This window comes from Acinetobacter sp. NBRC 100985 (assembly GCF_000241225.1).
In the GTDB taxonomy this organism is placed as follows: Bacteria; Pseudomonadota; Gammaproteobacteria; order Pseudomonadales; family Moraxellaceae; genus Acinetobacter; species Acinetobacter venetianus.
On the sequence record NZ_BAEB01000028.1, the window covers coordinates 57,672 to 115,342 of the forward strand.

General features: G+C 37.4%; 59 protein-coding genes and 1 pseudogene (2 of these 60 cut by a window edge). 35 read left to right on the forward strand and 25 right to left on the reverse strand.

What is annotated here, in order from left to right; genetic code table 11:
• Positions 1-304, reverse strand: the 5' end (the start) of a protein-coding gene (locus tag ACT4_RS11100; RefSeq protein ID WP_007482305.1) for an amino acid permease. It extends 1,085 nt beyond the left edge of the window; the window shows 304 of its 1,389 coding nt (coding positions 1-304); the start codon lies at positions 302-304; its stop codon lies beyond the left edge, outside the window.
• Positions 305-659: 355 nt separating this feature from the next.
• Here ACT4_RS11100 and fahA point away from each other — a divergent pair, with 355 nt between their 5' ends.
• From fahA to ACT4_RS11120, 4 genes are all read left to right on the forward strand, one after another.
• Positions 660-1,967, forward strand: a complete 1,308-nt coding sequence (fahA, locus tag ACT4_RS11105) for a fumarylacetoacetase (RefSeq protein WP_007482306.1) — start codon at positions 660-662, stop codon at positions 1,965-1,967.
• Complete coding sequence (gene maiA / locus ACT4_RS11110) at positions 1,954-2,586, forward strand: maleylacetoacetate isomerase (protein WP_007482308.1); 633 nt, start codon at positions 1,954-1,956, stop codon at positions 2,584-2,586. Before fahA ends, maiA begins: the two co-directional genes overlap by 14 nt.
• Before the next feature lie 18 nt (positions 2,587-2,604).
• Positions 2,605-3,153, forward strand: a complete 549-nt coding sequence (locus ACT4_RS11115; RefSeq protein WP_007482310.1) for a VOC family protein — start codon at positions 2,605-2,607, stop codon at positions 3,151-3,153.
• A gap of 388 nt (positions 3,154-3,541) precedes the next feature.
• Positions 3,542-4,321 (forward strand): IclR family transcriptional regulator, encoded by a 780-nt coding sequence (locus ACT4_RS11120; RefSeq protein ID WP_007482312.1) that lies wholly within the window; start codon positions 3,542-3,544, stop codon positions 4,319-4,321.
• Positions 4,322-4,385: 64 nt separating this feature from the next.
• Here ACT4_RS11120 and hppD read toward each other — a convergent pair whose 3' ends face one another.
• On the reverse strand, positions 4,386-5,441 hold the full coding sequence (hppD, locus tag ACT4_RS11125) for a 4-hydroxyphenylpyruvate dioxygenase (protein WP_004879259.1): 1,056 nt from the start codon (positions 5,439-5,441) through the stop codon (positions 4,386-4,388).
• 518 nt (positions 5,442-5,959) lie between these two features.
• Here hppD and ACT4_RS11130 point away from each other — a divergent pair.
• Positions 5,960-7,630: an FMN-binding glutamate synthase family protein gene (locus ACT4_RS11130; RefSeq protein WP_007482315.1), complete on the forward strand. Its 1,671-nt coding sequence runs from the start codon at positions 5,960-5,962 to the stop codon at positions 7,628-7,630.
• Positions 7,631-7,729: 99 nt separating this feature from the next.
• Here ACT4_RS11130 and ACT4_RS11135 read toward each other — a convergent pair whose 3' ends face one another.
• From ACT4_RS11135 to ACT4_RS11155, 5 genes are all read right to left on the reverse strand, one after another.
• Complete coding sequence (locus ACT4_RS11135; RefSeq protein ID WP_007482317.1) at positions 7,730-8,254, reverse strand: hypothetical protein; 525 nt, start codon at positions 8,252-8,254, stop codon at positions 7,730-7,732.
• Between the two features lie 80 nt (positions 8,255-8,334).
• Entirely contained in the window at positions 8,335-9,363 is a 1,029-nt protein-coding gene (locus tag ACT4_RS11140; protein ID WP_007482319.1) for an alpha/beta hydrolase, read from the reverse strand.
• Positions 9,363-10,493 (reverse strand): YdcF family protein, encoded by a 1,131-nt coding sequence (locus ACT4_RS11145; RefSeq protein WP_007482321.1) that lies wholly within the window; start codon positions 10,491-10,493, stop codon positions 9,363-9,365. Before ACT4_RS11145 ends, ACT4_RS11140 begins: the two co-directional genes overlap by 1 nt.
• Before the next feature lie 8 nt (positions 10,494-10,501).
• Positions 10,502-11,536, reverse strand: a complete 1,035-nt coding sequence (murB, locus tag ACT4_RS11150) for a UDP-N-acetylmuramate dehydrogenase (protein WP_007482323.1) — start codon at positions 11,534-11,536, stop codon at positions 10,502-10,504.
• Positions 11,537-11,548: 12 nt separating this feature from the next.
• Entirely contained in the window at positions 11,549-12,064 is a 516-nt protein-coding gene (locus ACT4_RS11155) for a low molecular weight protein-tyrosine-phosphatase (protein WP_007482325.1), read from the reverse strand.
• A 176-nt stretch (positions 12,065-12,240) separates the two neighbouring features.
• On the opposite strand from ACT4_RS11155, the gene ACT4_RS11160 reads away from it, so the two are divergent.
• Positions 12,241-13,401, forward strand: a complete 1,161-nt coding sequence (locus ACT4_RS11160) for an iron-containing alcohol dehydrogenase (RefSeq protein ID WP_007482327.1) — start codon at positions 12,241-12,243, stop codon at positions 13,399-13,401.
• The gene (locus tag ACT4_RS11165; RefSeq protein ID WP_007482329.1) at positions 13,398-13,838 is read left to right on the forward strand and encodes a thioesterase family protein; all 441 of its coding nucleotides are present in this window, start codon (positions 13,398-13,400) and stop codon (positions 13,836-13,838) included. Before ACT4_RS11160 ends, ACT4_RS11165 begins: the two co-directional genes overlap by 4 nt.
• Positions 13,839-13,884: 46 nt before the next feature.
• Here ACT4_RS11165 and dnaX read toward each other — a convergent pair whose 3' ends face one another.
• Positions 13,885-15,972 (reverse strand): DNA polymerase III subunit gamma/tau, encoded by a 2,088-nt coding sequence (dnaX, locus tag ACT4_RS11170; RefSeq protein WP_007482331.1) that lies wholly within the window; start codon positions 15,970-15,972, stop codon positions 13,885-13,887.
• 200 nt (positions 15,973-16,172) lie between these two features.
• Here dnaX and ACT4_RS11175 point away from each other — a divergent pair, with 200 nt between their 5' ends.
• From ACT4_RS11175 to ACT4_RS11220, 10 genes and pseudogenes are all read left to right on the forward strand, one after another.
• Positions 16,173-17,336, forward strand: a complete 1,164-nt coding sequence (locus ACT4_RS11175; RefSeq protein ID WP_007482333.1) for a cupin domain-containing protein — start codon at positions 16,173-16,175, stop codon at positions 17,334-17,336.
• A gap of 203 nt (positions 17,337-17,539) precedes the next feature.
• Positions 17,540-18,595 carry a linear amide C-N hydrolase gene (locus tag ACT4_RS11180; RefSeq protein WP_007482334.1) on the forward strand — a complete coding sequence of 352 codons (1,056 nt, stop codon included), beginning with the start codon at positions 17,540-17,542 and terminating at the stop codon, positions 18,593-18,595.
• A gap of 35 nt (positions 18,596-18,630) precedes the next feature.
• Positions 18,631-19,145, forward strand: a pseudogene (locus tag ACT4_RS11185) (hypothetical protein).
• Between the two features lie 364 nt (positions 19,146-19,509).
• On the forward strand, positions 19,510-20,076 hold the full coding sequence (locus tag ACT4_RS11190; RefSeq protein WP_007482338.1) for a TetR/AcrR family transcriptional regulator: 567 nt from the start codon (positions 19,510-19,512) through the stop codon (positions 20,074-20,076).
• Positions 20,077-20,617: 541 nt separating this feature from the next.
• A complete protein-coding gene (locus ACT4_RS11195) occupies positions 20,618-20,929 on the forward strand; it encodes a metalloregulator ArsR/SmtB family transcription factor (protein ID WP_004879228.1) in 312 nt (103 codons plus the stop codon).
• Positions 20,930-21,017: 88 nt separating this feature from the next.
• Complete coding sequence (locus ACT4_RS11200) at positions 21,018-22,715, forward strand: SulP family inorganic anion transporter (RefSeq protein WP_007482340.1); 1,698 nt, start codon at positions 21,018-21,020, stop codon at positions 22,713-22,715.
• A 200-nt stretch (positions 22,716-22,915) separates the two neighbouring features.
• Positions 22,916-24,118, forward strand: coding sequence for a serine/threonine transporter SstT (gene sstT, locus ACT4_RS11205; protein WP_007482341.1), 1,203 nt, complete (start codon positions 22,916-22,918; stop codon positions 24,116-24,118).
• 6 nt (positions 24,119-24,124) lie between these two features.
• A complete protein-coding gene (locus tag ACT4_RS11210) occupies positions 24,125-24,805 on the forward strand; it encodes a YoaK family protein (protein ID WP_007482343.1) in 681 nt (226 codons plus the stop codon).
• 3 nt (positions 24,806-24,808) lie between these two features.
• Complete coding sequence (locus ACT4_RS11215) at positions 24,809-25,348, forward strand: DUF2058 domain-containing protein (RefSeq protein WP_007482345.1); 540 nt, start codon at positions 24,809-24,811, stop codon at positions 25,346-25,348.
• Positions 25,349-25,467: 119 nt separating this feature from the next.
• The gene (locus ACT4_RS11220) at positions 25,468-26,718 is read left to right on the forward strand and encodes a mechanosensitive ion channel family protein (protein WP_007482346.1); all 1,251 of its coding nucleotides are present in this window, start codon (positions 25,468-25,470) and stop codon (positions 26,716-26,718) included.
• Between the two features lie 57 nt (positions 26,719-26,775).
• On the opposite strand, the gene ACT4_RS11225 is transcribed toward ACT4_RS11220, so the two are convergent.
• Together ACT4_RS11225 and ACT4_RS11230 are read right to left on the reverse strand one after the other, a co-directional pair.
• A complete protein-coding gene (locus ACT4_RS11225) occupies positions 26,776-27,105 on the reverse strand; it encodes a hypothetical protein (RefSeq protein WP_034605010.1) in 330 nt (109 codons plus the stop codon).
• Positions 27,106-27,203: 98 nt separating this feature from the next.
• Positions 27,204-29,045 (reverse strand): phage capsid protein, encoded by a 1,842-nt coding sequence (locus ACT4_RS11230; RefSeq protein ID WP_374750109.1) that lies wholly within the window; start codon positions 29,043-29,045, stop codon positions 27,204-27,206.
• Between the two features lie 276 nt (positions 29,046-29,321).
• On the opposite strand from ACT4_RS11230, the gene ACT4_RS11235 reads away from it, so the two are divergent.
• Positions 29,322-30,476: a catalase family protein gene (locus ACT4_RS11235; RefSeq protein WP_007482353.1), complete on the forward strand. Its 1,155-nt coding sequence runs from the start codon at positions 29,322-29,324 to the stop codon at positions 30,474-30,476.
• Positions 30,477-30,541: 65 nt separating this feature from the next.
• On the opposite strand, the gene ACT4_RS11240 is transcribed toward ACT4_RS11235, so the two are convergent.
• Both ACT4_RS11240 and ACT4_RS11245 read right to left on the reverse strand, forming a co-directional pair.
• Positions 30,542-30,736 carry a hypothetical protein gene (locus ACT4_RS11240; RefSeq protein ID WP_004879207.1) on the reverse strand — a complete coding sequence of 65 codons (195 nt, stop codon included), beginning with the start codon at positions 30,734-30,736 and terminating at the stop codon, positions 30,542-30,544.
• A 111-nt stretch (positions 30,737-30,847) separates the two neighbouring features.
• Complete coding sequence (locus tag ACT4_RS11245; protein ID WP_007482354.1) at positions 30,848-31,195, reverse strand: hypothetical protein; 348 nt, start codon at positions 31,193-31,195, stop codon at positions 30,848-30,850.
• Between the two features lie 71 nt (positions 31,196-31,266).
• On the opposite strand from ACT4_RS11245, the gene ACT4_RS17395 reads away from it, so the two are divergent.
• Positions 31,267-31,500 (forward strand): hypothetical protein, encoded by a 234-nt coding sequence (locus ACT4_RS17395; protein WP_004879202.1) that lies wholly within the window; start codon positions 31,267-31,269, stop codon positions 31,498-31,500.
• A gap of 117 nt (positions 31,501-31,617) precedes the next feature.
• Here ACT4_RS17395 and ACT4_RS11255 read toward each other — a convergent pair whose 3' ends face one another.
• Positions 31,618-31,899, reverse strand: coding sequence for a hypothetical protein (locus ACT4_RS11255; RefSeq protein WP_007482355.1), 282 nt, complete (start codon positions 31,897-31,899; stop codon positions 31,618-31,620).
• A 164-nt stretch (positions 31,900-32,063) separates the two neighbouring features.
• A complete protein-coding gene (locus tag ACT4_RS11260) occupies positions 32,064-32,276 on the reverse strand; it encodes a hypothetical protein (RefSeq protein ID WP_007482357.1) in 213 nt (70 codons plus the stop codon).
• A gap of 185 nt (positions 32,277-32,461) precedes the next feature.
• Between ACT4_RS11260 and ACT4_RS11265 the strand changes: the two genes are divergently transcribed.
• From ACT4_RS11265 to gcvH, 5 genes are all read left to right on the forward strand, one after another.
• Positions 32,462-32,905: a BLUF domain-containing protein gene (locus tag ACT4_RS11265; protein ID WP_034605043.1), complete on the forward strand. Its 444-nt coding sequence runs from the start codon at positions 32,462-32,464 to the stop codon at positions 32,903-32,905.
• A 318-nt stretch (positions 32,906-33,223) separates the two neighbouring features.
• On the forward strand, positions 33,224-35,071 hold the full coding sequence (locus ACT4_RS11270) for an ABC transporter ATP-binding protein (RefSeq protein ID WP_007482359.1): 1,848 nt from the start codon (positions 33,224-33,226) through the stop codon (positions 35,069-35,071).
• A complete protein-coding gene (locus ACT4_RS11275) occupies positions 35,071-35,511 on the forward strand; it encodes a MaoC family dehydratase (RefSeq protein ID WP_007482361.1) in 441 nt (146 codons plus the stop codon). Before ACT4_RS11270 ends, ACT4_RS11275 begins: the two co-directional genes overlap by 1 nt.
• Positions 35,512-35,639: 128 nt before the next feature.
• Positions 35,640-36,665 carry an AraC family transcriptional regulator gene (locus ACT4_RS11280; protein WP_007482363.1) on the forward strand — a complete coding sequence of 342 codons (1,026 nt, stop codon included), beginning with the start codon at positions 35,640-35,642 and terminating at the stop codon, positions 36,663-36,665.
• A gap of 141 nt (positions 36,666-36,806) precedes the next feature.
• Positions 36,807-37,181, forward strand: a complete 375-nt coding sequence (gcvH, locus tag ACT4_RS11285; RefSeq protein ID WP_004879188.1) for a glycine cleavage system protein GcvH — start codon at positions 36,807-36,809, stop codon at positions 37,179-37,181.
• 57 nt (positions 37,182-37,238) lie between these two features.
• Here the strand turns inward: gcvH and aspA are convergent, their stop codons facing one another.
• Complete coding sequence (gene aspA, locus ACT4_RS11290) at positions 37,239-38,681, reverse strand: aspartate ammonia-lyase (RefSeq protein WP_007482366.1); 1,443 nt, start codon at positions 38,679-38,681, stop codon at positions 37,239-37,241.
• A 481-nt stretch (positions 38,682-39,162) separates the two neighbouring features.
• Here aspA and putP point away from each other — a divergent pair, with 481 nt between their 5' ends.
• Positions 39,163-40,659: a sodium/proline symporter PutP gene (gene putP, locus ACT4_RS11295; RefSeq protein ID WP_007482368.1), complete on the forward strand. Its 1,497-nt coding sequence runs from the start codon at positions 39,163-39,165 to the stop codon at positions 40,657-40,659.
• A gap of 42 nt (positions 40,660-40,701) precedes the next feature.
• Here the strand turns inward: putP and ACT4_RS11300 are convergent, their stop codons facing one another.
• Positions 40,702-41,193 (reverse strand): Lrp/AsnC ligand binding domain-containing protein, encoded by a 492-nt coding sequence (locus ACT4_RS11300; RefSeq protein WP_004879183.1) that lies wholly within the window; start codon positions 41,191-41,193, stop codon positions 40,702-40,704.
• A 120-nt stretch (positions 41,194-41,313) separates the two neighbouring features.
• On the opposite strand from ACT4_RS11300, the gene putA reads away from it, so the two are divergent.
• Positions 41,314-45,078 (forward strand): trifunctional transcriptional regulator/proline dehydrogenase/L-glutamate gamma-semialdehyde dehydrogenase, encoded by a 3,765-nt coding sequence (gene putA, locus ACT4_RS11305; RefSeq protein ID WP_007482370.1) that lies wholly within the window; start codon positions 41,314-41,316, stop codon positions 45,076-45,078.
• 98 nt (positions 45,079-45,176) lie between these two features.
• Here the strand turns inward: putA and ACT4_RS11310 are convergent, their stop codons facing one another.
• On the reverse strand, positions 45,177-45,437 hold the full coding sequence (locus ACT4_RS11310; protein ID WP_004879181.1) for a DUF2164 domain-containing protein: 261 nt from the start codon (positions 45,435-45,437) through the stop codon (positions 45,177-45,179).
• A gap of 178 nt (positions 45,438-45,615) precedes the next feature.
• Here ACT4_RS11310 and ACT4_RS11315 point away from each other — a divergent pair, with 178 nt between their 5' ends.
• The 3 genes from ACT4_RS11315 (at position 45,616) to ACT4_RS11325 (ending at position 47,762) form a co-directional block, all read left to right on the forward strand.
• A complete protein-coding gene (locus ACT4_RS11315; RefSeq protein WP_007482372.1) occupies positions 45,616-46,095 on the forward strand; it encodes a GrpB family protein in 480 nt (159 codons plus the stop codon).
• Positions 46,096-46,188: 93 nt separating this feature from the next.
• Entirely contained in the window at positions 46,189-47,274 is a 1,086-nt protein-coding gene (gene trmA / locus ACT4_RS11320; protein ID WP_007482374.1) for a tRNA (uridine(54)-C5)-methyltransferase TrmA, read from the forward strand.
• A 260-nt stretch (positions 47,275-47,534) separates the two neighbouring features.
• Entirely contained in the window at positions 47,535-47,762 is a 228-nt protein-coding gene (locus ACT4_RS11325; protein WP_004879177.1) for a hypothetical protein, read from the forward strand.
• A 43-nt stretch (positions 47,763-47,805) separates the two neighbouring features.
• On the opposite strand, the gene ACT4_RS11330 is transcribed toward ACT4_RS11325, so the two are convergent.
• On the reverse strand, positions 47,806-48,546 hold the full coding sequence (locus ACT4_RS11330) for a phosphodiester glycosidase family protein (RefSeq protein ID WP_034605011.1): 741 nt from the start codon (positions 48,544-48,546) through the stop codon (positions 47,806-47,808).
• Positions 48,547-48,718: 172 nt separating this feature from the next.
• Between ACT4_RS11330 and ACT4_RS11335 the strand changes: the two genes are divergently transcribed.
• The gene (locus ACT4_RS11335) at positions 48,719-49,252 is read left to right on the forward strand and encodes a lecithin retinol acyltransferase family protein (protein ID WP_007482380.1); all 534 of its coding nucleotides are present in this window, start codon (positions 48,719-48,721) and stop codon (positions 49,250-49,252) included.
• A gap of 28 nt (positions 49,253-49,280) precedes the next feature.
• Here the strand turns inward: ACT4_RS11335 and ACT4_RS11340 are convergent, their stop codons facing one another.
• Positions 49,281-49,742 (reverse strand): nucleoside deaminase, encoded by a 462-nt coding sequence (locus ACT4_RS11340; RefSeq protein WP_007482382.1) that lies wholly within the window; start codon positions 49,740-49,742, stop codon positions 49,281-49,283.
• A gap of 332 nt (positions 49,743-50,074) precedes the next feature.
• Between ACT4_RS11340 and ACT4_RS11345 the strand changes: the two genes are divergently transcribed.
• Together ACT4_RS11345 and ACT4_RS11350 are read left to right on the forward strand one after the other, a co-directional pair.
• Complete coding sequence (locus tag ACT4_RS11345) at positions 50,075-50,332, forward strand: YjhX family toxin (RefSeq protein WP_004915387.1); 258 nt, start codon at positions 50,075-50,077, stop codon at positions 50,330-50,332.
• A gap of 78 nt (positions 50,333-50,410) precedes the next feature.
• Complete coding sequence (locus ACT4_RS11350) at positions 50,411-50,917, forward strand: GNAT family N-acetyltransferase (protein WP_007482388.1); 507 nt, start codon at positions 50,411-50,413, stop codon at positions 50,915-50,917.
• 81 nt (positions 50,918-50,998) lie between these two features.
• Here ACT4_RS11350 and ACT4_RS11355 read toward each other — a convergent pair whose 3' ends face one another.
• The gene (locus tag ACT4_RS11355) at positions 50,999-51,577 is read right to left on the reverse strand and encodes a YceI family protein (protein WP_007482390.1); all 579 of its coding nucleotides are present in this window, start codon (positions 51,575-51,577) and stop codon (positions 50,999-51,001) included.
• 222 nt (positions 51,578-51,799) lie between these two features.
• Between ACT4_RS11355 and ACT4_RS11360 the strand changes: the two genes are divergently transcribed.
• Positions 51,800-52,210 carry an OsmC family protein gene (locus tag ACT4_RS11360; RefSeq protein WP_007482391.1) on the forward strand — a complete coding sequence of 137 codons (411 nt, stop codon included), beginning with the start codon at positions 51,800-51,802 and terminating at the stop codon, positions 52,208-52,210.
• A gap of 15 nt (positions 52,211-52,225) precedes the next feature.
• On the opposite strand, the gene ACT4_RS11365 is transcribed toward ACT4_RS11360, so the two are convergent.
• From ACT4_RS11365 to tkt, 3 genes are all read right to left on the reverse strand, one after another.
• Positions 52,226-52,645 carry a hypothetical protein gene (locus ACT4_RS11365; protein WP_007482392.1) on the reverse strand — a complete coding sequence of 140 codons (420 nt, stop codon included), beginning with the start codon at positions 52,643-52,645 and terminating at the stop codon, positions 52,226-52,228.
• The gene (locus ACT4_RS11370; protein ID WP_007482395.1) at positions 52,618-52,857 is read right to left on the reverse strand and encodes a hypothetical protein; all 240 of its coding nucleotides are present in this window, start codon (positions 52,855-52,857) and stop codon (positions 52,618-52,620) included. Before ACT4_RS11370 ends, ACT4_RS11365 begins: the two co-directional genes overlap by 28 nt.
• A 256-nt stretch (positions 52,858-53,113) precedes the next feature.
• Positions 53,114-55,102, reverse strand: a complete 1,989-nt coding sequence (gene tkt / locus ACT4_RS11375) for a transketolase (RefSeq protein WP_007482397.1) — start codon at positions 55,100-55,102, stop codon at positions 53,114-53,116.
• A 382-nt stretch (positions 55,103-55,484) separates the two neighbouring features.
• Here tkt and metK point away from each other — a divergent pair, with 382 nt between their 5' ends.
• Positions 55,485-56,651 (forward strand): methionine adenosyltransferase, encoded by a 1,167-nt coding sequence (metK, locus tag ACT4_RS11380; protein ID WP_004879155.1) that lies wholly within the window; start codon positions 55,485-55,487, stop codon positions 56,649-56,651.
• Between the two features lie 58 nt (positions 56,652-56,709).
• On the opposite strand, the gene ACT4_RS11385 is transcribed toward metK, so the two are convergent.
• Positions 56,710-56,967 (reverse strand): hypothetical protein, encoded by a 258-nt coding sequence (locus tag ACT4_RS11385; RefSeq protein ID WP_004879152.1) that lies wholly within the window; start codon positions 56,965-56,967, stop codon positions 56,710-56,712.
• A gap of 242 nt (positions 56,968-57,209) precedes the next feature.
• Between ACT4_RS11385 and ACT4_RS11390 the strand changes: the two genes are divergently transcribed.
• Positions 57,210-57,392: a hypothetical protein gene (locus ACT4_RS11390; protein ID WP_007482400.1), complete on the forward strand. Its 183-nt coding sequence runs from the start codon at positions 57,210-57,212 to the stop codon at positions 57,390-57,392.
• 45 nt (positions 57,393-57,437) lie between these two features.
• On the opposite strand, the gene ACT4_RS11395 is transcribed toward ACT4_RS11390, so the two are convergent.
• Positions 57,438-57,671, reverse strand: partial view of an FxsA family protein gene (locus ACT4_RS11395; protein ID WP_007482402.1) — the end only. It continues 327 nt past the right edge of the window; only the last 234 of its 561 coding nucleotides appear in the window; the start codon falls outside the window, past its right edge — the gene reads right to left on this strand; its stop codon occupies positions 57,438-57,440.

The following is a 57,671-nucleotide window of genomic DNA, read 5'->3' on the forward strand; positions in this document are numbered from 1 at the left end:
CATTGAGTACCCAGTAGTTCCAGCCTGACATAAAGCCTGCAAATGAACCCCAGTATTTGTATGCGAAATGACTAAAAGAACCACTTACAGGTTCTTGTACAACCATTTCTCCTAACTGACGCATCATTAGAAATGCAATAAAGCCTGCGATTGCATAACCTAAAATAACTGAAGGTCCTGCAAGCTTGATTGATTGTGAAATACCAAGAAACAGTCCTGTACCAATTGCACCACCTAGCGCGATAAGCTGGATGTGTCGATTGCTCAAACCGTGTTTCAGATTTCCTTGCTCTGGTTTTGACATATGATTATTCTCATCCTTGTCACGTAATTTTTTTGTATTAAATTACGTATATCATAAATTAATCAAAAATGCCTATAGTTGATCGAAAAATAATTAATTTACTTTTCTCATAACCGCGCATATAAGCAGAAAATTTAACAAATAACAATAATTATGAAATATGTAATTAAATTATGTATTGCGTAATTAATAAATTTAAGTATGATAGAACTCATAACGGTTAATCCTTCTTCTTGATCACAGGAAATTATTGCTACTCAACTGAGAGTATCTACATATTTTTCAATAAGATGATGAGGAAAAAGTAAAATTTATGGCTTCGTCCAGATAGAATTAAAGACAAGGAAAGTAAATCATGGCACAGAATTTAAGCTCTTTTGTTGAGATTCAAGCTCTATCAGATTTCACAATGCATAATTTGCCATATGGTATTTTTAGTGAAACACCTGACGGTAACAAACGTGTTGGTGTTGCAATTGGTGATTTAGTCCTTGACCTTGCTGCTTTAGAAACGCATGGTTTACTACAACTCAATGAAAATATTCGCTATTTCAATCAGCCAACACTCAATAAATTTATAGATTCAGGTAAAGCAAACTGGCAAAAAGTACGTCAAACATTACAAAGTCTACTTTCAGCGGACAATCCAACGCTTCGTGATAATACGGAATTACGCCAACAAGCTTTTTTTAAACAAAATATGGTAACTTTACACTTACCTCTACAAGTGCCTGGCTATACCGATTTCTATTCGTCTAAAGAACATGCGACCAATGTAGGTACGATGTTTAGAGATCCAAAGAATGCGCTTTTACCAAACTGGAGCGAACTTCCTGTCGGATATAATGGTCGTGCAAGCTCAGTGATCGTCAGCGGTAAAGATATTATCCGCCCATCTGGACAAATCAAACAGCCAAATGAAGATCGTCCAATTTTCTCTGCAACACGCAAGCTGGATTTTGAATTAGAAACAGCTTTTGTAGTCGGTAAAGCAACTGAACTGGGGCAGCCAATTGCCATTGAAGATGCATGGGATCATATCTTCGGTATGGTTTTACTCAATGACTGGTCAGCACGTGATATTCAACAATGGGAATATGTGCCTCTTGGCCCTTTCAATGCAAAAACTTTTGCGAGCGCTATTTCGCCTTGGGTTGTTACGATGGAAGCTCTTGAACCATTTAAAGTAAAAGGCCCAACTCAAGAACCAAAACCACTGTGCTACTTAGAAGAAAACGTTGTGAATAGCTATGACATTCATCTCAGCGTAGAAGTACAAAGCCCTAAATCGCAACAAACTGATGTGATCTGCGAAACCAACTTCAAATATATGTATTGGTCGATGGCTCAACAACTCACTCACCACACCATTGCAGGTTGTAATGTTCAAGTTGGTGATCTTATGGGATCGGGTACGATTTCAGGTCCAACTGAAAACTCGTATGGCAGCTTGCTTGAATTAACGTGGAATACGACCAAACCATTAACCCTTTCAAATGGTGAAAAACGTGGCTTTTTGGAAGACGGCGACCGCGTCATCATGAAAGGTTATTGTGAAAAAAATGGTATTCGTGTTGGCTTCGGCGAAGTTTCAAATAAGGTCTTAGCTGCAAAAAGCTTTCGCTTTACTGAAAAAGAGGAAGCAAGCTATGAAACTGTATAGTTACTTTCGTAGCTCCGCAGCTTATCGAGTACGGATCGCTTTGAATCTCAAAGGTCTCGATTATGCGACTCAAGCAGTTCATTTGGTTAAAAATGAACAGCAGCAAGCCGAATATAGCGTATTGAATCCTAGCCAACTAGTTCCAACCCTGATTGATGAAGAGCAAAGTTTGCTGCAATCTCTAAGCATTTTGGAATATTTGGAAGAACGCTATCCAGCAACAGCCTTATTGCCTAAAAATTTGATTGAGCGTGCCAAAATTCGTGCCTTTGCTCAAGCAATCGCTTGCGATATTCATCCACTCAACAATTTAAGAGTGCTGAAATACTTACAAGATGAACTGAGCTTAACCAACGAACAAAAAAGCCAATGGTATCAACATTGGATTTTAGAAGGCTTTAAAAGTCTTGAAGTGCAATTGCAGCGTTCAAATGGTCAATTCTGTTTCGGAAATTCAGCCACAATTGCTGACTGTTGCTTGATTCCCCAAGTCTACAACGCAAAACGCTTCAAAGTAGATTTGAGCCCGTTTCCCAAGATTGAATCAATTTATCAACACTGTCTTACCATCCCAGCATTTTTACATGCCGCACCAGAACAACAACCAGATTGGGAATAAAGAAAAAGGAGTTTTATGATGAGCTTTGCAATTAAAAAAATTCACCACGTCGCGTACCGCTGTAAAGATGCCAAAGAAACGGTTGAGTGGTACAAAAAAATGCTCAATATGGATTTCATCTTGGCATTTGCAGAAGACCACGTTCCTTCGACCAAAGCCTTTGATCCTTATATGCATTTATTCTTAGATGCTGGACAAGGCAATGTACTGGCATTTTTTGAACTGCCAACGCAACCTGAAATGGGTCGTGATGAGAATACACCGCAATGGGTACAACATATTGCTTTTGAAGTTGAAGACCAAGACGCTTTGTTACGTGCAAAAAAACACTTAGAAGAAAATGGTGTGAAAGTATTAGGCGTAACCAATCACGGTATTTTCCACTCTATTTATTTCTTCGATCCAAACGGTCATCGCCTAGAACTCACTTATAATGATGTTCACGCAGATGCGAAAATTGCACGTATTACCGAAGAAATGAAACTCGAGATGTTAGATGAATGGAGCCGTACTAAACGTGCGCCTCACCATACTCATTTCCTTCATGAAGAAGAATTAGGAGTATAGTCAAAACATCGCAGCATGGTATTGGCAAAGATGAATACATCATTGCCGCTTGAGGTTTTTATGACATTCCAGCAGCAACGGATATTCAGATTCGAAACCGAATTGCTGCTTAATCATTTTTCAGCGCATCGGCATTGGAGCAGATTGTCTTCAATGCCGATTTTTTATCGCTCAAGAATGATCAATAAGCAAACTTTTGTTGTATTCTGCTGCTATATGAACAAAAGTAAAAACTCATTTTTGAGTCGTTATTTACTTATAGAATTCGCCTATTTGCATCATTCAAAAAGATGATTTCTATTTTGAAAAATGCTCAGGCATCATGTGTAACATTGAATATCTACTTGAAACAAATACAACTGGATAAATGCGGATTAAGGGTTAGTGAATGATTGAAGAAAAATTATCTGGTGGCGTTCAATCACTCGAGGTCGGTTTATCTGTACTTAATGCACTTTTAGAGCATAACAAACCGATTATTTTAAAAGACTTATCAAGCAAATTAGATATGCATCCAGCCAAAGTGCATCGCTATTTAGTGAGTCTTATCCGCATGAATTACGCAAAGCAACTCGATGCTGGCCAGTATGCGCTTGGAGATCAAGCTTGGCGTTTAGGCTTAAATTGTATTCAACACACTGATGTTTTACAGCTTGTACAACATCTGATTTATGATCTGCAAAGCAAGATTGGTTGTGGTATTCAAATTAGCAAGTGGTCTCCTAAAGGCCCTTTAGTCGTTCAATCTATTGAATCTAACCATCCTATTTCGATTGTGACCAAGGTTGGTTCAATCATGCCTTTAGTAAACTCTGCTGCTGGTCGTGTATTTGCTTCTTATTTACCTGAAGCAGTCATTCAACCTTTAATGTCTGCAGAGTGGGAAAAAGCAGTTCAAAATCATTATCAAATTAAGCCTTCGAGCTGGGGTGAGTTTTTACCTTTAAAAGAGAATATCCTGCAACAAGGCATGGCTGTTGCAAAAGGTGATTTATTGGTTGGGATCAATGCTGTTGGTCTACCAATCTTTAATGCACATCAAGCAATGGAATTTTGTATCGTTGCACTAGATAGTGAAATGTTCCTACCTGTTCATGATGGTAGTGAAAAGCTAGAACTGTTTAAACGCGAAGTAGCTGCAATTAATCAATATATTAAAACACGTTAATTATTTTTCTTATTCAATAAAAAAGCCAAGATATTGATCTTGGCTTTTTTGATTTGATATTTGCTTATTTAGCTTCTAGCACACCACGGCGGATTTGATCACGTTCAATTGATTCAAATAACGCTTTGAAGTTACCTTCACCAAAACCATCATCATCTTTACGTTGAATAAATTCAAAGAATACAGGCCCAAGCATATTTTCAGAGAATATCTGTAACAACAGCTTTTTCTCGCCCTCTTTGGTATTACCATCCAAGAGAATGCCGCGTTTCTTCAACTCATCCGTCGGCTCACCATGTTCAGGTAAACGCTCATTTAACATTTCATAATAGGTTTCTGGTGGTGGTGTCATAAATTTAAGACCTAAGCCTTTTAACTTATCCCACGTTGAAACTAAATCATCTGTAATGAATGCGATATGTTGGATGCCTTCACCATTAAAATCAGCAAGGAATTCAGCAATCTGACCATTGCCCTTATCAGAGTCCTCATTGAGAGGAATACGAATCATACCGTCTGGTGCAGTCAATGCTTTTGACGTTAAACCTGTATATTCACCTTTGATGTCAAAGTAACGAATTTCTTGGAAATTAAAGATTTTCTCGTAGAAATTCGCCCAGTAATCCATACGACCTTTATAAACATTATGTGTTAAATGGTCGATTTCATTTAAACCTGCGCCACGCGGATTTTTTTCAACATCGTCAAAGAAAATAAAATCATTTTCATAAATATCACGATCTACAAGGAAAATTGGCATACCACCAATCCCTTTAATCGCAGGGATATTTAACTCCATCGGCCCTGCTTGTGAATACATAGGCTCTGCGCCCAATTCGATTGCATTTTTGAATGCTTTCGCAGCATCACGAGTTCTAAAACCCATTGCGCATGCTGAAGGACCATGTTCCTTGTAGAAGAATGAAGCATAAGATTCTGGCTGATAGTTCAAGATAATATTGATATTACCTTGGCGCCATAAATAAACTTTTTTAGATTTATGCTTTGCAACTTTTGTAAAACCGATTGTTTCAAAGATCTGATCTAATCCATTTTCCGTCGAAACAAACTCAATAAAAGCAAAGCCACATAGTTCTAATGGGTTATCTAAAATGTCCATCTAGTTTCCCTTATCTTATATTAGATAAATTCATCCGTTTTAAGCTGAACACAATGTCAATCACTATAGTCATCATAAACCATCTAGCATGATTAACGCTTGTGCACGTTGTTAGGAAAGGTAACAGGTGTTTTTATAAATATGTAAAAGCATCCATGTACTGCCTTTTCCTTCCATGAGCTCACCAAAGCAAACGTGAAAAATACAGTTTTTTGCTTTGGCTCTCAACCATGACATTCATGCTACAAGAAAGATTTAATTTATGCAATACATAATTAAATTATGTTATATGTAATTTTATAATCTTTTAGAAGTCACTTACATATCTGCATATGCTTCAAGTAAAACCGATATTAGAAGAGAAATAAGGCTAAACCTAAACTCGACATTGGTCTGAATATAACAAATGATAAACTTTTAAATGGAGAATAATTCTCATATCTAACAATTCATTACTTGTAGTTATACATCGTTCTTGGCATCGTGAACCCATTACTTAATTTAGGAATCCCTTGCCAATGGCTAGTCCAGCACAAGCTATACGACATAAATTACTTAATACCTTTTTTTCAAGACATTCCGTTTGGTTCCTATGTATTTTTATTGCTTTAACAATTACTTGGTTTAAAACAATTTATACGCCACAGACCATTTATTATTTCATCTCAGACACGTTATTAAATGGGCTATGGGTAGTGACTAGCCTACTGAGTCTTGTTGGTCTTCATGATTTACTGCAAAAGAAACACTCCATCTTAAAAAACTATCCAATCTTGGGACATTTCCGTTTTTTCTTTGAAGATGTACGCCCTGAAATTCGCCAATATTTTATTGAGGCAGATCAAGATGCATTACCATTTTCACGTATGCAACGTAGTCTCGTTTATCAACGTGCAAAAAATGAAAATGCGGATAAACCTTTTGGATCAATCATAGATGTGTATGAGCCAAATTATCGGTTCATTGTTCACTCAATTGCCCCTTGCCCACCTGCTGATCCAGCAAGCTTCCGAGTTCAAATTGGCAATTTGCAATGTAGCCAGCCTTATAGTGCTTCTATTCTGAATATATCAGCGATGAGTTTTGGAAGCTTGAGCGCCAATGCAATTCGCGCTTTGAACAAAGGTGCAAAACTGGGACATTTCTACCACGATACAGGTGAAGGAAGTCTGAGTCCCTATCATTTAGAAAACGGTGGCGATATCGTTTGGCAAATTGCGAGTGGATACTTTGGCTGCCGTACACCAGAAGGACTATTTGATCCTGAAAAATTTGCGGCACAAGCGAAACAACCTCAAATCAAAATGATTGAGCTTAAGCTTTCTCAAGGTGCTAAACCTGGTCATGGTGGTATTTTACCTAAACATAAAATTACCGAAGAAATTGCTCAAATTCGTGGTGTTTCTCGTGACCATGACTGTATTTCTCCATCTAAGCATCCAAGCTTTAATACCCCAATCGAAATGATGCATTTTATTCAAAAGCTAAGAGAGCTTTCTGGTGGTAAACCAGTTGGTTTTAAACTATGCATCGGTCAACCTTGGCAGTTCATGAGTATCGTAAAAGCGATGCTAGAAACAAAAATCATTCCTGACTTTATTGTTGTGGATGGGTCTGAAGGTGGTACGGGTGCAGCACCTATTGAATTTAGTGACTATATTGGGACTCCATTAAGAGAAGGGCTACGTTTTGTGCACAACACTTTAGTTGGAGCAGGTCTACGCAATCAGGTCAAAATCGGTGCAAGTGGTAAAATCATTAGCGCCTTCGATATTGCTAGCACCTTTGCACTCGGCGCTGATTGGGTGAACTCTGCTCGTGGATTTATGTTCGCTGTTGGATGTATTCAAGCCCAAAGTTGTCACACCAACCAATGCCCTGTTGGCGTTGCTACTCAAGATAAAGACCGACAAAAAGCAATTGATGTCCCGAGTAAAGCTGAACGTGTGTTTAGCTTTCACAAAAATACCTTACATGCTTTGTCTGAAATGATTGCAGCAGCAGGTTTAAATCACCCTTCTGATATTAAAGCCCACCATCTTGCTCAACGTATGAATGATCGTGAAATCAAAAATTATGCACAAATTCATTTCTTCCTTAAAGAAAATGAATTACTGCAAGGTAATTTAGATGATGATGAGAATTTTTATTATCGTATGTGGAAATTGGCTGACGCGAATCAATTTTAATTAAAGAAAAAAGCCGTTCATTTAGAATGGCTTTTTTCAGATTATTTGTTCAATTTCTAATGAGAATTGAGTTGATTAAAAAATAAATCCTATAGACATTTATCTCTTACGTTTCAAAGAACATGTCGGGTTAGTTTGAGTAAGCAATGTATTTGTTGCTGCATTACAGCTCAAATAAACACTCCCATCATCAGTGCAAATTCTTGCAGCATATAATCGACTATTATTTTCAAGGGTTTGCGTCGGATGACTCGAATAACGAGCCAGACGCTCCATATACATAATACGTTGTTTACACTCTGGGAACTGTACCATAGCTCTTTGAAATTCAGATCGCTTTGCCGAAACTTTAGTTTTGTTACTCGCTAAATCTTGCGTATACGCGTTTTTCTCATTTGAAATTGCCTGCATACGTCGCTGTTCGAGCGATTCACACTCCCCATTGAATCCATCAGCAGCAGAACCAGTACATGCAATTTTTTGACTTGCTTTAGATGAACAAGGACCACTTTGATACGAAGTCCCTTGATTGGTAACGCACTTATATAGTTCTTGCGCATGGGCAGAATAACAGAAACCCATTAAGCAAAAAGCATAAATGATCTGTATTATCGATTTTGACATGACAACCCCAACATATAATTTATTGATAATTTTTATAATGTTAGGGATTCTATCATTTTGATATTCAGTTAAAAAGTAGTCTAATAATAATAGTTATTTGGTTTAGCATGTAAAAATGCAGGAATTAAACCAGTTAATGCCGCACGAATATCTGCACGCTCATTAATCAATTGATGCGAACCTTCTTCTAACATCAACAATGTTTGTAATCTAAATTTTCGGCGAATATATTCGATGTTATAACGCCAATCTACAGTTTGATCTAACGCTCCTTGCGCTAACCAAACAGGAATTCTACACGCTGGCCGATGCTCCATTTCAAGCATCCATTTTGACATTGCTAGAATCCAATCCATCCCCATCATCCGTGGCTGTAATGGGTCTTTTAAGCGAACAAAACGTAGAAATTCAGGATTATGGTTATTACGACGGAAATGGCGAGGAACTTGGCTTTTTATTCGACGAATAATCCCCAAACCAACAGAATTATGCCACCATGCTGTTTTTGCAGGGCGTATCAATGGAGAAAGTAACAAAACACGATCAACTATCGGGTCTTCTCTGCGTTCAGCAAACTCTAACAAATGGTGCATCCAAATCGCACCACCTGTACTTTGCCCGATGCCTAACCACGGCTTAGGTAACTGTTTTGCACCTCTAACTGCATCATAAATAGCATGTAAAACTTGTTGATAATGATCAAAATTCTGAATACTCGCAGGTGAACCATTACTCAAACCATGCCCAGGAAGGTCATAAGTAACAACACTAAAACCTTGATCTAATATTTCTTTAATAATTGGTTGATAAATTCCACTATGTTCTAAATAGCCATGCAATAGGCAAACGGTACCTTGTATTTTTTGTTGCTTTGGCTGAAATACTTGTACATGGAGACGAAACAAAGGCATTTCTACATAACCTTGCCAATGTTCACAATCCAATAAATGCAAACCATAAAGTTTGCGATAAGCTTGTAGCGCTAATGAAACCTCACTTTTTTTTGATAAATCTAAAGGTTCGAGCACTTGAGGTGTCGTTTCACGATTAGGAACAGGTAAATCAAGCTGTTTTAAAATTGTCGGATTTAAAAAAGGAATATTCGACATTATGGTACCTCCCGACAATCACTTGATCCAAACAACATATCACGAATCGTAGCAAGCATTTCATAGTTCGCACGGCGGCTATGATCATAGTTTTGCTCACTTGGACGCCATTGAGTTAAAGTCGTTGGCATTGGTGCGATTACAGGCACCGTTTCTATTCCATTCAATGCAAATAGTCGACGTGTGCGAGGCATGTGGTATTCATCAGTAATCAAGATTACTGTTGGTGCACCACCTTTTTTCTGAAGTAATAAAGAACTAAATCTTGAGTTCTCGCAGGTATTCATACTTCGATTTTCAAGTAATTTTGCCTCTATTCCACGCTCTTTTAACCACGCCTGCATATATGGTGCTTCGACACCACTCAGCACAATCGGTAAATCGTATTTCTCTTCAACTTCAAGCGTTTTTTCTAAGCGTAACCGAGTGTAATTATTTACTACGATGTCTTTACCATTTGCACCAAGCGTTAAACCACCACCCAACACAACAATTGCATAAGGCTTAGATGAGCTATTGCTCTCGATTACACCATCTTTATTTTTTTTGATTTCGACTAAATCTTTATTGGTTTCATCTTTTTCAGCATCTTCAACAGGTAACTCGATTGGATATGTTTCCAAAAAAGAAACATATTTTTCCATCAAAGCCTGATTATCTGGTGTATTCCACTTTAAGAAATCAAGCGGTGTACTTGCTGCTACCGCTGAGCTTTCTTGGTCTTGTTCAGCTGGTTGATTGATCATCGGAATGTTAAGTTTTTCAGCTTCTTCATTCTCTTTTTCTTGCTCTTCATTAATAAGCTGCTGTAGCAACTTATAACGAGCTTGTATCAATCTTAAATCTTCTGGTTTCTCCGACTGAAAAGTTTTTTCCATTAATTTGAGATAAGCCTGACGCGCAATCCAAAGATCTGAACCAGGTTCTAAGGTCTCATGTTCACTCAGTGCTGCTGATTTTTGGCTTTCGGCAGCAACTTCATTTACATCTACAGGAACAAAATAATTCAACCCTTTCACAACAAACTGTGAGTAAAATGGCGAGTATAAAAAAAGCACAAAACTGCCTAAAAGTACGAATAAAATTGTAATTACTCGTACTAAACTGACCATCCAATGTACTTTAGCCATATATCTCCTCATTCATCATGAGCTTGAATTAAACCCTGCTCACTATATAACACAGGTTCAGGCTCTAAACGAATACTAAACTTTTGTTTTACATCACTTTGTACAGCTTGATAGGTATTCCGAACATCATTCAGTGTAGCATCAGCATAATTGACCAAAACCAATGCTTGCTTATGAAACATACCTACTGAACCCAACTGTTTACCCTTCCATCCAGTTTGGTCAATCAGCCAACCCGCAGCCACTTTAACATTGCTATTTGGTTGCGGATAATGAGGAATGTTTGGAAATTGTTGTGCAATTTTGTCAAAGTCACTTTGCGTAACAATTGGATTTTTAAAGAAACTCCCGACATTTGGAAATTCTTTAGGATCTGGAAGTTTGCTCTGACGGATATGAATGACTTGATTCTGCAAATTTTCAGCAGTCAGGAGATCACCTACTGCTTGCTTTAAATCACCATAATTCAACTTCAAATCAGGATGCTTTAATAATTTAAAAGTCACAGCAACAATGATATAGCGATTCGGATGATCTTTGAAAATACTGTGCCGATAAGAGAAATGGCAATCTTGAGCAAGGATCGAGCTAAATTGTTTTAGCTCACGATCATATACTTGTACTGAATCAATAAATTCTCCAGCTTCGACACCATAGGCACCAATATTTTGCACAGGCGATGCACCAACTAAGCCAGGAATCAACGCAAGATTTTGTAAACCAAACCAATTCTGCTGCGTACTATATAAGACAAAATCATGCCATACCTGACCTGCTCCAACTTGAACAGTTACGCTACGCTCATCTTCGGCAATAACGTCAACACCCTGAATATTGAGATGCAGGACTAAAGCATCAATTTGTTGGGGCAATAACACATTGCTACCGCCAGACAACACTAAAACATTCAAAGATTGTTGTTCTGCGAAGGCTAAAGCATCAACAACATCATTTGGATGGTGAATCTCGATATAATGTGAAGCGATGGCATTAAGATTTAAAGTATTTAACGCTTTAAGCTGAACCTGCTGTTGTACATGCATGTAAATAGAATCCTATTGCCCTACATTCAAATGTTGTTTAAAAACCTCAACCCATGCTTGACTACTTGACTCGCACTGATCTAGTACCCGATCAAATCCATCAGCGCCACCATAATATGGATCAGGAATGGCTTGTTGCTTAAAATTTGGATCATGTTCACTCATCAAAGCGATTTTCGCTCGGATTTGATGTGTACCATATTGATGAATTGCTTTTCGTAATAAAGTCTGAATATCATCAAAGTTTTCATGATCCATCGCAAGGATCAGATCAAACTGAGTAAAATCCGTGATGGTGATTTGTCTTGCACGTAGTGTGGAAAGATCATAACCACGTTGCGCAGCATGCTTTTGGCTACGGATATCAGGTGCTTTGTTCGGGTGATAGTTACTTGTACCTGCCGAGTCTACGATTACATCTAAACCATGCGCATCACAATAATGTTTAAGAATGGCCTCAGCCGTGGGAGAACGACAGATATTTCCCAAACAAACACACAACACCTTATATGGCGTTTTGGATGGCATATTCACCTCAAATCTACACTTTTTTACAGCGTCTTATGTTAAGTTATTTGAACAATGAAACCTATAGTCACTTCATATAAAAATGTTGTATTTATTAGGGTTTGTTAACATTTTATCTCATGATGTAATTGATTAATTATAAAGTGTGAACAAATTCAAAACATAAGGATGTATGTATGAACCCATTTCAATTTCAAACTGTTCCCAATATCATCTCGGGGCTTGGTTCCATACAAGAACTTAAAAATATTTTAACTCAACAAAACTATCATAAAGCCCTGATAGTGACTGATGCTGGCATGATTCAACATCAACTTCACTGGCCAATTGTTGATATTTTAAATCTAATTGCTCTTGAACATATTATTTACTCAGATATTCAAGCCGATCCGCCAGAACATATTGTTTTAGAAGCAGTCGATTTTGCAAAACAAGAAAAAATTGATGTCATTATCGGTTTCGGTGGCGGTAGCTCAATGGACGTTGCGAAAATCATCGCCCTCCTCGCGCACCCGCAACAACAGCAAGCTTTAACTGATATTTACGGCGTAAACCAAGCTAAAGCACCACGTTTGCCTCTTGTACTGATTCCAACAACAGCAGGAACAGGTTCAGAAGTCACACCGATCTCAATTGTCACAACTGGCGCAACAACCAAAATGGGCGTTGTTTCACCTGTTTTATACGCGGATGTCGCTATATTAGATGCAACTTTTACCCAAGGCTTACCGGCGCATATCACCGCAGCAACAGGGATTGATGCGATGGTACATGCAATTGAAGCTTATACCTCAAATATTAAAAAGAACTGTTATGCTGATATGCTGGCGAAGAATGCTTTAAAACTGCTCAACAACAACTTAGCAAAAGTCTTAAAAGATGGAGGTGATCTTGATGCGCGTCAAAATATGTTGATGGGATCAATGCTGGCAGGACAAGCTTTTGCAAATGCACCTGTTGGTGCAGTACATGCCCTCGCGTATCCGTTAGGTGGGCATTTTCATCTTTCGCACGGTCATACCAATGCATTAGTACTGGTTGAAGTTTTAAAATTTAATGCACCAAAGGCAAAGCAATACTATGCTGAATTGATGCAACTCATGGATCCAAGAAGTACTGGTTGCACTGATGGTCTCTGCGATCTATTCATTGATCATATGCAAAACCATCTCGATCAAAGTGGTCTAACTTTGAAATTAAAAGCGCTCGATATACCTGAAGCTAAACTTCCACAACTCGCAAAAGACGCAATGTTACAGACTCGACTACTGCAGAACAATCCAAGAGAAATGACAGAACAGGACGCTTTCAACATTTATCAGGCGATTTACGCATGAGTAAACCTATTTTAAAAACCCGCGAACAATTTAAGTTCTTTTTTCCAATTCAGACTCGCTGGGCTGACAATGATATTTATGGTCATGTCAATAATGTCACTTACTACAGCTATTTTGATACCGCCGCTAATTCATTGCTGATTCAAAAAACAGGTTTCGATATTCATCACAGTGAAATTATCGGACTTGTCGTCGATTCTGCTTGTAGTTTTCTACAAGAGCTATCTTTTCCAGAAATCATTGAAGTGGGAGTAGCGATAGGCAAAGTAGGGAATTCATCACTTCGATATGAACTCGCTATTTTCAAGCAAGGACAAACCCAAGCTGCTGCGCAAGGTCATTTTGTGCATGTCTTTGTAGATCGTGAGAATCGAAAGAGCACCACGATTCCTCAAGAAATGCGCGATGTTCTTACAGACTACTTATTAGCGCAATAAGCATATATAAAGCAAAGGAAAATACGATTTTACCTTTGCTTTTACCTTAGGGCTTTAACTGAATATTATGTAATTCCGCATCAAAGGTTTCAATCAAACCTTTCAACGTTGGTTCTTGTTGTAACAAGTTCACTGCTCGATGAAATGCTTTTTCCTTACGTACAGCCTGCATCGCAAATGGTGTGGTGGAATCAACTTGCCCATACTTCACCGAAAATTGAGTATTGATCCAATTTTCTTTCAAAGCACTTTCTAAAGCATGTTGTAACTGAGTCAACATTCCCTCATATTCTTGCGGAATATGAAATACAGATGCACCATCAATCTGTCCCGTCATCACACCATGTTGGGCTAACTCTTGAACAGCTGGCGAAAGTTCACTATTTCTAAACCAATATTCCCACTTTTCTAAATTCCATTCACCTTCGAGCACCTGCACTGGAAGCTTCAAAATATCTTGTGGCATTAAGTTATTTATCTCAACATCTTGCTGTTGAGATGATGCAACCTGTGCCACAGCCTTTTCTAAAAGAGGCTCAATGATTTCAGATTCAGAAACCATAGATGCTTCTGACTGATCAACTAATTGATTGGTTGCATCGTCCCGCACAATTTGCTGAGAATTTTGCTCAATAGGAAAAACGAGTACATCATCTGACTGAGTAATATCAAAACTTACTGTTTGAGATTCAGCCTGCTCTAAACCAATCAGCTGACCATCTTCCGCATCGAAAACCATGAGATGGCTATCTTGATTTTGCATAGCAGGTTCAGGTTCAGGTTCAGGTTCAGGTTCAGGTTCAGGTTCAGGTTCAGGTTCAGGTTCAGGTTCAGGTTCAGGTTCAGGTTCAGGTTCAGGTTCAGGTTCAGGTTCAGGTTCAGGTTCAGGTTCAGGTTCAGGTTCAGGTTCAGGTTCAGGTTCAGGTTCAACACTAGCCACTTCTACTGGTGCTGCAAACTGTTTTTCTTGACCGACACCTGAAGTAAACTGCTGATTTTGCGGGTCGAGTTGCACTACAGGTGCTGCCTGAACAGTCACCTCATTTAGACTCATCGGTCTAAACGCAAGCATCCGTAAAACACACATCTCGAAACCCTGCTCTTGCGTGACCGCTAATTGCAAATCAGCACGCCCTTTGCAAGCGATTTGATAATACAATTGCAAGTCTTGTGCAGACACAAGCTTCGAAAGCTGTAGGATTTTTTGATTGATTTCTTCACTATATTTAAGCGCTAAATCAGGTAGGTACTGCAACAATGCCAACTCATGAAGCGTCGAAACCAATTGGTCTAGAACTAAAGACACATCTAAAGCTTGCTGCCTAAATTGCAAAAGCAACTGACTCACACGCGCTTGCTGATTTTGATGAATCGCTAGAATCAAATCATAGATAATCGTTCGATCAATCAGACCTAACATATCTTTAACATCTTGATGATGTACTGCACCCTGACCATAGGCAATCGCTTGATCTGTGAGTGATAATGCATCCCGTAAAGAGCCTTGTGCTGATTCTGCAATTTGCCAAATGGCATCTTGATCTGCATCAATTTGTTCTTTATTTAAGATCGCCGTTAAATGTTCAGTAATTTCATCAACCGCCAAAGGGCGCAGTGTGAATTGCAAACAGCGTGAAATCACCGTAATCGGCAATTTCTGAGGATCAGTTGTCGCAAATAAGAATTTTACATGTTCAGGTGGTTCTTCTAATGTTTTCAATAATGCATTAAACGAATGCGTTGAAAGCATGTGCACTTCATCGATCAAATAAACTTTGAAGCGACCTTGAGTTGGAGCATATGGGACATTATCAAGTAACTCACGCGTATCTTCTACTTTGGTACGTGAGGCTGCATCAATCTCGATCAGATCAATAAAACGACCTTCATTTACTGCTTTACAGGTGGCACAAACTTCACAGGGTGTCGAGGTTACACCTGTCTCACAGTTCAAACACTTGGCTAAGATACGAGCAATCGTCGTTTTACCGACACCACGCGTTCCAGTAAACAAGTAAGCATGATGCAAGCGACCACGTTCTAATGCACTCGTTAAAGCACGAGAAACATGGTTTTGCCCCACTAACTCATTGAAATTACGTGGTCTGTATTTTCTTGCAAGTACTTGATACATGTATGCTCCTTATTGCAGCTTAAGCATACTGTTTTTTAGAAAGAGCTGTAAATGAATACATGTTTAATTGATCAAGATTAAATACATTCGATTACTTTAAGGGACAATTGCTCAGCAAGCTTACATCAAGCAAGACTTGCACCTGTTCGCAACTCAATGGAAAATAGCCCCTAATTTTTTATGTTGTTGGTTTATTTCCCATGTCTCAATCTTTAGCGGTTTTAGGCGGCATTACCGCAGAACAATTTTTAAATGAATATTGGCAAAAAAAACCATTACTCGTTCGCAATGCGATGCCTGAAATTATTGGCTTATTAGAACCTGAAGATGTTCAGGAACTTGCACTTGAAGAAGATGTCACTGCACGGCTGATTCGTCAAAAAAACAAGAACCCAAATGAGTGGCATGTCAAATCATCACCTTTGACCAAGGGTGATTTTCAAAAACTACCAAATCTTTGGACTTTACTGGTACAAGCAGTCGATCATTACTCGTTTGACATTTCAGAACTTTGGAAAAAATTTCCATTTATTCCTCAATGGCGTCGTGATGACATTATGGTGTCTTATGCACCTAAAGGCGGATCAGTGGGTAAGCATTTTGACTTTTATGACGTATTCTTAGTTCAGGGTCATGGCCATCGCCGCTGGCAACTTGGACAGATGTGTGATGAATCGACTCAATTTATCCCAGATCAACCTTTAAAACTATTGCCAGAAATGGATATTCAGTTTGATGAGGTTCTTGCACCGGGTGATTTGCTCTATGTGCCACCCGGACTGTCTCACTATGGTGTTGCTGAAGATGATTGTTTAACTTTCTCATTTGGCTTTCGTATGCCAAACCTATCTGAAATGATTGATCAAGTGAGTGATAAATTTGCAGAGAACACTTTGCTTAAAAATCCACTTGCAGATATTGCACGTCAACAAACTGCACACCTTGGCGAAATCAATGAAGTTGAATTTTCATATTTAAAAACACAGCTATTAGATTATCTAACCAAAGCACCTGAGTTCGATGCTGCCATCATGGCATATATGAGTGAATCAAGTTATCCAAACAACATTCCTGAACCAGAAGAAGTTGAAGCAAGTGATCTAAGTGAAATCATCGGTACAGGTTATGAATTAATACTTGAACCTGCATCAAGATTACTTTATCGCATGCAAAATGGTTCTTTAGATTTTTGGGCAAATGGTGAAAACGTTTGTATTTCAGAAACGTTTGCAGCTCAATTAAAACGTATCGCTGATGGCGAAAATATCGCTTTAGATGAATCATTCAATGACGATGCAGTATTAGAAGACATTGCCATGCTACTCAACAATGCTGTTGTGATGTTGCTACCACCTCAAGAGTAAACGATTTACCAATACTTCTAATATCAATGGTTCAGGTTAATTTACTTAACTGCGATAACGAGACCTACTGATATTAGAAGTAAATTTTTCCAACGATTACATTTTAATTATTGAATAAGATATCGAATTTTATAGACTCATCTACAAGAACTTAAAACATAAATTACATCACATCATTCTATTTACAATAACGGAGAACGCTTGTGTTTAAAAAAGCATTATTTTGTTCATTCATTGCTTCCTCTCTTTTTCTTCAAACAGCACAAGCTTGTACACGCGCTGTTTATCTAGGCAATGATAATCATATTATTACAGCACGATCGATGGACTGGAAAGTTGATGTCGGTACAAACTTGTGGATTATGCCAAGTGGCGTTAATCGCGATAGTAATGCTGGTCCTAAATCACTTAAATGGAAATCAAAATATGGCAGCGTGATTGCCTCTGGATATGATATTTCTACAACAGACGGGATGAACGAGGTTGGATTAGTAGCCAATGTTTTGTGGTTAGTTGAATCTGAATATCCTGATGCCAAAAAATCAAATAAACCTCAACTCAGTATTTCTGCGTGGGCCCAATACGTTCTTGATAATTACGCAACCGTTGCTGAAGCTGTAGCAGCTTTAGAAAAAGAACCTTTTACACTCATCACTGATAGTGTTCCAGGTGAACAACGCTTAACAACTTTACATTTATCACTTTCGGATAAAACAGGTGACAGCGCAATTATTGAATACATTAATGGGAAACAAGTGATTCACCATGATAAAAAATATCAGGTAATGACGAATTCACCTATATTTGACCAACAACTTGCGCTAAATACATATTGGAAACAAATCGGCGGCACAGTCATGCTACCCGGCACAAATAGAGCTTCAGACCGTTTCGCACGAGCATCATTCTATATCAATGCCATTCCTAAAAACGATAACCCTAAAGAGGCACTCGCATCCGTATTCAGTGTAATTCGAAATGCATCAGTTCCTTTTGGATTAAATACTGAAGAAGAACCCAATATCTCTTCTACACGCTGGAGAACAGTTGCTGATCATAAACAGCAATTATATTTCTTTGAATCTGCTGTATCTCCAAATGTTTTTTGGGTAGATTTAAAGAAAATCAACTTTAAAGATGGCGTAACGCGTAAGCTTGATTTAGGAAAAGATCAGCAAAATACATTTGCTGGTGATGCGACTGATCAATTTAAAGCATCAAAACCATTTGAATTTCTTGGGCCACAGTTACATCATTAAAGCGTTAAATTGAAAATAAACTTGAGAAGTGAAATATGAAGAATGTAATTTGTTTGCTAAGTCTTTGCGTCATGATGGCGAGTTGCGCAAATATGCAAAATACAACAACACCATCGACGACGATTGATCACCTTGCTACTGCGGGTTCATTGAACTGTAAATCAAATGAGTTATGCCCAAATGTCGTTGTTGAATGGGACAAACAGCAAAAAGATAAATTACATCTCGACGTTGCATTAACCAGTACTTATCAATATTACGACATCAATGGTTTAACTTTTTTGTTGATGGTAAATCCTTTTCTTATACTCCAGCTGGAAAAACTGAGCAAAAGTATATTAACCGTTTAATTCCAAAACGCTCTTCTAATTCATTTAGCCTTCCAAGTGCGTTTTTACTAGAACTTAGAAATGCTAAAAATGTAGAACTTGCGATTGCAACGGATAAAGGCTCAATAAAACGTTCTGTTTATACGCCAACGGAACAATCTATGCTCTATCAAAACTTTGCTCGTTTAATTTCTGAACTTTCTAATAAATCTGCGAAGTAAAATAATTTTAGTCTTCAACGCTCGTTATTTATTTCAATGTAGATAACGAGCACACTATAATTCAGCACGCAAAAATCACAATAAATACCATAAATATAGCAGTTACCTGCCTAAGCCATCTAAAATATGTAAATAAAATGGTTTTTATTAGAACAATCAGTTTTTACATTATTTTAATTACTTCCAATTATTCATATTGTTAATTTTATCAAAGAACTACGACTGGAAATTTCAAAGTCAATTAAATAAATATTGTTAGTTTTCCCTAGGATATTTTATAAATACCATGTAAAATCGCTGCCAAAATCGCATGACAGGATGCAAAACCATGCTCTGCTGACGATGAGCAAACTCGAGGCTAAGTATGTCAAAAAAAGAAGATATTATTAACACAGCATTAAAACTTTTTAATTCACATAGCTATAATTCGATTGGGGTTGATCGAATTATCAGTGAGTCAGGCGTTGCCAAAATGACTTTCTATAAATATTTTCCATCTAAGGAAAAATTAATCGAAGAATGTCTACTACAACGCAATATTAATTTACAAACCTCTTTGAATGCCGCTTTAGCTGAATGTGATCCTGAAGATCCATTAGGACAATTAAAAGCCATTTTTGAATGGTATAACGCATGGTTTCTTAGCGAAGACTTCAATGGTTGTATGTTTCAAAAAGCATTAGAAGAAGTTATTAAAATCTATCCTTCTACGCTTGAACCTGCGACTCAATATAAAATTTGGCTTACAGCACTTGTTCAAAGACTATTAACACAACTTGGTATTCAGAATCCGACCCACTTAGCAACATTGATTGTAAGTATTTTGGATGGCATGACGATACAAGCTCATGTGAATAGACATTCAGTTGAAATGGATCAGTACTGGACACGAGTTGAACATTTAATCAATTATGAGAAGGCGTTAGCTTAAATAGCAACGCTTTTTTCTTGTTGAAAAATCAATTTATCTATATGCTGATTACAAGAAAAAACAAAGCGTGATTTATAGTTATTATTGTGGCTCACGCTTGCGTCTGAGTTGGAAAGAATAATAAAAATTATTACCCTCTGGCGGTCGTACAAATTGCACATCCCGATCCTTTTTATGCAGACAGATCGTTCTGTCTTGTTTTTAATTATATACCCTTTTTATCAAATCACAACTACTTTTTTAATTTTTTATATTTGTTAATTAAATTAACTACATAATTTTATTGATAAGTAAAATTTAACAATATAGTTACATTGCAGCACTCCTCAAAAACACATCACGGATTAAAACAGTTAGTCAAAAAACTGAAGCAAATCACACTTCACAGAGAAAAAGTAAAATATTAAACACTATTGAGACTAATTATCATTTTTACTTATATATCTTTTCATTAAAAACCATTGCAATTATTCAGTTTTACTACATTTTTTCTTTTCAAGCATTTTATACTACACTTTGGTCGTAATTTTGGGAGGTGAACATGCAAAAGGGTCTTGAGATTGAAGCAATGAGGGAGTCAGCAGGCTCAATTGTTAATGTACTTAAATCTCTAGCAAATACAGATCGTTTGATCATCTTGTGTCATTTAGCCAAACAGGAATTAAATGTTTCTCAAATAGAGGAACTTACGCAAATTTTCCAACCGACTCTATCACAACAACTGATGATGCTTCGCAAAAGTAATGTGGTTGCAACACGTCGTGAAGGTAAACAGATTTTCTACTCTATTAGCGATCCAAAACTACGCGTTGTTTTGACTACACTGTATGAAAATTATTGCCCTAATATTTAATTGTTTAGGAAATTGCATACTAATTTTAAAATTGGATCACTTTTTTCTGCATAATGTATTTAGGATTTTATAATTTAGATCATCGTGCATGAAAAAATTAAATATAAAAATATCGAATATATTTCCTGCCATACAATGGTTAAAGCACTATCAATACAATAGTTTTAAAGCCGATCTAATTGCAGCACTGATCGTACTTGCAATGCTCGTCCCTCAAGGAATGGCTTATGCCATGCTGGCAGGTTTACCTCCAGTCATGGGGATATATGCAAGTATTCTTCCCATGATTATTTATGCTTTTACGGGAAGTAGCACCACACTCTCAATCGGACCTGTCGCAATTATATCAATGATGGTATTTGCGACACTGAATCAGCTCTTTCCCGTGGCATCAGAGGCTTATATAGAAGCCGCTTGTTTACTCGCGATATTAGTGGGAATTATTTCCTTTATTCTCGGTATTTTCCGTTTTGGCTTTCTCATTCAACTGATTAGCCACCCTGTTATTCAAAGCTTTATCATTGCTTCTGCATTACTGATTGCGCTTGGACAGTTAAAGTTTTTATTAGATATCCCTATAAAAGCCAACAATATTCCAGAGTTTATCTTCTCTCTAGTACAGAATATTCATCAACTCAGTTTTTTAAGTATTAGCTTCAGCCTTGCGGCTATTTCAATGCTGATTCTCTTACCTAAAGTCATTCCAAGCAGTTTTATCGCAAAAACGACACCGCTTCTATTGGTAATAAGCTCTATTGTTATGGTTTATCTGACCAGTCTTGATCAGCATGGTTTAAAAACAGTTGGCGTGATTCCAACGGGATTACCTAACTTTCATTTTCCAACGTGGGATTTTGCGTTAGTACAGAAATTACTTCCAAGTGCATTCATGATCGCTATGATTAGTTTCGTAGAGTCTTTGGCAATCGCACAAGCCACAGCCTTGCAAAAACGTGATGACTTAAATAGTAATCAAGAACTTATCGCTTTGGGGCTGGCAAATATTGCAGCAGGTATTAACTCAGGTTTTGCCGTTTCTGGAAGCTTATCCCGTACAGTTGTAAATGCAGATGCGGGAGCCAAAACACCCATGGCGGGTGTTTTATCTTCTTTATTTATGATTGCAGTTAGTCTTTATTTCACAGGGCTATTTCAAAATTTACCATTAACTGTTTTAGCTGCAACGATCTTTGTCTCGATTTGGAAATTGGTTATCTTTAATCCTTTTTATGAAACTTGGAAATATTCCAAAGCTGATGGACTTGCCATGATTGCAACCTTTTTAGGTGTAACATGTATTGATATTTCTACTGGGTTAATTATTGGGATCGTCTTAACTTTTATTTTATTGTTGTGGCGGATCAGTCGCCCACATATCGCAGTCATTGGTCTCATCGAAGGAACGCAACATTTTAGAAATGTCTCTCGTTATGACGTTGTCACCATTCCAACCATTGCATCTTTTCGTATAGATGAAAATCTAAGCTTTTTAAATGCGCATGTACTCAAAGGCTATATTATTACTGAATTAAGTCATAATAAGGCTGTTAAACATGTTGTGATTAACTGCTCAAGCATTAGTAATATCGATCTTAGCGCACTTGAAATGTTAGAAGAACTTAATAGAGAACTCTTAATTTTGGATATCAAATTGCATCTATCCGAAGTCAAAAGTCCTGTTATGGATCGCTTAGTAGACTCAAAACTGATTAAGGAACTCACAGGACAAATTTTCTTGTCACATTATCAAGCAATTCAATACCTTTCATCAGAAAGTACTGTTTAAACTTTTATTTTGAACGTATTTTTTTTACACAAAAGGATATGATTGATTTTTATAAAATACTTTTAAAAACATTGTGTTATTTTTTACAGTATTTTTAAAATAAATAGTCATCAAAAAAAATTTCAATATTCATAGCGCTTGGGTATAGAATACGGCGCTTGTTTAACCTTAAACCGTGCATAGGTTTGTAAGGCCTTTATATGTTTAGTGTATTGTCTCGCTTAAGTTTAGTTAGCAAAATTATTATCGCTATTATTTTAGGGATTGGCGTGGCTTTGCTGTTTCCTAACGTTACACCTTATCTTAGTTTATTAGGTGAATTATTTATTAAAGCGTTGAAATCGGTTGCCCCTATTCTCGTTTTTGTTCTTGTGCTTTCTTCAATTGCCAATTTCCAAGTTGGACAGAATTCTAATTTAAAACCAGTGATGGTGTTATATGTAGCAGGTATGCTTCTTGCCGCTTTTAGTGCGGTGATTGCGAGTATTGTTTTTCCTAGCCAGCTGTTCTTACACTTAGCAGCTCAATCAGATTTACAAGCACCTGGCAGCTTAGCTGAAATTTTAAAAAATCTACTGCTTAGCTTTATTGCCAATCCTGTTCAAGCGATCAGTGAAGCAAACTTTATTGGAATTCTGGCTTGGGCGATTGGTTTAGGTCTTGCCTTGCGCCATAGTTCAGATACAACCAAGCAAGTATTGACGGATGTTGCTGATGCCGTGAATAAGATTATTCATACAGTCATTAGCTTCGCGCCTATCGGTATTTTTGGATTAGTTGCAGTAACTTTTGCAAGCGCAGGTTTCGCGACTTTAGCAAGTTATGCACATTTGCTCATGGTGTTAATCGGCACAATGCTGTTCGTTGCACTGGTGATCAATCCTATTTTAGTTGTAATCACTATGCGTGCAAATCCATATCCATTGGTATTTAAGTGCTTAAGAGAAAGTGGTATTACTGCATTCTTTACGCGTAGCTCAGCTGCGAATATTCCTGTGAACTTGGATCTTGCGCAACGCTTAGGTGTAAATGAAGCAACTGCTGGTGTATCTATCCCGCTTGGTGCAACCATTAATATGGCGGGAGCAGCAGTAACCATTACCGTATTAACTTTAGCTGCGGTAAATACCTTGGGTATTCACGTTGACCTAAGCACAATGTTGATTCTATCTATCGTAGCTGCGGTTTCGGCATGTGGTGCTTCAGGTGTTGCAGGTGGTTCATTATTGTTGATCCCTGTTGCATGTAGCTTGTTTGGTATATCATCAGAAGTAGCGATGCAGGTGGTTGCTATTGGTATGATTATTAGTGTGTTGCAAGACTCAACCGAAACTGCACTCAATTCATCAACCGATGTTTTATTCACCGCTGCAGTAGATTTTAGAAACCGAGAAAATCAGTAGATTGCTATGCCATTACAACGTTTACCGAACTGGATTCAATTAGGTGCTTTCTTATTAGCCCTGAATGCAGGAATGGTAAACGTTCTTGGCTTAATCACTGTCCTACATCAGTCTGTCTCACATATGACAGGCAATGTCAGTATGCTAGCGATGAGCTTAATTGACTGGCAACCAGAACACTTCATTTATCTCACACTCGTCATCTTCTGCTTCGTTGTAGGCTCATTTTATAGTGGTCTAATTTTAGGAAACAGTAATGTGGCTTTTGGTCGTCATTACGGATTTCCTCTAAGTTTTGTTGCTGTTTTTCTCTTGCTTACTTGGTTACTTGTCCCTTATTTTCCGCGTTATAGCTTATTGTGGGCTTGTGCAGCAATGGGTATGCAAAATGCCATGGTCAGCCACTATAAAGGTGCAATCATCCGTACTACGCATTTGTCAGGTGTACTGACTGATATAGGTCTAGCCCTAGGCTACAAAGCTCGCGGACTAAAAGTAGATAATCGACGCATTTTTTTACATTTACTCATTTTTATTGGTTTTTTACTTGGCGGCATTGTTGCCAGTTTGCTTTATCCTTATTTAAAATTACATGCTTTTCTCGTTCCAGCAGCGCTTAGCTTTGTTATGAGCATGGCCTATTGGATCGTTTATTTTCGCTTCTCAAAGAACTCAAATTTGGATTAAATTATGGTTAAAAATGCACTTCAGGCTCAGCTATTAAAAGCAGGTTTAGTCGATAACAAGAAAGCGAAAAAATTGACTAAACAAGCTCAACATGAGCAACGTACTGGTCAGAATGATGATGCTGAAATTAAAGCAAAAATTGATCAAGCGAAACAAGAAAAGCTTGCTAAAGATCAAGCATTAAACCAAGAAAAGCAAAACCTATTAGAAGAAAAGGCACTAAAAGCTTCAATCATTCAAATGATCAAGCAACATAAGATCAAAGAAACTGAAGGTGATGTGGCTTATCAATTTATTGATGAAAATAAAATTAAAAAGGTATATTTATCACAGCAAGTTTACAACGCACTGGTATCAGGATCTTTGGTCATTGCCAAAGACCAAGAAAACTATGCTTGCCTACCTAAAGCCTTGGCAGAACGCATCGATCAAAAAATGCAGGGTTTTATTCTTGTGAATAACAATACTGAAAATAATGACCAGACAACCGATGAAGAAGATCCATACGCAGCATATGTCATTCCAGATGATTTAATGTGGTAATCCCCGAACCAAAGAAATGTAAAAACACCTTACAAATCGTATATAAACTGTGATTAGATTATTATAGTTTCCTCTAACACCTTACAATTCTCCTTCAAAGAATTTTAAGGTGTTTTAGTTTGGATTATTTAAAGTTTGTTAGTGAAATTCGAGGTGAGTTAAGCCATTATCCATGGCTCGAAATGCTATTAGCATTAGCCATGCTGATTTTCTTTGCTGCTTTAGCAAATTTTATCGCTAAGCGGATTATCGTGCGTGGAATTCGTCATTTAGTTACTAAACTTAAATCTCCAAACCAATCTATTTTTGCTCAACATAGCATTATTCGAAGATTTGCGAATATTGTCCCAGCGATTGTCATCATGAATGGTATAACCACCATTCCTCATTTACCCGCTAAAGTGATTTCATTTATACAAATGGGCGCTCAGGCATTTATTTTCCTTACGATTGCCCTAACGGTAAGTGAAGCACTGAACATCTTTAACTTAATCTATCAACGTAATCCTAAATCAAGAAATAAGCCCATTAAGGGATATCTACAACTCGTCAAATTAATCTTATTTGTCGTGTGTGGCCTAATGATTTTAGGAACGTTCCTGAAAAAAGATGTTTTCACACTGCTCGCTGGTTTTGGTGCGATGGCTGCAGTGTTAATGTTGGTTTTCCAAAATACGATTCTTTCTCTCGTAGCCAGTGTGCAAATTGCATCTTACGACATGGTTCGTATTGGTGACTGGATTGAAATGCCTTCGCTTAATGCGGATGGCGATGTCATTGATATGTCATTACACACTGTGACAGTTCAGAACTTCGATAAGACCTATACGACTATTCCAACCAATAAACTTGTTACTGATACCTTTAAAAACTGGCGTGGTATGAGTAATGCAGGTTGTCGTCGTATGAAACGCTCTTTATTCATTGACCAAAGCAGCGTGCACTTTATGACAGATGAGGAACAGCAAAAGCTCAAAGACTTCTTGTTGTTAGACCAATATTTAGATGCTAAACAATCTGAAATTGATGAATTCAACAAACAACTGAGTAATCAATCACGTTATAACAAACGTCGTTTAACGAATCTTGGTACGTTTAGAGCCTATGTAGAATTTTATTTACGTCAACATAAAGGCATTGCTCAAAATCAAACGATTCTAGTTCGCCAAATGCAGCCAACCAGTGAAGGTTTACCTTTAGAAATCTATGCATTTACCAATACTATTGCATGGGCTTCTTATGAAGCGATTCAGTCAGATATTTTTGACCATCTAATCGCAATCGTCCCAGAATTTGGATTGCGAGTTTATCAAGCCCCTTCTGGTTATGACTTTCAAGTGATGACAACAGAACAGAAAGAGAATGCATAACGTTTAAATTAATGAGAATCTGCTTTTTAGCAGATTCTTTTTTAACGGTGCTGAAAACTAATCACAAAGAATATTTAATTTCTGAGAATAGTAATCCGTAGAGACTTTTAGATCAGACATCAATTTTTCTTTTGTATAGTCCTTCGGTGCTAACTTAAGTAAAGCGGGTACATATTGAGACTCATACAATTCAGGATAGTCCTTACAAAGTACGCGTGTTTGCTCTTCTTTCGGTGTGTCAGGATTGTCTAATGTATCCATATATGCTGAAATTTTATTATCAACAACCTCAAAACTTTCCTGAGCTTTTTCACTTTTAACTTCAGGCTGTTTATTACAACCAACAAATAACATTGACATAAAGCCGATCAACAAAATTCTTTTCATAAGTACATACTTTACTGAAGCTTTTCATAAAAAATAAAACCAATTTATACTGAAAAAACAGCAAAGGCTATGGTTTTCCTGTGGGCTTTATCCATTTCCTATAAGTAAATTTCGGGTGGATAAGGCGTATCATCTGTAATTGCTGTATACGGCGTATTTCCAACATAAAAAGTATTCGGTAATTGAGCTGCGTCAATCACGATGGAGTCAGCCATAACTTGCGGATATGCCCAAATAAATTGCTTCATTAATCCCAACGAATCGTTATTACTCATATCACCAAAGACTCGCTGCCAAATCGGTGTTCGATATGGTTTAGTTTTATCAAAACCGTAGACATGAGCAATCGTTTCATCAGGAACAAAACCAGCCAAATAAGCCACTTTATTTTCAGGATAATTCAGATCTTGAGTTGGTATCGTAGAAACTGCCTGATAGGCTGTATTTAATCTAGCTTCTAATATCCAGTCATAAGCTTCGGTCATAATAAAATCAAAGTTTGGATAACTATAATGTTCACTTGGATAATTAATATCTGTGACAAGCGTTTCTATTTCCGTCCGAATGGTAGGGAAAAAGATCAATGGACATACTTGAGCCGATGGATACTGTGCTTTAACAGTGCTACGAATATCACGACAGGTCTGTCCTAATTTATTTCGCAACCATGCCTTGAATTCATCATATGGCGTGCCTGTTTTATTCATTGCCTCATAAATTGTTCCCAGATCAGGTGCATACAAGCCCGTATCTGCATTAAAGGCAAGTTTAGTCGGATAATCATAGATACAAGGCAAATTGCTCCCTTGATTATACCACCACCACGGTTCTCCTATTTGCATAAATACATCACATCCGCCTATATTCATCATATCTGCGAACTCAACAAATACTTTATTTAGATACGCCAATGCACTTTGATCCGACATGCTAAAAAAATAACTCGGAGGCTCGTAACCTGTTCTCCCTAAATTATTATTCCAATCACGCTGCGCCCAAAATTCATTGGCTCCTAATGAATACATTTCGAAACTGACACCAAATATGGGCTGCATTCCAACATCATGCAGTGCTTCTGCAAAATGCTCATGCCACTTACGGGCACATGGATTGACTACATTTTCATTGGTTGTCAATGTATCTGGTATTTGCCACTTGCCAATATCATTTTTCCATGACATCTCAGGATATTTAGACATTCCACAATAATGATTAACAAAGCCCTGATAGCCCAATGCTGCCATATTACTGACGATACGCTTAGGGTTTAAATCATAGTGATCATCATAACTGCTACAAATTCCATAATCATGAGGTGCTATAGAAACTCGCTTTAGAACAAGTTTTGCATTCACACCTGTTGTTACAGAATTAGTGATACGAATATATCCATCTTCTGCTTGCGCTAACGGAATTGTTGAATGTCCGTTATAACTAGATGTAAATCCTGAAAATGAAATCCGCTGAATATTGCTGACAGGAAAGCTATCCGTGGCTGAAAACCCTGCTTTTACTGAATCCCAATCAATTTGAATATGCGCTGTTCTTGAGCTTGGCTGATTTGCATAATTAAACAACACGACGTAAGCGACTTTAGTCTCGTCATTTTCAGTATATTGAATCGTTAATGTGGGCGTAAGTGTTTCATTATTTAATACAGGCATAGAAGGTGATAACTCAATATCAAAATCCCAAACCATCCCTGAATAATCATACTTCGTCTCATAAGCTAAAAACTGATGATCTTTATTGTCATGAGAATCCCAACTAACGCCAACAAGGTCAGTTGTTGCCCGTGATCGAAAGGATGCCTCAAAACCATTTTCATAATCAGTGATTGCAAATGACATTGTTTGTGGACCATCAACACGCCAATACATCGAGCTAAATCGATCAATGATCATGTCCTCAACTAAAAATGACGGTGTAGCATCATTCATAAGAGTTTCATTTTTCTTACTATTTTCTGTCATTTATTTATTCTCAAGTCATCAATATAAAGCCTCATCATAAATTTTATTTTTCACGTAATTGTTAAGATAGATAAGCTTTTGAGTAAACTTAGGTATTTAAAATATATTTGAGTTTTGCGCTTTTCAGAATTCTTTTAAGTTTCAAAATACTTACAACCGTTTGATTGTCATTTACTTATCAATGCAACACAATGATTCAATATAACGACTAAAACCAGAACAGCATAAATGAGGAAATCGGTCATGTTTTATCAAAAATACATCATTCCGCTGTTTGCGTTCTCCTCAATTTTCATCGCTGTGTCTGGATGTAGTGAAGAAATATATCAAAAGCCCCCGCTATCAATATTCAAGAATAATGAGACGAAAATTCCTTATCCACAAATAGACCAAGACTTGGGTGAGAAATTACAACAGAATGAAGCACTATTAGCACAAGAAATTTCAAAGACCATCGAGCAAACCATACGTAAACAGTATCAAAATGGTCATGCCCTACGTGATGCTCACCCCAAATCACATGGCTGCGTGCAAGCTGAATTTCATATCTTAAAGGACATTCCAAAGCAACTTGCCAAAGGCGTGTTTATACCGAACAAAACCTATCAAGCTTGGATTAGATTTTCCAATGCATCAGGTGATGCAACCCAAGCAGATAACAAAAAAGATGCTCGTGGCATAGCGATTAAAATTTTAGGCGTAGCTGGAAAGAAAATTCTAGAATCTGATCCTCAAGCAACAACTCAGGATTTTATTATGATTAATCATCCTGTTTTCTTCGTAAATGATGCCAAAAGATATTTGAGTTTTACCAAACACATTAGCGGTGATCATTTTACCGACAAAATTCAAGTTCCATTTGCCCTCGGTATAAAAGGTACGATCAATGCTTTAGGTGCTCGTAACTCATTAATTGCAAATCCAATCCAAGCACGTTATTGGTCAATGGTCCCCTACCAACTTGGCATCGGTGAAAACCGACAAGCAGTAAAATACTCTGTTACAGCATGTCAGCCTCAAAAAGCAACTATTCCTAAAAATGCTGAACCAAATTTTCTAAGAAGCGCTTTGAAGAATACATTAGCTCATCAAGATGCTTGTATGGAGTTCCTCATTCAACCAAGAACATCCAACAAAATGCTTATTGAAGACTCGATGACAGAATGGAAAGAATCTGAAGCGCCTTTTTATCACATCGCAACAATTCATATCCCACAACAAAACTTTGATACAGCAAAGCAAAATGAGTTCTGTGAAAATCTTTCATTTACACCATGGCATGCCTTACCCGAACACAGACCACTCGGTGCGATCAATAGATTAAGAAAAGTGATTTATGAAGATATCAGCAGAGTCCGTCATGAAATGAATACAGCACCACGACAAGAACCGAATTAATTAGATATTTAGCTTGTATGAGAAAATGAAGCTCTTAGTTACGAGCTTCATTTGTAGTCAACAGCTTACTGAACATTGAGTTCTGTATCTTTCGCAACAATCACGGAAGCGACCATTGGAACACCTAGAATGATTGGAACAACAATGATCCATAGGTCAGTTGTAAGTTTACTTGAGAAAAAGAAATGAATGACGATTGCAGCTAAGGCCAACACAGAAAATAAAACAGCCATGAATCGAATTGCAAACTTGAGAAGCATTTTTTGATCCTATGAAATTGTTGTTAGCTTAAATTATATGCCTCTTTATCATGCAATAACATTACAAATTTTAAGGGATTTATCACTTTTTAAATATGTGTGATTGAAGCTTTACTCTCGATAAAAAATATTTAGATCTTTAATTAACTGATGCTTGGAAAACTCATCATAGATGTTTAATTTTAAAGAACTTATATAATTCTCTACAAAAATCATCCTATTAATTTCAGTATTTAATAAATTCTTTTCCATCAAAAATTTTTGATAGGCTGAAATTAAATAATTTAAACGAAAACCTATACTTCGCTTCTTACGACTTCCCGAAATTTTATTTCCCATCTCTATAATCCCTCCAAAAGTATGAGGACTTACATCTTGTTCATTAAATTTTTCTTCATTAATTGAAAAGTATAGCTTTAATATGACAGTTTTATGACAGAATTTTAATAATTCTTTCATAAATTCATGTAGATAAGTTAATTAACTTGTATTATTATTTCATAAATTCTTAAAAGTGATGCATCCATAGCATGAACGATACTAGTCTTTTAAACGAATTAAATTTAATGATTGATCATTATGTTTCTCGAAATGGCTCTAAACCAAGTCGAGTAATTCTGGGGTACAAAGCATATTCAACACTTATGAATGACCGAGAATTTGCGAAAGAGGTTACTAATTCTGCACTAGATCCCAATAAGCGCAAATATAGAAAACTTAAAATTAAGGTGACTAAAGACGATTATCAGCTTGAATTAGAATAAAAGATTTAAAAGAAAGCTCTCAAAAGAGAGCTTTTTTATTTTCAGTGTAAAATATTAATATAACAAAATTTAGGATTTAATTGGATTTAAGTAAAATAAAATCAATATCTTATAAAGTTACTTATTGTTCACATCAATTCTAAATACCTTTCCATTACACACCCAAACCGTATAAGTTTGCATATCGATGTCATAAAAATATTCAGTTGCCGCACATGAGCGACGCTCTTCTCTGTGAGTGAAATATCTCGGCGAAGATCTTCCCATTTTTCTCAATAAATCACTCTCACTATCACCAACAACCACTAGCTCATATGAAGAACGTATTGAATTCGTTTCTCTTGCAAAAGCATATTCTGTTAATAGAAGTGATGTAACTAATAATATTATATATTTCATCTAGTGTGCCTTTTATTATTCATGTCAATAATTTACCAAATGGTAAAAATAAAATCATTAAAATAAAATTTTAGAGACTTTTAACTTTATACATGAGGGATAACTCCATTTAGCCCTCAAAGGATTATAAATTCAAAACTATAGTTCAAATCGCTTCAACTGAATTAAAAATCAATTTTGTATTGATAATTAAGATTAGAATTTTCTGGTATATTGTGAATATCTTGATCAGTCACAACACCGTGTTCAGGCATTTTAAAAGTATTAATTGCCTGATTCTTAGGAACAATCGGCGGTTTCATAGAATTCTCATAATTCATAGAAGAACAACCAACTAAGCTTGTTGCAAATACACACCCCATAAATAACTTCATCATTACCGCCTCTTAATACTATAAAAATCACATAATCTAGCAAATAGTCTGCCGAATGTCTCATTCCTAATATTTATAGACAGTTGTAGTGATCTTGTAAGGTTCGGACAATTATTACGCTTAAAAATATACAAACCTTTGTTTTATCTATATAACTGAATGTGAACTTTAAAATGAGCATATCAATGATGAAGTCAGTAAGGCTTTTATACGTAAGTAAAATTAAGAATATTGACTCCAATCTAAAGACAAATTTGATTGAAATCCTAGATGAAGCAGTAGATTTTAATTATCGCAATGATGTTACTGGTGTTTTATATTATGGCCATGGATATTTTGTACAATGTCTTGAGGGTCAAAAAGATACCATCGATGATTTGTTCTATACAAAGATTGTCAAAGATGACCGACATGTTAATTGTGAAATTCTCTACTATGCTGAATGTGAAGATAATTTATTCTCACAATGGTCTATGAAATTTTCGCCAGTAAATCAAAATATTACTGATTTTTTTATGAAATATCATCTAGAAGAATTCAATCCCTATTTGCTGACTGCTGAAACGACTGAAAACTTTATTTCAGTATTGGCGGGTGAGCCAGAACTAGATGTAAATAGTTATGTAGCTTAATTTCTGTATAGATCAATAGAGTTGACTCATACGCTTCAGAACAATTGGAGCTCACTGAATGATAAAATACTTTAGTGAGTTCTAGATTGATGATTCTCTTAAATTAAATTTCGTGAATTAGTTCGACTACTTTTAGAAACGCTGAATCCACTATAAAAAAAGACTTTATTCAATCTCATCACCTGATAAATCAGCTCATGAATTTTTCCATTTAGTAAAAATAATATTTACTCATTTGCTTTTCTCGTTACTCCTATCCATTTTCTGATATGCTACGAAAGCTAGGCGAATCGATACTTTTAATTAGAGGAAACAAGCATGTTGCAGTGGTTTGAAAAACTAGTCGACCCATACCCCACCAAAGACTTAAACAAACCATTACCAACCACATTTTTTGCATTTGTTTGGCAAGCAACAAAAGGCATTCGCCCCTATCTCTTTATCTTAATTGCGTGTACCGCAGCAGCAGCAAGCTTTGAAGCATTATTCTTTTCTTATATTGGTAAATTAGTAGATTGGCTCACTCAAAGCCAACCGAGTACTTTTTTAGAGAACAATAAGCAAAATATCACGATTCTGATTAGCATCTTATTCGCCAACATATTCTTTGTTAGCTTGCAATCTGTCGTTAAGCACCAAATTTTATTTAGTAATTTTCCAATGCGAATGCGTTGGCGCTTTCACAATCTATTGCTTCAACAAAGCTTAGACTTTTTCCATACTGATTTCGCAGGTCGCCTTTCAGCGAAAGTCATGCAAACTGCTTTGGCAGTGCGTGAGTTTTGGATGATTCTCGGCGATATGTTGGTTTATGTGCTGATCTATTTCATCACCATCAGTTTAGTACTTGGATCAATCTCGCCTATTTTAATTGCGCCACTTATTTTATGGTTGGCTATTTTTATCATCATTGCGACGTATTTCATTCCTCGACTGGGCAAAATTTCTCAAGAGCAAGCGGATGCGCGTGCAATCATGACAGGTCGCGTGACCGATGCTTATACCAATATCCAAACCGTAAAATTGTTTGCTCATGCTGGTCGTGAAAGCCAATACGCCAAAGAGTCCATGAAAGAGTTCATGCTCACTGTTTATAAGCAAATGCGTTTGGGTGTCAAATACGAAATCAGTATTCGTTTCCTCAGTGCTTTTTTATACATTGGTGTAATTGGTACTTCTGTTTGGTTGTGGACACAAGGACAAGCTGCTATTGGCGTTATTGCAGCAACAACTGCAATGGTTTTGAAGTTGGATAGTATGGCTGAGTTTTTAATGTGGCATGTCACCATGCTGTTTGAAAATGTCGGTACGATTCAAGATGGAATGAAAACCTTAGGCAAGCCTGTTCAAATTCAAGATAAAGAAGATGCAACAGAACTTACAGTTCAAAAAGGTGAAATCCGTTTTGAAAATGTCAGCTTTGCTTATAATCAAAAAAATGTCATTGATCATTTTAACCTCACGATTAAACCAGGCGAAAAAATTGGTATTGTCGGTCGTTCTGGTGCTGGCAAATCAACACTGATTCAATTGCTTCTGCATTTCTATGATGTGAACCAAGGTCGTATTTTGATTGATGGTCAAAGTATTCATGATGTGACTCAAGATAGCTTACGCGCCAATATTGCGTTGGTAACTCAAGACACTTCTCTACTACATCGTACTGTTGCCGAAAACATTAAATACGGTCGTCCAAATGCGACTGAAGCTGAGGTTGAACTCGCAGTTAGAAAGGCTAAAGCAGAAGAGTTTATTCCACAGTTAACAGATCAAAAAGGTCGTGTTGGCTATGATGCATATGTCGGTGAACGTGGTGTAAAGCTGTCTGGTGGACAACGTCAACGTATTGCAATATCACGCGTTTTCTTAAAAGATGCGCCGATTCTTATTTTAGATGAAGCAACCAGTGCACTTGACTCTGAAGTCGAAGCTGCGATTCAAAGCAGTTTAAATGACTTGATGGTTGGCAAAACAGTCATTGCAATTGCACACCGTTTATCTACTATTGCGCAAATGGATCGTCTCATCGTACTTGATCAAGGCAGAATTGCTGAACAAGGTACACATGAGGAATTGATTGCTAATGATGGCTTGTATGCCCAACTTTGGAAACGACAAACAGGTGGTTTCTTGGTTGAACAACGAGTGACTCAGGAAACAGAATAATGTTGTATCTAGAAGACTTAAGTGTTGGAGATCATTTCATAAGCCGTGAATATGAAATGACGCTTGAAGAAGTGAAAAAATTTGCCAGTCAATATGACCCCCAACCCTTCCATTTAGATGAAGAGGCTGCTGCTGAACATCCTATTTTCCAAGGATTAGCAGCAAGTGGATGGCATACATCAGCCGTGACTATGCGTCTATGGACTGAATGCTTTCCAATTGCGGGCGGGTTACTCGGCTCTGAGTCTAGTTTAAGATGGCCTCGCCCAACGCGTGTTGGCGATAAAATTCATGTAGAAGTTGAAATTACTGCAATTGTGCCGTCTAAAACCAAAACTGACCGTGGTATTGTCAGCTACGTTACTCAAGCTTTGAACCAACATGGTGATGTGCTATTAATATCTACAACTAAAATCATGGTCTTTAGAAAACCAACTTAATTTTTGAACATGAGGTGACTCTCTTGTCCAACAATTTTTATGATTGATTATTTTATTTCATGTAAAGATGTTCAAAACCTAGATGATTAAAGATATTAGCAAAAATTGATGAGCGCCACGGAAAGCACATGAAAACGACCTCAACTCGTCAAGATCAAGGAATACCAGGCGTCTATGGCTTATTGTTATTAGATGTTGTTTCTCGTTGGGGATATAACGATGAAACTTTATTCGCTCCTTTTCATTTAACAAGCGAACAACTGGCTGATCCAAATTTTCGGATACCAACACCGATTGCCAACGAACTCGTAAAACATTCTTTACGCCTTACAGGTGAAAGTACACTTGGATTTCATTTAGGTACGCAAATGCGTATCTCAATTCATGGTTTTATTGGCTATGCGATCATGACGGCTCACGACATTACTGATGCAATCGCGTTGGCGAGTCGTTTTATTCAATTGCGTCTACCCTTTTTACAACTTTATTTTTCTACTTTTGGTCCTAAAGCTACTTTACAGCTTCAATGTGATATCGATGTTGAACCATTACGCACTGAGATTATTCTAGGTTTGACGATTGGCATCATGACGATGGCAAAAGCTTTAACGGGTATTGAAGATCTTAGTGGTGAAGTTGATTTAGATTTTCCTGAACCTCAAGGTTTTGATAAGTATAAAGATAAGTTAACGAGTACCGTTCGTTTTAACCAACCACACTTAATTTCTAGCTTTGATAAAAAATATCTTGGCTTAAAAATGGTCAATGCTGATCCAATTGCAAGCCAAATTGCGATCAACCAATGTGAAACTGAATTGTCAGCTTTAGGTGAACGTCGTCGTTTAGCCATGCGTGTTCGTGATATTTTGACTAACTCAGAACAACATTACTTAAGCATTGAAAGTGTTGCAGAACGTTTGCATATGTCGGATCGAACTCTCAAACGCCAGTTAGCCGCTGAAGGAACATCATTTTCAACACTGGTTGATGAAGTTCGTTACCGTCATGCAACGTCTTTACTGTCACGTACAGATTATAGTTTAGAGCAGATTGCCGATGAATTAGGTTATTCAGACGTTGCCAACTTTAGTCGTGCATTTAAACGCTGGAGTGGTCGTAGCCCGAGTAACTGGCGTAAAGATCCATATTTATAAAGTTAGAATTTGTTGGGTGACTTCAAGAATGACTCAACAATCTCTAAAAGTACTTATTTTATAAATGCTTTTGCTTTTGTTTTGATTAAAAAACATGTATAAAGCCACAAAAATGATGAGACAAATTGTTAAGGAGTTGTCATGAATCATCCAGCTGATTTGAAATATGCGCGTACGCATGAATGGGTAAGAATTGAAGGTGATTTGGTTGTTACAGGAATTAGCGACCACGCGCAAGAAGAGCTAGGTGATCTAGTTTATGTTGAAGCTCCAGAAGTTGGCAGCCATGTTACGGCAACTGAACAAGCTGGTATTGTTGAATCAGTGAAGACTGCTTCTGATATTCACGCACCTGTTTCAGGTACAGTGGTCGAAGTAAATACTGATCTTGAAGACGATCCTGATTTTGTAAATGAAGAGCCTTACGGTAAAGGCTGGATTTATAAAATTAAACCAGACAATATCGCAGATGTAGAAAAATTACTTTCTAACAGCGAATATGAATCAGGTTTATAATTTTTATAAATTAAAAAGCCTAGTCATTGAACTAGGCTTTTTTATGACATGAATTATCTATGCAACGTAATCAACTGGATAGCCGTCAACTTCAGAAACTAGATTTTCAAAAGAGAAAATTTCATCAAGTTGTTCTTGAGTCAATAACTCACGCTCCAATACAACTTCTTGGATGGTTTTATTTTCAGAGATACATTGCTTACCTATCTCATCACACAACGCATGCCCCAATAAAGGATCAAGCAAGGTAATAATTCCGACACTACGCATCACTGCATCATGACATGCTTGTTCATGTGCCTTAATACCGCGTACACATTTTTCATCCAGACTTTGAATCGCATGTGTCAGTAGCTCAATTGATTCATTCAATGAAATCGCAATCACTGGTTCCATCACGTTTAGCTGTAATTGACCTGCTTCAGCAGCGAAAGTAATGGTTAAATCATTGCCAATCACTTTAAATGCAATTTGGTTTACCACTTCAGGAATAACTGGGTTTACTTTTGCTGGCATGATTGAAGAACCAGCTTGTAATTCTGGCAATTGGATTTCACCTAAACCAGTACGAGGGCCTGAACTTAACAATCGCAAATCATTACTGATTTTTGAAAGCTTACACGCCAAACGCTTCAAAGCACTGGATAAAATGATGAAAACACCACAGTCACTGGTTGCCTCAACATAATCTTCAGCACCAACCAGTTTTAAACCAGTAATATCTTTTAGACAGGTTACTACTTTTGCTGCATAGCCTTTCGGCGTATTTACACCAGTACCAATTGCCGTTGCACCTAAGTTCACTTCAAGCAACAATTCGCGAGTACGCTTAATTAAACGAACATCTTCTTTTAATAAGGTTGCGAATGCATGGAATTCTTGCCCAAGTGTCATCGGCACAGCATCTTGCAGTTGCGTACGCCCCATTTTTAAAACATAACGGAACTCAATCGCTTTATTTTCAAATGAAGTAATTAATTTATCCATCTGTGTAAATAAAGCATCCAAAGAGCAATACGTTGATAAGCGGATCGCTGTAGGATAGACATCATTGGTAGATTGAGATTTATTGACGTGATCATTCGGATGAATCACATCATATTTACCTTTTTGATGACCCAATGATTCTAATGCAATATTTGCAATGACTTCATTGGTGTTCATATTGATGGAAGTTCCTGCACCGCCTTGATAAATATCAATTGGGAAAGAATCTTGCCATTTTTCAGTTTCATTGATTAAAGCATCACATCCATGCTGGATTGCAATACTTTGAGTTTCCGTCAGTTTTCCAAAACTTAGGTTCGCTTGAGCTGAAGCCTTTTTTACCTGTGCTAGCGCACGAATAAAATAGCCATTTTGTCCAACTTTCTGCGAAGATATTTTAAAATTCTCTATTGCACGTAAAGTATGAATTCCATAATAACAATCAGCAGGAACTTCTTTCGCGCCGAGCAAGTCATGCTCTATTCTTATAGTTGCCGTTTGAACCGTGTTCACTTTCCATTTCTCTCAGACGATGCACCTTATTGGTGCGAGACATTAATATGGAAGATTTAGAGTAAATATTCATTAGCAAAATTGCTTAACATTACGTATTTTTTATAATGAAATTTCTCTGCTTTGTTGCGAATGTAACATCATGTTTCATTCATTTTGCCTACTTTTCACACCCATATCGCTTTTTTTTGGCTTGGAGAATATACTTTTGTAACTAACGAAAATGTTGTAACGTTTTTTTGAGCTAAAATTTCATTTTTTTATGCAAGAAAAAATGCATTTTTTCAGATTAAAAAACGAATATTCATACACTTATTTTAAATTACACAAACAATACACAAAATATACATAAAGTTAACAGTATTTCAAAAAACAAACGTGCTTGAATCTGTGACCTTATCAATCCAAGGAATAGTGGATCATTTTTTTGACTATTCGGATGTGATTGCAAATTATGGATATGTAAGGACAGGCATCCATTATGAATTTTTCTAATCCCACAGTTGTTGTATTCGTGGTATACATCGCTGCCATGCTCGGCATCGGTCTATACGCCTATTTTTCCACCAAAAATCTTGATGATTATATTCTTGGAGGCCGAAGTTTAGGCAGTTTTGTTACCGCTTTATCTGCTGGTGCATCGGATATGAGTGGTTGGTTGCTCATGGGCTTACCAGGCGCAATTTACCTAACTGGTTTATCAGAATCGTGGATTGCAATCGGTTTGATCATTGGTGCATGGCTTAACTGGTATTTGGTTGCAGGTCGTTTACGTGTGCATACCGAAGTACAAAACAATGCCCTCACCCTGCCTGATTATTTTACTGGTCGTTTTGATGATCAGAAAAAAATCTTACGCGTCACATCTGCATTGATTATTCTGATCTTTTTTGCAATTTATTGTGCTTCAGGTATGGTTGCTGGTGCTCGATTATTTGAAACGCTATTCCACTTACCGTATCAAACTGCGCTTATGTTAGGTGCTTTTGCAACGATTGGTTATGTGTGTATCGGTGGTTTCTTAGCAATCAGCTGGACAGATACTTTCCAAGCAGGCTTAATGATTTTCGCATTATTGCTTCTCCCTATCGTGACGTACATGTCATTGGGAATTGGCGCGGAAGAGTTTACAGCGATTGTAGAAAGTGCACGTCCACACGCTTATGATTTTGTTTCGAATTTAAGTTTTGTTGCGATTCTATCAGCGGCGGCTTGGGGTTTAGGCTATTTTGGTCAACCTCATATCCTCGTTCGCTTTATGGCTGCTGATTCTGTTAAATCAATTCCTGCTGCCCGCCGCATTGGTATGACTTGGATGGTCCTATGCTTGATTGGTGCAGTTGGTTCTGGTTTCGTCGGTATCGCATACTTCCAACAACATCCTGAGTTTGCCGCTGCTGTTAGTGCTAACCCTGAAACTGTGTTCATGGAACTCACCAAAATTTTATTTAACCCTTGGGTTGTTGGTGTGATCCTTGCTGCAATTTTATCTGCTGTGATGAGTACGTTGAGCTGTCAGCTTCTTGTCTGCTCTAGTGCGTTGACGGAAGATTTGTACAAAGGCCTTTTCCGTAAAAATGCATCTCAAAAAGAGTTGGTTTGGATAGGTCGTGCAATGGTACTTGCTGTTGCATTGCTTGCGCTCTCTTTAGCTCAAAACCCTGACAGTAAAGTACTTGGTTTAGTTGCTTATGCATGGGCTGGTTTTGGTGCTGCCTTCGGCCCATTGATTATTCTCTCATTGTTCTGGAAACGTATGACGCTAAACGGTGCATTGGTAGGTATGATCGTTGGTGCTGTTACGGTAATCGTATGGAAGAACTTCTTCGGCGATACTGGTATTTACGAAATCATTCCAGGCTTCGTTCTCGCTTTAATCAGCATCGTTGTGGTGAGCTTACTTGGTAAAGCACCAAACTCGACTGTGACAAGCCGCTTTGAACAAGCTGATGAAATCTATACACGCGAAATGAAATAATTCATTGAGAAATTTAAGGGGCTTTAGAGCCCCTTTTTTTATTTAAAATTTTGAACGTGATTTAATTTTTATCTTCGAACTATCTTTGACCACCTGCATCACAGGATAACTCCGAGTCTCTTTTACCCCTGGCAACTGCCATAAGATCTGACCCGCAATACGACGAAACTCCTCCATTCCTCCGCTACGCAGCTTGATTAAAAAATCAAAGCCACCACTCACCATATGACATTCAACAATCTCAGGATATTGCGTTACAGCGTCGATGAAATCATCCAAAACGTGCGGCGTGGTTTTATCAAGCAACACTTCTACAAACACGAGAAAGTTCGCATTGAGCTTGTTTGGATTGAGTTTTGCCTCATACCCTAAGATGAATTCATCTTTCGTTAACTTCTGCACACGCGCCATTACAGCTGTGGGTGAAAGGTTCACAAGTTCGGCTAATTTACTGTTAGAAATTCTCCCATCTGTTTGAAGAATATCCAAAATTTTCAGATCCGTCCGATCTAAGGTATAAATAGGGCTATTCAACTGAATTTTCCTCTAAAAAATGGGTAAAATATAGTGAGTTACTCGGGTTTTATTCTGTAATCATAAATTATCTAAACCTCTCTACTCAATATGTACTAGAGATTGTTATTGGAATTTAGTATGAATACTTTGGATATCCCCGCACAAATGGACACGGCTCACAACAATGGTGGTTATATCACCGAATTTAAAGAAAAAAGTGAGCTTGAGCAACGCATTAATACTGCTTGGCGACGTGCAGAGCCAGAAGCCGTAGCAGAACTTGCTGAAGCAGCTAATATTTCTCCTGATCTTGATCAAAAAATTTATGAATTGGCTTTTGACCTTGCCCATAACTTACGTGAGCGTAAAAGCTCAGCGGGTAAAGCAGGCATCGTTCAAGGCTTACTACAAGAGTTCTCACTTTCTTCACAGGAAGGTGTTGCGCTTATGTGTTTGGCTGAAGCATTACTTCGTATTCCAGACACGGCAACCCGTGATTTACTCATTCGTGACAAAATCAACCAAGGTAACTGGAAAGAACACGTTGGCCAAAGTAGCCTCATGTTCGTCAATGCTGCTGCTTGGGGCTTAATGCTTACTGGCAAGTTAATGGAAACGCCTAAGCAAACCAGTTTATCAAGCGTATTGACAGGTCTTCTCGCACGCAGTGGTCGCGGCATCATTCGTAAAGCCGTTGATGTAGCTATGCGTATGATGGGTGAACAATTCGTTACTGGCGAAACCATCGAAGAAGCACTTGAACATGCTAAACCACTTGAGCACAAAGGCTTCCGCTACTCGTACGATATGCTTGGTGAAGCTGCGCTAACTGACCATGATGCTGAGCGTTATTATAACGACTACACTCAAGCCATTCATGCGATTGGTAAAGCATCTAATGGTCGTGGTGTTTACGAAGGCCCGGGTATCTCAATCAAACTTTCTGCATTGCACCCACGTTACCAACGTGCGCAAATAGATCGTGTTCACAACGAACTTTATAACAAAGTTTATGAACTGGCGTGTTTAGCTAAACACTATGACATCGGTTTAAATATCGATGCAGAAGAGTCAGAACGTCTTGAAATTTCTCTAGAGTTACTAGAGCGTCTTTGCTTCGAACCAAAACTTGCTGACTGGAAAGGTATCGGCTTCGTTATTCAAGCTTATCAAAAACGCTGCTTCTTCGTTGTAGATTACATCGTTGATCTTGCGAAACGTAGTAACAAACGTTTAATGATCCGTTTGGTGAAAGGTGCATACTGGGATAGCGAAATCAAGAAAGCGCAAATCGACGGTATGACAGACTACCCTGTGTTTACTCGTAAAGTTCACACTGACTTGTCTTACATTGCATGTGCGAAAAAATTACTTGCTGCACCTGATCAAGTGTATCCGCAGTTCGCAACACATAACGCCCAATCGCTTGCAACGATCTACAACCTTGCTGATCCAAGCAAATATTACCCAGGTCAATATGAATTCCAATGCTTACACGGTATGGGTGAGCCATTGTATGAACAAGTTGTAGGTTCAAAAGAAGATAAAAAATTGGGGATTCCTTGCCGCGTTTACGCGCCTGTAGGTAACCATGAAACCTTATTGGCTTATCTTGTTCGCCGTTTACTTGAAAATGGTGCGAATACATCATTCGTAAACCGTATTGCAGATAAGACTTTGAAGGTTGAAGATCTAATTCAATCTCCAATCAAAGATATTCAAACTGCTGCGAAAGATGAAGGTCAGCTCGGATTAAAACATCCTGCAATTCCTCTTCCGCACAACTTATATCCATTACGTCCAAACTCAAATGGCTTTGATCTAAACAATGATCAACCATTAACAGATTTAGACAAAACGGCTCAACAATTACGTAACCGTGTTTGGAACAGCGTGCCTTTACTTGGCTTCGAATCTACAGTTCATCCAGAAAGTAATGCTCTTGCAATTACAAACCCTGCACAAAACAGTGAAGTCGTGGGTTATGTAAATGAAGCAACAAGTGCTGACGTACAACTTGCATTAGAAGCAGCAGTACAAGCGCAACAAACTTGGGCGATGACAGACAAATTCGAGCGTGCCGCTTGTTTAAAACGCGCTGCTGATTTGATGGAATCTCGTATTCAAGAACTTATGGTTTTACTTTGCCGTGAAAGTGGTAAAACCTATGCCAATGCGATTGCAGAAGTTCGTGAAGCTGTTGACTTCTTACGTTACTACGCAACACAAATTGAAAACTTACCAGCAAACGCACAAGTTAAACCATTGGGTACAGTGTTGTGTATCAGTCCATGGAACTTCCCTCTTGCGATTTTCTCTGGTCAGATTGCAGCAGCGTTAGTAAGCGGTAACTGTGTTATTGCAAAACCAGCTGAGCAAACACCACTTATCGCAGCTCAAGCAGTACAAATGCTTTGGGAAGCAGGTGTTCCACATGGTGCAGTACAACTTCTACCGGGTCGTGGTGAAACAGTTGGTGCTCAACTAAGCCAAGATGATCGTATTCAAGGCATTATGTTTACTGGTTCTACAGAAGTTGCAAAAATCTTGCAAAAGACTGTAGCAAAACGCTTATCACCAAATGGTCAACCGATTCCGTTAATTGCGGAAACGGGTGGTCAAAACGCTATGATCGTTGACTCATCAGCTTTAACAGAACAAGTTGTATTAGACGTTGTAAGCTCAGCATTTGATAGTGCTGGTCAACGTTGTTCTGCACTTCGTATCTTATGTGTACAACAAGACAGTGCAGCGACAGTCGTTAAGATGTTGAAAGGTGCAATGCAGCAATTGATCGTTGGCAATCCAGCAATCTTAAAAACTGATATTGGTCCTGTTATCGATCAAGAAGCAAAACAAACGATTGATAATCACATTCAAAAGATGAAATCTAAGGGCTATCCTGTTCATCAATTGATGTTCAATGATGCTGCAAGCCAACAAGCACTTGCACAAGGTACTTTCGTTCCGCCTACTGCGATCGAACTTCCAAACCTTGATGATCTTGAACGAGAAGTATTCGGTCCTGTGTTGCATATCATCACATATAAATATGGTGAACTTGAGCAACTGATCGACCGCATCAATGCCAAAGGTTATGGCTTAACAATGGGTCTTCATACTCGTATTGATGAAACGATTAATACAGTCATTCAACGTGCAGAAGTGGGTAACTTGTATATTAACCGCAACATCGTTGGTGCAGTTGTTGGTGTACAACCATTTGGTGGTGAAGGCTTATCTGGTACTGGTCCAAAAGCGGGTGGTCCACTTTATATGTACCGTTTGATGGAACATTGTTCTGAAAAAGTTTTAGCAACACCGTTTGCTGTTAAATCTGAACTTTCTCAGTTTGATGCAGTCTCAAATGATGCATATCAAAACTTGTTAACTTGGGCGCAAAAACATATGGCTCAAGCAATTCCAGAAACTCCAGCATTCGGTGTTGGTAAATTCTACGAGTTGCAAGGCCCTACTGGTGAGAGTAACCAATACATTATCTTACCTCGCCATCGTGTGCTTTCAATTGCAAACGATGAACGTGGTCAATTGCAACAACTCCTCGCAGTTTTTGCAGTAGGTAGTTCAGCAGCTGTGTTAAAAGACAATATGTTCTTAGCAAAACATCAAGCTTCATTACCTAAAGAAGTTTTAACGGCGATCAAAGTTATTTCTAATGTTGAAACTGATCAGTTTGATGCTGTACTTCATCATGGTTCTGTTGAGCAATTAACAGATCTTCAAAACAAAATTGCGAACCGTTCTGGAGCAATCGTGGGCATTACTCATCTTCAAACAGATGAGCAGATTCCTTTAGAACGTCTAGTCATTGAACGCGCTATTAGCGTAAATACTGCTGCTGCCGGCGGTAATGCGAGTTTAATGACTTTATCTGAAGACTAATTTAAGTCTTCAATCTCCCAGCCCGAATCATGTTCTACATGGTTCGGGTTTTTCATTTTTAGAGATTATTGTCCCAGAGTACAGTGTCTTTTCAGTATTCAAGCTTTTGAGTTTTCTTTGGTTAAAACAAAAAGGTCATCATTCAAATAAGCAAAACGCTCTGCCAACCATTCATGTGTATCATTCAAAGCTTGGTTGTAAAAATAAGGCCCAAACTCCTCAACAATAAAGTCCAATAAAAACTGTGCAGGTAAATTCCCTAAATCTACATCTAACTCTTTCAGCACATATTTTTTCAATGCGTGCAGCAATTGCTCACGAGTTAACTCATCAAATTCAATAGTTTTCTTTTTCACCATGAGTTTATCTCTCATCTCGTCCAAATATAATTACAGTTAATTTAACAGCATCGTGCATTCACATAACGTCGTAAAATGACGCATAAACCTATTCTTTTCTTATTTTTTAATAATATGTGTGTTCAAAACTAGGTACATAATTTGCTGCATTTTTATATAAATTTTTAGAGGAAGAATAATGCAGTTTTTTCCAGCAACTGAATATCAGCAAAATGCTACTGAGCTTTTCGAAAAATATAAAAGTGAAATACTTTCGCTAACCCCAAATGCGATTGTTGAACATATTGGTTCTTCAGCAATCCCTCATGCAATTTCAAAGGGTGACTTAGATATCTATATAGAGGTGACCGCTCAGCAATTTTCACGAACAATAGAGCAACTTAAAACATTAGGATTTAAAGAAAAACTCAATACTTTACGCACTGATGAACTGTGTATGCTTGAAAGCCAAGCATCTGATGAGGATGTTGCCTTCCAAATAGTGGTCACTGGATCAAAATTTACTAATTTTCTCATTTTTAGAGATCGCTTGAGGAATTCAGCTCAGCTAGTACACCAATATAATGAGTTAAAACAAAACTGTATGGGCTTATCGCCAGATGAATATCGACAAATCAAAGCTGAATTTATTGATCAAGTTGTAAGTACGAATCTATGAGATAAACATATGAATTTGATAATTTCCATCCACCTCATACGCCTTTTTTGATACCATGCCTTGTTTAAATTTCACCTATAGTTTTCATTATTTATGACTGTATCTTACCAACAGCAACTTCAAGAGAAAGTTGAACGAATTACCGCACAATTTGCACCGTTCAATCCCCCAGCTTTAGAAGTGTTTCAATCACCAGAACAACATTTCCGTATGCGTGCTGAGTTTCGTATCTGGCACACTGAAGAAGATTTGTTCTATGCAATGTTTGAACGTGCTGAAGACGGTAAGCAAAAACAAGTCATTCGTGTAGATGAGTTTCCAATCGCAGATCGTCACATTAATGATTTAATGCCACGCTTATTAGAAGAATTAAAAGCAAACCCTATTTTATCTCAGCGTATTTTTGAAGCTGATTTTCTCTCGACACTGAGTGGAGAAATGCTTGTCACGCTGATTTATCACCGGAAATTAGATACTGAATGGGAAATTGCAGCAAAAGCACTTGCAGAAAAGCTGAATATTAAAATTATGGGCCGTAGTCGCGGTCAAAAAGTGATTATTGGTGACGACTACGTGGTTGAACAACTTAATGTTCATGGTCGTACATTTAAATACAAACAAATTGAAAGTAGCTTTACTCAGCCAAATGCGCAAGTGTGCCAACATATGCTTGAATGGGCATGTGATGCAGCTGAAGGAGCTCAAAAAGATTTACTGGAGTTGTACTGTGGAAATGGGAATTTCACACTACCACTCTCATTAAAATTCAAACGTGTACTTGCGACTGAGCTTGCAAAATCATCTGTTTACGCCGCGCAATGGAATATCGAACAGAACCAAATCGAAAATATTCAAGTTGCACGTTTATCTGCTGAGGAATTCACTCAAGCTTATCAAGGTGAGCGTGAGTTTAGGCGTTTACAAGAAGCAGAGATCGACATCAAAAGTTATGCGTTCGATACTGTTTTTGTCGATCCACCGCGTGCGGGGATTGATGATGAAACGCTTAAACTGTTACAAGGCTTTGAACGTATTATCTATATCTCATGTAACCCAGACACGCTACATGATAACTTAGGGACACTAGCACAAACGCATCGCATCACAAAGTTTGCTATGTTTGACCAGTTCCCTTTTACTCATCATGTTGAATCTGGTGTTTTACTTGAAAAGATTTAAACAAATTATTTCAACGTAAATTTTAGATATAAAGGGTTGCAATAACCCTTTATTTTTTCAGCAAGTTTAAATATTAAATCCGAGTAAAAAAGTCATATATATCAAAGATCAAGTCATTAAATCGTCATAATTTCGTTTATCTTCCAAATGTTTATCGAAAAAATTGAAGTTCGATTGCTGCTTTTATCACTTTAGCTGACTTGTTTTTTATTTTAAAGCGGCTATATTTCGATCTATGTTAGTTTGTGAATGAAGGCTCTATGAGTTTTTGGCAAAAAATGTTCAGTGCAGATCAACAGTATAACGAACAGAAGAATCAAACTTCTTGCGTTGAAAATGATTGTTCTTGCAAATCAAATGAACAACTATTGGATGCTTTAGTAAAAGCAACTGATGAAGATGTCATTAAGGGCATCAAGAAAGTACTGATTTCTCGTGGCTACAGCCGCAAAGAGTTACTGGCGATGATCAATCCACCAGTACAATAAGAAAGAAAGCCTTAATCTCTCCTTGAAAGATTAAGGCTTTTTACTATTTACAGTTACAGGCTTTTCTATCTATTTCCGCAACAATTGGCCCTAAATTAGTTCTTTTATCATGTCGTTTAGTTTCATCTAAATATAAGCTTGAAATCGAACCATCCAAATACAAAGCTTGATCAATGTGCAATTGCTGTTTAAAAAATTGGGCAAACTGATAAAAACTGACTCTCTGTTGTGAAATCACAAAATACAATTGATTATCTTTGATTCCTACACCATTTCTGATTTTTAAAGAATTTGATTCTGGCAAAAATTGGGAGTTGATCTTTCCATGATTGATTAACATTGGCCCTGATTGTGTCGCAAAAAGCGCCCTAAATCTGCTTTTCTTATAATTTGCCGTGGTTTGAATCACAGCTTTTTGATGATTCCATGCCAGTACGCCATTGGGTTGCATAAAGAAGTTCCCAAAGCCAGTATCCTCATTTAACTGAGATGTTTGTTTGGCATGCTCTACATACAAACCGACAGGCCGAAAGTCCCCATGATACATTCCTGCGTTCATTGCAAAACTCATTTGAGCACAAGCTGAAAGGTCTGCTTGAAGACGAGAAAAACTTTGATAATAACGATCTGAATTTTTATTTTTTAAAAATAATTCTAACTGATCTAGTTTTTCAACTTTAATCACGTCATACGTGATCTGATCGACCTGAATACTTTGATATTGTGCTGCATGTAATTCAGCTACCGAGTACATTGATAAAAAAGCTAAAAGCCAAATCCTCATCGTTATTTTATATATGAAGCCAATTTTTATTATTTTCACATAGCAAAATCAATCCTGAAAACAGCAGATACAAACTCAACACATAATCATAGGATTCTATGTCTAAATATGCTCGATTGATTCATTATTTTTCACTAAAATAACACTGTAAATACAATATTTTTGTATCAGCATGCAGCAAAAACATCAACGCTTCCCTCTTGGTGCACACCTGATCGTAAAACACTTTGGTTATAGCCATCATGGAATTTATGCAGGTCGTGGACGGGTCATCCATTACTCAGGTTTTGCTCATATTTTCAAAAAGCATCCGATTGAAATGACCTCTATCCAACGTTTCGCACGTGGAAAAACGATCTACACAAGAGACTACCAATCACCACGCTACAAAGCAAAGGCTGTTGTTCGGCGTATGCGCTCACGTATGCATGAAAACCATTACCATTTGATTATTAATAATTGTGAACATCTCTGTACGTGGGCAATTACAGGTATAGAATCCAGTACTCAAGTTGAACGAATGCAACGGCGTTTGGCAACAATTGGTTATGTCAGCTCAATTATGAGTTATATGAATAGTATTATGCTTACGGTTGCTACAGCATGTTTTGCTATCGTGTTATACATCAAAATCATGCTCCGTCGTCAAGCCAAGAAATCCACACCAGCATATTTATTACTGAAAGAGAAACAGACTAAAAAGTGATAACAGCAAGGTTCAAGTGCACATAAAGTTATTTCTCTTGATAGCTTTGCCATAACTTATATAAATCTAAGTTCTGCAACGGCGTAATTTGTTTAAATATTAATCCCTCTTGTTTTTCAGGCGGCATTCTCAGCATTTCAGCAAGATTTGCTGTCGATAATGAAAATGGTTCTGCATCAGCATTGGAAAATGCATAACGCACTTGGTTAATTCCTGCCATACGCATCGCAGCTAAACACATGGGACAAGGCTGCCCACTTGCATAGACGATACAATCTTCTAAATTAGGATTACCTAAAGTTTTGCCAGCTTCACGCAATGCCAATAGCTCTGCATGTGCTGTAGGATCATTGGTTAATTTGATTTGGTTGACACCTGTAGCAATGATTTCACCATTTCTCACAACCAATGCTGCAAAAGGTCTACCACCTGATTTTGCATTTTCTAATGCTAAATCTACTGCTTTCTGTATAAACAGTTGATCATCCATCTTTGTCTTACCTTAATAATAAAATTCAAGCTATATGTTTAAAGGCTTTTAATAAATAATGCTTTTATTATAAATTGATCAAGAAAATCAGACTACACATGATCATAACCCATTACAAATAAAGTAAAATTCACATAATCCTTTACTTTAAATATAAGCACCTATATATTCAAATCATATATTTCATATCCAATCTACATCGAGGATTTTATGTTGGAGATAGCAGTAATCTGATAACCATATTTCAATGAAAATTTGAAATGGGTTATCAACGCGAATTTTCAGGCTGCATGCCTATCTTTGCTTTTGATTACTTATATCAGGATTCCAACATGAACCTATCCAAGTCTGAACAACGGACTCTACACGTCTTAGCCAAAGGCGGAAAAATCGTAAAACTCAAAAATGAATCTGGACAACTCATCGCTGTAGAATGCTATAGCCGTGAAGGTTTTGTTTTATCTGATTGCACTCTCGATGTTTTTCGAAAACTTAAAAAGAAACGATTGATCAAATCACAGGAAGGACAACCCTATCAAATCAATTTGAATGGGCTTAGAAACGTACGACCTCAACTCGATAATCAATAAACATCCTTAACAATCATCTGATGAAGCAACAATATAATGTTGCTTCGTCAGTTATTTAAAAACATATAGGCAATTAAAATGAATATTCAAATCCGTGATGAACAAAACACTGACATCCAAGCAATTTTTGATTTAACCAAAGCAGCATTTAATGATGAAGAATACTCTAGCCATACAGAGCAATTTATCGTAAATGCGCTTAGAGCAGCCAAACAACTTACTGTCTCTTTAGTTGCTGAAACTCAAGGCAAAATCGTTGGCCATATCGCCTTTTCACCTGTATCAATTTCCGATGGTACGACAGACTGGTATGGCTTAGGTCCTATTTCCATTCTTCCTGAATATCAAAGAAAAGGTATAGGCTCTGAACTTATGAAAGAAGGTTTGAATAGAATCAAGGCACTAAATGCAAAAGGATGCGTATTACTCGGTGATCCTAATTATTATGGAAAATTTGGGTTTAAGGCAGATGCTAATTTGATCTTAAAAGGTGTTCCAGCAGAGTATTTTCAAATTCTTGCTTTTACCAACCATGTAGCAAGTGGCTATGTCATCTATTCAGATGCATTTAATGCAACGTCATAGTTATTGGCCATAATTACAGTACAAATAAAAAAGCTCACGAATATTCATCATGAGCTTTTTTCACATTTAACTGTATAACTATTACTTCGCTGCTGTTGCTTCAGTCGTAATATTTACAGTGATCTTATCGCCAACATTTGGTACATAGTTTCCGATACCAAATGCAGATCGATCAAATGAAGTTGTTGCATTAAATCCAATCGCAGGTACTTTTGCCATTGGGTGCTCACCTTGCTTATTCAATACTGCATCCAATACAACTGGCTTAGTAACACCCTTAACAGTTAAGTCACCTGTAATTTTGAAATGCTTTTTATCTTTGGTTTCTACTTTAGTACTTTTAAAGGTAATGTTTGGATACTTAGCTGCATTAAACCAAGCTTCTTCTTGGAACTCTTTATCTAAAGCCGCTACGTTAGTATTTACACTGCTTAAAGGAATTGTCACTTCTACTGATGAATTTGCAGGTTTCGCATTATCAACTTTAATCACACCTTGAATATCAGTGAAGTTAGCGCTTGGTGTAGAAAAACCAAAATGATTCCAACTAAATACTGTTGCTGTATGTGTTGGATCAATTTTATAGTCTACTGGCGCAGCTAATGTTACAGAACTTGCTAAAGCGAATGCTAAACCGAGGCTTAATGTTTTGAATTGCATTTTTGGTATCCTTGTTTGATATGAGTATTAGTGTATACATCAAGTATTTTTATTCATTATTCTTTATAAAACGATATGTTTCATCGGTGCAACAATAAAAGTATTACGCAGCCCAGCTAAACAACATATGATTAGACTATTCGATACTACACAATCAGTAGTGAACACTGCATGATTAGGTACAATCCTTTTTATTTTTAAAGATAAACAATAAGGTAAAACATGACTCATTCAGCACAAGCATTAAGTACAGCAACTCCCTATCGTGTAACACTTACAGATACTTCTGGTCATACATGGTATGCAGATGAGCCTATGGACAAAGGTGGGCAAGATACTGCACCAAATCCAATACAACTTGTTCTTTCAGCTCTTGGCGCATGTACCACAATTACGTTAGAAATGTATGCCAATCATAAAGGAATTAAGCTTGAGCATGTTCAAGTTGATTTAGCATTAAACCCAAATGGTGATCCTGAATCAGGACAAAATAATATTGAACGCAAGATTATACTAAAAGGTGAATTTACCGAAGATCAACATAAACGATTACTCAAAGTTGCTGAGAGCTGCCCTGTTCATAAATTACTAACTTCTAATATTTCGATTCAGAGTGAATTAAGTATCGGGTAAAATTTAAGGTGTTGCTCAATAGATCCCCTGATCAACACCCTTTTTCCATTCCAGCACATAATTGCTATTACCTCGATCAAAAGTATACCCTTTTTTCTTTAATTCATAATATTTATCAATAAAATATTGTCGAATATTTTCATCAACATTCCAAATGGATACTATCTGTTTTACTCTATGGCATCGTAATTCATTTTCTGCCAAATAATCATCATAACCACCTGTTATTTTCTGAGTTGCATAATCAATCAGACTATATGAGGATGGATGCTCTATACACAGTTTTGATAAAAGTTCAGTATCAAACAATTCATACTGAAACATTTCCAAGAAATCTTGTATATATTTTAAAGAAGTATTTTCTTCATTCCATAAACTATATTGAATATAATTTTGAGCAAATAAATTTAAAAACAATACTTCTTGCCCCCCCAATCATCTACTTTTGATTTTTCAATCATATGAAAAATATCAATATGATAATTAACATGTTCTTCTACTAATAAATCAAGAAATCGAGGTAAAAAATATTTAAACTCTTCTAATGAAATATTAGATATACAACCACCCACTCCATATCTTCTTAGTAAAATTTTAGACTTAAGATTTTTAAGTGGTGTTTCTACAAAGTATTTAAGCGTATCCATTTCATATTGGTCACATATTCAACAAATATTTATTTGATTTATTGAGATAGTCCCCCTATCAAATAATTTATAGGCGTCAATTACCAACAAACGAAGCAAGTCCAATTCTTTTTGTTGTTCAGTTCTCATCTTTTTCCATGTAAATAGCTTTTTTATAATATATTTTGAACTATTTGGCCTAATTATTCACTTATTAGATATCTTAAATACAAAAAAGCGCCCTAATTAGAACGCTTTTTTATACCACTTAATTTGATTAAGCAGTCAGTTCTTTAACCGCAGCAACAACCGCTTCAGTCGTAATACCGAAGAATTGGAACAAGTCTTTTGCTGGTGCAGATTCGCCGTAAGTGGTCATACCGATCACTTTGCCGTCTAAACCAACAAACTTCCACCAGTAATCAACATGAGCCGCTTCAACCGCTACACGCGCCCGGATGTGCGCAGGCAATACCGCTTCACGATATGCAGCATCTTGCTTCATGAATTCTTCAGCACATGGCATAGACACTACACGCACACCTTCAAGTTGTGCATATGCTTCCATTGCCAATGAAACTTCTGAACCTGTTGCAATGATGATTGCCTTCAATTCACCTTTCTCTTCAGCAAGTACATAACCACCTTTTGCAACGTTTTGAATTTGAGCTTCATTACGCGCTTGGAATGGTAAGTTTTGACGAGAGAAAATTAATGCTGATGGGCCATCTTTACGTTGAAGTGCAGACTTCCAAGAAACAGCTGCTTCAACTGTGTCACATGGACGCCAAGTATTTAAGTTTGGTGTACCGCGTAACGATGAAATTTGTTCAATTGGTTGATGCGTAGGACCATCTTCACCTAAACCAATCGAGTCATGTGTATAAACATGAATCACACGTTGCTTCATTAATGCAGACATACGTACTGCATTACGCGCATATTCCATAAACATCAAGAATGTTGCAACGTAAGGAACAAAGCCACCGTGTAAAGCCACACCATTCGCAATTGCAGTCATACCGAATTCACGAACACCGTAATACACATAGTTACCCGCTGGGTTTTCTTGTACGCCTTGGCAACCTTTCCAAAGTGTTAAGTTAGAACCCGCCAAGTCAGCAGAACCACCTAATAATTCAGGCAGTAATGGGCCAAATGCTTGTAATGTATTTTGGCTTGCTTTACGTGTAGCAATGGTTTCAGCTTTAGCATTTGTTTCAGCAATGAAAGCATCTGCTTGTGCAGCAAATTCAGCAGTTAAATCACCATTGATACGGCGTAATAATTCAGCCGCTTCAGTTGGATATTTTGCTTGATATTGAGCAAACAATTCATTCCACGCTGCTTCAGAGGTTTGACCTTTTGCTTTTGCATCCCAAGCTGCATATACATCTTCTGGGATAACGAATGAATCTTCTTTCCAACCTAAAGCTTCGCGAGTTAAAACGATTTCGTCTTTACCCAGTGGCGCACCATGGCAATCTTCTTTACCTTGTTTGTTTGGTGAACCTAGACCGATAATCGTTTTACAGATAATAATGGTTGGCTTATTAGTTTCAGCTTTTGCTTCTACAGTCGCTTGGCGAATTGCATCTGCATCATGACCATCTACACGAAGTACTTGCCAACCATAAGCGTTGAAACGTTGCTCAGTGTCATCACTGAACCAGCCTTCTACTTCACCGTCAATCGAGATACCGTTGTCATCATAATAAACAACAAGCTTACCTAGACCTAAAGTACCTGCAAGCGAACATACTTCGTGAGAAATACCTTCCATTAAGCAGCCATCACCAAGGAAACAGTAAGTGAAGTGATCAACAACGTTTAAGTCATCTTTGTTGAACTGAGCAGCTAATGTTTTTTCAGCTAAAGCAAAACCAACAGCATTGGCGATACCTTGACCTAATGGACCTGTCGTTGTTTCGATACCTGGTGCGTAACCATATTCTGGGTGACCTGGTGTTTTAGAATGTAACTGACGGAATTGCTTTAAATCTTCAATAGATAAGTCATAACCCGTTAAATGCAATAAAGCATATTGCAACATAGAACCATGACCATTTGACAATACAAAGCGGTCGCGGTTCGCCCATTGTGGGTTTGTTGGGTTATGATTTAAAAACTCACGCCATACGACGTCAGCGATATCTGCCATCCCCATTGGTGCACCTGGATGCCCTGAGTTTGCCTGTTGCACAGCATCCATTGCCAAGACACGAATTGCGTTAGCAATACGACGTTCATTTAAAGGGGTTGTCATAAGTCAGAATCCGATTAAATCAATGTGATAAAGAAGACGAGAAATCATCTTTCAAAAATTGAGACTATTGTCTTAAAAAAACGACATGGGGTAAAGTCTAATACACGATATTTCTTATATTTCGATCATTCATTTTCAATTATGTGAACAAATGTTCACAGCGTAAGCAAAAGTAAATATCTCTGGTTTGTAGAATCTATTCGCTTATTCAGAAAAATATTAAAAATCAATCCTCACATATAAGCTTTACTGATACACATATCAATAAAAACACAATGAAAATGCAATAAATTTATGGTTTTTAGTCAGCTTGTGCTAGTCCTATGAGCCAAGTCGATGTAACATACTCTGTCTTTTTGAAAATAACCATGATAGGACGTTCATGCGCGAGTATGCTGTTTTTACTTCAGAATCTGTAAGCGAAGGTCATCCAGACAAAATGGCTGACCAAATTAGTGATGCGATTTTAGATGCAATCCTAAGAGAAGACCCGTATGCACGTGTCGCTTGTGAAACATTAGTAAAAACAGGCGCGGTTGTTCTTGCTGGTGAAATCACAACAACGGCTAACGTTGATTTTGAAGCGATCGTACGTCAAACCGTAAATGGTATTGGCTACCACCACTCTGATTTAGGTTTTGATGGTTCAACTTGTGCCGTAATCAATATGATCGGAAAACAATCTCCTGAGATTGCACAAGGTGTAGATCGTCAAAAACCTGAAGATCAAGGTGCTGGTGACCAAGGTCTAATGTTCGGTTATGCAAGCCGTGAGACAGATGTGCTTATGCCTGCACCGATTTCTTACGCACACCGTTTAATGGAGCGTCAAGCAGAGTTACGTCGTTCAGGTGCTTTACCTTGGTTACGTCCAGATGCAAAAAGCCAAGTTACTTTTGCTTATGAAAATGGCAAACCTGTTCGCTTAGATGCTGTCGTGCTTTCGACTCAACATGACCCAGAAATTACTCAAGCTCAGTTGAAAGAAGCTGTGATTGAAGAGATTGTTAAGCCAATCATTCCTGCTGAAATGTTCCATGCAGGCACAAAATTCCATATCAACCCAACAGGTATGTTTGTAATCGGCGGCCCTGTAGGTGACTGTGGTTTAACTGGTCGTAAAATTATCGTTGATACATACGGCGGTATGGCGCGTCACGGTGGTGGTGCATTCTCTGGTAAAGACCCATCTAAAGTTGACCGTTCAGCTGCATATGCTGGTCGTTATGTCGCAAAAAATATTGTTGCTGCTGGCCTTGCTGATAAATGTGAAATCCAAGTGAGCTATGCAATTGGTGTTGCTGAACCAACATCAATTTCAATCAATACCTTCAATACTGGTAAAGTATCTGATGAGTTGATCATTCAACTTGTTCGTGAACATTTTGACTTACGTCCATATGGCATCACACGCATGCTTAACCTTATTCAACCTATGTATAAGCAAACAGCTGCTTATGGTCACTTTGGCCGTGAAGGTTCAGATACAGCATTTACTTGGGAAAAAACTGACAAAGTTGAAATCCTTAAGGATGCAGCAGGTCTTTAATTGCTCTGCGTCATCTAATAAAAAAGCTCGCATTTTGCGAGCTTTTTTATTCCCCAATCTAATTTCCCGAATTCATATTATCTTGCTTTAAAACTTCAAAAATAGACGTATTTTGAACAGGTTGCTCTTCTTGATGATGTTGCGAATACAAATGTGCAAGTTTTACGATAACCACAACAGCTAAACACGCAGCAACACAGAACATCCACATACCGTAAGGGCTGCGAATATGTTGAGAACCACAGTAAGGACATTCCTTATCTGTAGACGCGACCACCTTGTCGCAACATGCACAATGATATTGATATAACATCATTTGTTCCTCCCACTCGTTATTTTTTATTTTCTTTTTACAACAATTTTCACCGTTGTACTTTTATCCTATGAAAAAAAAACGAGATTACAATGCAGTTATATGACCGATTCTTTCAAATTTACAAAGTTTTTATGTCAATTTAATGAACTACAAGTATTTTTAAATTTTTCTACAGAAGCGTATTATTTTGATCTTTCACATAATTTGCTAAAATATTGCTTTAAATTTATGGAAATAGCAGCATGACTCAATTAATCAACAAAGGTGGATTTCGTGAACGTGCCAACCGTAGTCGAAAATACAAACAGTCAGAAAATGAGGTGACCACTTTGCCACCGAGCCAATACCAACCTCAAGACAAACAGACTACGGTCACCAATAATGCAGAAAATAACCAAACTACAGATACAAACAACAAACCATAAAAAAAGCACACTTTTGATCGTGTGCTTTTCTATAACTAAACCGAATTAGTTTACATCTTTAAATTCAATTTTCTTTTGATCTGGTTTTACTTCACGCGCTTCACCATCAATAATGGTTGAGTCACGATATTGCCCGCCGCCTTGTTGATTTTGCATTTCTTGCATCTGACGCATTAAATCAGCAAATGGACTTTGTCCTGAAGCACCACCGCCCATACCACCCATCATTTGGTCCATCATTGCTTGTTGACGCTTTGCCATTGTTTTCATCAATGCATT

Coding starts and splice junctions, on each gene's coding strand:
- fahA (WP_007482306.1), top strand. CDS start 660: ATGGCACAGAATTTAAGCTCTTTTGTTGAGATTCAAGCTCTATCAGAT.
- maiA (WP_007482308.1), top strand. CDS start 1,954: ATGAAACTGTATAGTTACTTTCGTAGCTCCGCAGCTTATCGAGTACGG.
- ACT4_RS11115 (WP_007482310.1), top strand. CDS start 2,605: ATGAGCTTTGCAATTAAAAAAATTCACCACGTCGCGTACCGCTGTAAA.
- ACT4_RS11120 (WP_007482312.1), top strand. CDS start 3,542: ATGATTGAAGAAAAATTATCTGGTGGCGTTCAATCACTCGAGGTCGGT.
- hppD (WP_004879259.1), bottom strand. CDS start 5,441: ATGGACATTTTAGATAACCCATTAGAACTATGTGGCTTTGCTTTTATT.
- ACT4_RS11130 (WP_007482315.1), top strand. CDS start 5,960: ATGGCTAGTCCAGCACAAGCTATACGACATAAATTACTTAATACCTTT.
- ACT4_RS11135 (WP_007482317.1), bottom strand. CDS start 8,254: ATGTCAAAATCGATAATACAGATCATTTATGCTTTTTGCTTAATGGGT.
- ACT4_RS11140 (WP_007482319.1), bottom strand. CDS start 9,363: ATGTCGAATATTCCTTTTTTAAATCCGACAATTTTAAAACAGCTTGAT.
- ACT4_RS11145 (WP_007482321.1), bottom strand. CDS start 10,493: ATGGCTAAAGTACATTGGATGGTCAGTTTAGTACGAGTAATTACAATT.
- murB (WP_007482323.1), bottom strand. CDS start 11,536: ATGCATGTACAACAGCAGGTTCAGCTTAAAGCGTTAAATACTTTAAAT.
- ACT4_RS11155 (WP_007482325.1), bottom strand. CDS start 12,064: ATGCCATCCAAAACGCCATATAAGGTGTTGTGTGTTTGTTTGGGAAAT.
- ACT4_RS11160 (WP_007482327.1), top strand. CDS start 12,241: ATGAACCCATTTCAATTTCAAACTGTTCCCAATATCATCTCGGGGCTT.
- ACT4_RS11165 (WP_007482329.1), top strand. CDS start 13,398: ATGAGTAAACCTATTTTAAAAACCCGCGAACAATTTAAGTTCTTTTTT.
- dnaX (WP_007482331.1), bottom strand. CDS start 15,972: ATGTATCAAGTACTTGCAAGAAAATACAGACCACGTAATTTCAATGAG.
- ACT4_RS11175 (WP_007482333.1), top strand. CDS start 16,173: ATGTCTCAATCTTTAGCGGTTTTAGGCGGCATTACCGCAGAACAATTT.
- ACT4_RS11190 (WP_007482338.1), top strand. CDS start 19,510: ATGTCAAAAAAAGAAGATATTATTAACACAGCATTAAAACTTTTTAAT.
- ACT4_RS11195 (WP_004879228.1), top strand. CDS start 20,618: ATGCAAAAGGGTCTTGAGATTGAAGCAATGAGGGAGTCAGCAGGCTCA.
- ACT4_RS11200 (WP_007482340.1), top strand. CDS start 21,018: ATGAAAAAATTAAATATAAAAATATCGAATATATTTCCTGCCATACAA.
- sstT (WP_007482341.1), top strand. CDS start 22,916: ATGTTTAGTGTATTGTCTCGCTTAAGTTTAGTTAGCAAAATTATTATC.
- ACT4_RS11210 (WP_007482343.1), top strand. CDS start 24,125: ATGCCATTACAACGTTTACCGAACTGGATTCAATTAGGTGCTTTCTTA.
- ACT4_RS11215 (WP_007482345.1), top strand. CDS start 24,809: ATGGTTAAAAATGCACTTCAGGCTCAGCTATTAAAAGCAGGTTTAGTC.
- ACT4_RS11225 (WP_034605010.1), bottom strand. CDS start 27,105: ATGAAAAGAATTTTGTTGATCGGCTTTATGTCAATGTTATTTGTTGGT.
- ACT4_RS11230 (WP_374750109.1), bottom strand. CDS start 29,045: ATGAATGATGCTACACCGTCATTTTTAGTTGAGGACATGATCATTGAT.
- ACT4_RS11235 (WP_007482353.1), top strand. CDS start 29,322: ATGTTTTATCAAAAATACATCATTCCGCTGTTTGCGTTCTCCTCAATT.
- ACT4_RS11240 (WP_004879207.1), bottom strand. CDS start 30,736: ATGCTTCTCAAGTTTGCAATTCGATTCATGGCTGTTTTATTTTCTGTG.
- ACT4_RS11245 (WP_007482354.1), bottom strand. CDS start 31,195: ATGAAAGAATTATTAAAATTCTGTCATAAAACTGTCATATTAAAGCTA.
- ACT4_RS17395 (WP_004879202.1), top strand. CDS start 31,267: ATGAACGATACTAGTCTTTTAAACGAATTAAATTTAATGATTGATCAT.
- ACT4_RS11255 (WP_007482355.1), bottom strand. CDS start 31,899: ATGAAATATATAATATTATTAGTTACATCACTTCTATTAACAGAATAT.
- ACT4_RS11260 (WP_007482357.1), bottom strand. CDS start 32,276: ATGATGAAGTTATTTATGGGGTGTGTATTTGCAACAAGCTTAGTTGGT.
- ACT4_RS11265 (WP_034605043.1), top strand. CDS start 32,462: ATGAAGTCAGTAAGGCTTTTATACGTAAGTAAAATTAAGAATATTGAC.
- ACT4_RS11270 (WP_007482359.1), top strand. CDS start 33,224: ATGTTGCAGTGGTTTGAAAAACTAGTCGACCCATACCCCACCAAAGAC.
- ACT4_RS11275 (WP_007482361.1), top strand. CDS start 35,071: ATGTTGTATCTAGAAGACTTAAGTGTTGGAGATCATTTCATAAGCCGT.
- ACT4_RS11280 (WP_007482363.1), top strand. CDS start 35,640: ATGAAAACGACCTCAACTCGTCAAGATCAAGGAATACCAGGCGTCTAT.
- gcvH (WP_004879188.1), top strand. CDS start 36,807: ATGAATCATCCAGCTGATTTGAAATATGCGCGTACGCATGAATGGGTA.
- putP (WP_007482368.1), top strand. CDS start 39,163: ATGAATTTTTCTAATCCCACAGTTGTTGTATTCGTGGTATACATCGCT.
- putA (WP_007482370.1), top strand. CDS start 41,314: ATGAATACTTTGGATATCCCCGCACAAATGGACACGGCTCACAACAAT.
- ACT4_RS11310 (WP_004879181.1), bottom strand. CDS start 45,437: ATGGTGAAAAAGAAAACTATTGAATTTGATGAGTTAACTCGTGAGCAA.
- ACT4_RS11315 (WP_007482372.1), top strand. CDS start 45,616: ATGCAGTTTTTTCCAGCAACTGAATATCAGCAAAATGCTACTGAGCTT.
- trmA (WP_007482374.1), top strand. CDS start 46,189: ATGACTGTATCTTACCAACAGCAACTTCAAGAGAAAGTTGAACGAATT.
- ACT4_RS11325 (WP_004879177.1), top strand. CDS start 47,535: ATGAGTTTTTGGCAAAAAATGTTCAGTGCAGATCAACAGTATAACGAA.
- ACT4_RS11330 (WP_034605011.1), bottom strand. CDS start 48,546: ATGAGGATTTGGCTTTTAGCTTTTTTATCAATGTACTCGGTAGCTGAA.
- ACT4_RS11335 (WP_007482380.1), top strand. CDS start 48,719: ATGCAGCAAAAACATCAACGCTTCCCTCTTGGTGCACACCTGATCGTA.
- ACT4_RS11340 (WP_007482382.1), bottom strand. CDS start 49,742: ATGGATGATCAACTGTTTATACAGAAAGCAGTAGATTTAGCATTAGAA.
- ACT4_RS11345 (WP_004915387.1), top strand. CDS start 50,075: ATGAACCTATCCAAGTCTGAACAACGGACTCTACACGTCTTAGCCAAA.
- ACT4_RS11350 (WP_007482388.1), top strand. CDS start 50,411: ATGAATATTCAAATCCGTGATGAACAAAACACTGACATCCAAGCAATT.
- ACT4_RS11355 (WP_007482390.1), bottom strand. CDS start 51,577: ATGCAATTCAAAACATTAAGCCTCGGTTTAGCATTCGCTTTAGCAAGT.
- ACT4_RS11360 (WP_007482391.1), top strand. CDS start 51,800: ATGACTCATTCAGCACAAGCATTAAGTACAGCAACTCCCTATCGTGTA.
- ACT4_RS11370 (WP_007482395.1), bottom strand. CDS start 52,857: ATGGATACGCTTAAATACTTTGTAGAAACACCACTTAAAAATCTTAAG.
- tkt (WP_007482397.1), bottom strand. CDS start 55,102: ATGACAACCCCTTTAAATGAACGTCGTATTGCTAACGCAATTCGTGTC.
- metK (WP_004879155.1), top strand. CDS start 55,485: ATGCGCGAGTATGCTGTTTTTACTTCAGAATCTGTAAGCGAAGGTCAT.
- ACT4_RS11385 (WP_004879152.1), bottom strand. CDS start 56,967: ATGATGTTATATCAATATCATTGTGCATGTTGCGACAAGGTGGTCGCG.
- ACT4_RS11390 (WP_007482400.1), top strand. CDS start 57,210: ATGACTCAATTAATCAACAAAGGTGGATTTCGTGAACGTGCCAACCGT.